The following is a 57,671-nucleotide window of genomic DNA, read 5'->3' as shown; positions in this document are numbered from 1 at the left end:
CCACCTCGACTTGAACGTCGTGGCGCCGGCGCTTCTCACCCAGCGCCTGCTGCCAGCCCTGCGCGCCGCCGGCGGCACGGTCTGCTTCATCAACTCCGGCGCGGGCGTGGGCGCGCACCCGAATAACACGCCGTATGCCGCCAGCAAGCACGCGCTCAACGCACTCGCAGACTCGCTGCGCAAGGAAGAACACGGCATCCGCGTCACCACGGTCGCGCCGGGCCCGACCGACACGGACATGCTCAAGGGCCTGCAGGACTACGACCCGGAAACGGTCATCGCGCCGGTAGAGGTCGCCCACGCCATCCGCGCGGCCGTGGACGCGGGGGAGACCACCCAGCTCACCCACATCAACGTGCGCCCGCGCATCGAGTTGGCAGACCGCTAACGCCCGCTCACCGGCCGGCAAGCGGGCGTTCGCAGTCTGAGTTATCGCGCTGCTACGGCAGAAGTGCCTGGGCCAGGGCGGTGCCCACCACGCACGAGGTGATGACGGAGATAAAGCCCGGGATGATGAACGAGTGGTTGATCACGAACTTGCCGATGCGCGTGGTGCCCGTCCGGTCGAAGCCGATGCAGGCGAGATCCGATGGATACGTCGGCAGGATGAAGTAGCCGTAGGCGGCGCCGTAGAACCCGACGATGATGGCGGGATCGATGCCCAGCTGCAGGCCGATGGGTGCGATGGCCACCAGCGCGGCGGCCTGGGAGTTGACCAGCTTGGACACGATGAGCAACGCCACGGCGTAGGCCCACGGGGCGGCGGCGACGACATCGCCAAGCCCGGCCTTCAACGCGTCGAGGTGGGACTGGAAGAACGTGTCGGCCATCCACGCCACTCCGAAGACGGAGAACACCGCCGTCATGCCGGCCTTAAACACCTGGGTGGACGCGATCTTTTTGTGGTCGACCTTGCAGGTCAACAGGATGATAGCGCCGGCAACGAGCATGACCATCTGAATGACCAGGTTCATTGAGACGGGGCTGAGCTTGCCGTCCTCGCCCGGTACGAGCGGGCGCAGGAACTCGAAGGCTCCGAGCAGGACCACGCTGGCGATAGCGACCAAGAAGATGACCACAGACCGCTTCGCCTCCGGGGAGAAGGTCTGGCCGATGAGCGAGTGCGAAGAATCCTGGATGGACTTGGCAAACTCCGGGTCCTTGAGCCGTTCCTGGAAGACCGGGTCCTTGTCCAGATCCTTGCCGCGGCGCAGCGACCACAGGGCCGCGAGAATGACGCCGCTGAGCGAGGCCGGAATGGCCACCATGAGGATCTGCGGGATGGAATACGCCTTGTCGATGACCCCGGCGTGCTCCGCCAGGATGGAGGCGAGCGACACGGTGGCCACCGACACCGGGGAGGCGGTAATGCCCATTTGTGCGGAGGTGGACGAGACCGCCATCGGGCGCTCCGGGCGGATGCCTTTCTTCAGCGCGATGTCTTCAATGATGGGAAACATCGTGTAGACCACGTGCCCGGTGCCGCACAAGACGGTGAGGAACCAGGTGGTAATCGGCGCGAGGATGGTGACCCGCTCGGGGTGGGCGCGAAGAATCTTTTCCGCGAATTGCATCATCACTTCCAGGCCGCGGGCCTGTTGGAGAGTGGCCGCACAGCCGATGACCGCGATGATGGTGAGCATCACCGAGACCGGCGGCTCACCCGGTGCCAGGCCGAAGAGGAAGACCATGAGCATCAGCCCGATGCCCGAGATCAGGCCAAGGCCTAGCCCGCCGTAGCGAGTGCCTAGTAGCAGGGCGCCCAGGATGATAAGGATTTGCAGAACGATCGCCACGGCCGAATCGGGGGCGATGAGAGACGCGAGCATGCGTGCGCCTTTCCGCTAGTTCAGAGGTTGGTACATAAGCAGAATATGTACCCGCGGAAAGGCAAAGCCAGCTGCGCGTGCGAGGAAATTATCACAGCGTGACAATTTCTTCGCAGACCCGCCTGCGGAGTATAATCCCAGCGTAACGGGCATACGGTTAGGGAGAAAGCGACGGGGCGCTTTCTCCTCGCCGATTACTTCGCGTACAACCTGCTCCGCCGCGGCCTACTTCTCGGCGTCGTGGCTATTGGTACCGTTCGCGTCGACGGCGCGGTTGCGCAGCGCGCGGGCGGTGCGGTCGCGCTGCTCGGTGACCACGCGGCGCAGCCCGCCCGGCAGATCGCGGCGCAGGAACTCATCGGCACGCGTGAGCGCTTCCTCAGATACGTCCCAGCGCGGGTACGCGCCCGTGACGGTGGTCAGCGCTACCTCGCCGGAAGCGTTGGACCACATCTTCTCGGCGCGCTCGAAGTAGTCCGGAGTAAGCGGCAACAGGTGCTCGGTCGAGCCGGGGTAGGTGAGCCCCTCGAGCTTGTGGCGCAGCTCCAGGTTGCTCAACTCGCCGGAGAAGATCTCCTCCCAGACCTGCTTCTTGTTCGCGTCGGTGTTCTCAGCCGCGCGGGCGCGCAGCGCGGCTTGGCGGCCGCTCGCGGTGTTGTCGCGCTGCTCCTCGGCGGCGATGGTGGCCTCTGGATCGTCCAGCGCGCCGTCAGCGACCAGCGCCGCGATCGCGCGCCAGCGCAGGTCGTTGTCCTCGGAACTAGCCAGCTTGTCCTGCAGGAAAGTACGCGCGGCGTCGTTGAGGTGCACCTTGGTCAGCGCCTGGGTGAAGATGAGCTGGGATTCGGCGTCACGGGAGTGCTCGGCGCCGTCCAAGAGGACATCGGCAAGCTGGCCCCAGCCGGTGGCTTCGGCCCACTGCGGGTCGGCGTAGTTGGTCAGCGCGGTGGTGGCCTGCATGAGGATGCGCTCGAGGACAGCGCGCTCGGTTTCGGCCTGGGCGCCGCGGGCGACCAGTGCGACGAAGTCGCGGGCGCGCATGGTGCCTGCCCGGGTCATCTCCCAGGCGGCGGACCAGATCAGCGTGCGCGCCATCGGATCGGCAATCTTGTCGATGTTCTCCGTAGCGAACCGCAGCGACGCCGTGTCCAAATCCTGCAGGCAGTAGGTGAGATCGTCGTCGTTGACCAGCACCATGTCGGCAGCCGCGACGCCGTTGAGCTGCGGCACCGAGGTGGCCTCGCCGGAGATGTCGAGCTCCACCTGCTGGTAGCGGCGGACGGTGTCGCCCTCCAGGCGGTAGAGTCCCACGGCGATGCGGTGGGTGCGCAGAGTGTCGCCGTACTGCTTGATGCCGAAGTCGGAGTAGGTGCCGTCGTCGGCCACGTTGAACTTTGCGGCAAGCGTGTTCACGCCGGTGGTCTTCAGCCACTGCTGGGCCCAGAAGCTCAAGTCGCGGCCCGAGGCGTCTTCCAAGTGGCCGAGCAGATCGGAAAAGCTGGCGTTATCCCACTGGTGAGCGGCGAAGTGGCGGCGCACTCCGGCGAAGAAGTTTTCCCGACCCACGTACGCCTGCAGCTGCTTGAGCACGCTCGCGCCCTTGGCGTAGGTAATGCCGTCGAAGTTCTGCTCGACGGTCTCGATGTCCGTGGCGTCGGTGGAAATCGGGTGCGTGGTGGGCAGCTGGTCCTGCTGGTAGGCCCAGGATTTTTCCACGTTGGCGAAGGTGACCCAGGCGGTGTCGTACTCGGTTTCTTCTGCCTGCGAGATGGCGGCCGACCAGGTGGCGAAGGACTCGTTGAGCCACAGATCGTCCCACCAGCGCATGGTGACCAGGTCGCCGAACCACATGTGCGCCAGCTCGTGGAGGATGGTGTCCGCGCGGCGCTCGTAGCGGTAGTGCGTGGCCTGGGAGGTGAACACGTACTCGTCGCGGATGGTCACGCACCCGGCGTTTTCCATCGCGCCGGCGTTGAACTCGGGCACGAAGATCTGGTCGTACTTGCCGTACGGGTACGCGTAGCCGAAGTTGCGGTGGTAGAAGTCGAAACCCTGCTTGGTCTCGGTGAACAGGCGCTCGTAGTCCAGGTGGTCCGCCAGCGACTGGCGGCAGTAGATCCCCAGCGGCACCTCGACCGCCTCCGGCTGGCCCTCCGGGGTCTCCGGGTGGTGGGTGAGCTCGCCGCGCCAGGTGGTGGTTTCCTCGTGGTAAGGGCCGGCGCACACCGCGATGAGGTACGTCGACAGCGGGTAGTCCACCTTCGCGCGGGCGGTAGCACCGTCCCAGGTGACGGGGGAGTTGGTGATGACCTTCCAGTCGTCCGGGACGGTAAAGGCTAGGTCGTAGGTGGCCTTCATGTCCGGCTGATCGAAGCAGGCGAACACGCGCTTGGCGTCGGCGGCCTCGAACTGGGTGTAGAAGTAGGTCTTCCCGTCGGCCGGGTCGACGAAGCGGTGCAGGCCCTCGCCGGTGCGGGAGAACGGGATCTTCGCGGTGACCTTCAGCTCGTAGTCCATCTCCTGCAGGCCGGACAGCGGGATGCCATAGGTGGGGTTGTACGCGTTGGTGGGCAGGGGGTTGCCGTTCAAGCGGACATCGACAAGCTCGCCGGCACGCAGGTCGATGAACGTGCTGTCTTTGGCATGCGCCCGGAACGTGGCCGTCGTCGTGGAGACGAAGTACTCCTCGGACGCGGTGAGGTCGAGGTGCACGTCGTAGTGGTGCGCGGTGACCAGCTGGGAACGCTTCGCGGCTTCGTCGCGGGTGAGGTTCACGGAAGTCATGATTAGCCACATCCCTTCGTGTTGGGTGCTTGAGTTTTGGTCAATGCATCCACCCTAAACCGCCGCCTACAGTGGGGTGGGTAACACTCCAGAAATAGTTCACTGACACGGATTGGATGGATGACAATGGCTGAGCCCGTGAAGTTTTGGTTCGACGTCATGTGCCCGTTCGCGTGGGCGACCTCGCGCTGGATCAAAGAGGCGGAGAAGGTCCGCGACATCGAGGTGCAGTTCGTGCCGATGTCCCTGGCCATCTTGAACGACGGCAACGACGACCAGGATGACGACCACAAGAAGGTCATGGAGGCCGCCTGGGGTCCGGCCCGCGTGTTTGCCAAGGTGGCGGATGAAGAGCCAAACAAGGTCGACGCGCTCTACACCGCGATGGGCACCAAGGTGCACGTGGAAGAAAACGACCACCGTCAGGGCTTTGGCGCTTACGACGACATCATCGCCGCCGCGCTCGAGGAGGTCGGCCTCGATGCCTCCTACGCTGAGGTGGCCAACACCGATGCGGTGGATGAGAAGCTCAAGGCGTTCCACGACGAGGCGATTGATAAGGTCGGCGACGACGTGGGTACCCCGGTGGTGGAGATGAAAGGTTCGGCGTTCTTCGGGCCCGTCATCACCCGCATCCCCACCGGGGAGAAGGCAGGTGCGCTTTTCGATGCCGCCGTGGGCCTCGCCGTCGACCCGTACTTCTTCGAGCTCAAGCGCACCCGCACCGAGATGCCGGAGGCGCAAGTGGGTGAGAAGTCCGGCGACTAGACTCTAGGCGTCTCATCCACCGGATATCCGCGCGCTGTCGGCGCGGGCAACGACTGCGAAAAAGGAGCTATTAGACCGCCATGCGTATTTACCTAGGCGCTGACCACGCTGGTTTCGATGCGAAGAAGCTCATCAAGGAACACCTGACCACCGCCGGCCACGACGTGGTCGATTGCGGCGCGCACGAGTACGACGCCAATGACGACTACCCGGCGTTTTGCATCGCCGCCGCGCAGCGCACCGTGGACGATCCGGGCGCGCTCGGCATCGTCCTGGGCGGTTCCGGCAACGGCGAGCAGATCGCGGCGAATAAGGTCAAGGGCGTGCGCTGCGCCCTCGCGTGGTCTGAGGAGACCGCGCGCCTGGCCCGCGAGCACAACAACGCCCAGGTCATCGGCATCGGCGGCCGCATGCACTCCGAGGACGAAATTCTGAAGATCGTCGACGCCTTCGTTGATCAGCAGTGGTCCGAGGCGGAGCGCCACCAGCGCCGCATCGACATCCTCGCCGACTACGAGCGCACCGGCGTCGCGCCGGAGGTGCCGGAGGCTTCTGAGGCGTAGTAGCGCCCGCTTCCCAGCGCGCGTGTTTCAGTGCGCGCTTCCCAGTTACTGATGGCGCGCGAGAAATGAGCCAATTTCGGTCCGATCTTCGCGGTTTTGCGGCGAAAATGGAGCATATCTCGCGCGCGGGAGCTCGGGGCCGCGCAAAGCGCGACTGCGCGGGCGGGGAAGGGACTACACCGCGTGAATTGCCGCAAGTTAGTTTTCTACTTGAGACGGAGCTTGCGTCGGCGACGATACTCGTTGTACTCCTCGAGAGCTTGGTCGACGGTCTTTTCGAAGCTGCCCAGTATCTCCGTCTGCTCCGGATGGGCCGGATACCCAATCCCCTGATAGTCCCTGACCAGAATTAACGCTCCCGCTATTAATTCCCATCGACCGCCTGGCTTGTTCGGATACAGCTGCCTGACCAGGCGGGTTCCCCAATGATCCGCCGGGAATACCGACCATTTGGTCTTCCACAGATCCTCCGAGGCCAACACGTCCTCCTCGATGATCTCTCGGGCGCGTTCCTTCTCCAACTCCCTCTCGGCGATGATCTGGTTCAGCGGCTCGAGATACCGTTCCTTTATCTGGTCGTCGGTCAGCATCCGTGCCTGGTTGAGTAGCTGGTGCCTGGTCAACCCGTCTGCTACCTTTATCCCGGTCTGCTGCGAGTACCGGCGCAGCACCATCGTCTCGTTCGCTGTGAGCAGATCCTCCCACTCCTGCTGCATGCGCTCGTACTGCTCGTCCAACTCCTCGTTGGTCACTGTCATCCCGGCCGCGTCGTAAGCCCGGCGCATCGTTGCTTTCTGCAGAATCATCGTGTAATTCCTCCCAGGTCGAACAGGTAAAACTGGTCTGAATCAATTTTCTTTCGGCGCGCCATACTTGTGAACCACAGGTCACAGCGCACACAGTTTCTGCGCATCACCATGTGCAGTTACCGAAGTCCCGGTCGCGCGGGTCTACCCACTCGCACGGAATAAAGGCGTGCCCAGTAGGCTCCTCCACCTCAGGGATCGGGGTCTCTTCCTCGACAACCGGAGCGGTGTCGCCGTTATACAAACGCACATCCCGGCCTTCCTTTTCGGCCTGCTTGTTCTCCCACCCATCTACGACATGGCCAAAGACCGCTCCGCCCGCAGCAAGCGCACCGCCGCCAAACAGCCACAGGAAACATAGAATGCCGGCCAACACACTGGCGGCACCGAGCTTCCGGCTGCGGATGCCCTTATAAGCACACCAAACGATAATTGCGATAAAGCCGATGCCGAATAGATCAAACGGGACGTGTCCCTCGCCGGTGCTCAAAATGTTGGTTCCGGTGACCACTGGATGCGTCTCCTTCTGCTGTCGAACGTGGGTGGAATCGGCTGAAAGCCTTCAGCCGTAGCGGGCACATCCGAAAGTAGAGAAGGGGCCGGACAGTGGATCGGGGCGGTCGTTCACGCGTTCGGGTGCGGGGATAGCGAAGAACAGGGTTAAGGGTCAAAAAGTGTGTCCGGAATCGCGGATTTTCACGGATTGACCTGTAGGTTTCCGGAAAGTATATGCTCCGGAAGCATATATCTAGCCCCCGACGGGAAATCCTCGGTGTGGCAGCCGTGATGTGCTATGCGCGGCGTGGTGTGGTGTCGCAATGTCGAAGAACCAACCACGCTGCCACTGCGGCGGTGAAATGAAACGCAACGGCACCACCAGCAAAGGCACCACCAGATGGCGCTGCAAACAATGCGGCGCCTCCAGCGTCAAACGTCGAAACGACATCACCAACGCGGCAGTGTTCACCCAGTTCATCGAGCATTGCACCACCGCAATATCACTCGACGACCTAGCCAAACGAAACGGTGTTAGCCGCGCCACCATGAAGCGGCGCTTCAAGTGGTGCTGGCTCGTTGATGTGCCTGACCCCACCGCCGGCCACCACAAGCGGATCTACGACCAGGTATTTCTCGATGGCACCTACACCGCCGGTGGCTGCCTGATCGTCGCGGCGACCATCGACCACGTGATCGCCTGGCACTGGTGCAAACACGAAACCACCCGCGACTACCAACTGCTGCTTGAACGCATCGAAGCCCCACTCATCGCCGTCATCGACGGCGGCCAAGGCGCATACAGCGCAATCAAAAAGTGCTGGCCGACTACGAAAATTCAACGCTGCCTCGTCCACGCCCAACGCGTGGTCCGCCGCTACACCACCACCAACCCACGCACCGATGCCGGGCGCACCATCTACCGACTTGCGCTGAAACTGACCCGGATCACCACACTGGATGAAGCCGCCGCGTGGGGTGTGCAACTGCACGAGTTTTCAACGATCTACCGGGAATGGATGAACGAGAAAACCATGATCAAAGACCCCAAAACAGGTGCATGGACCCGCGTGTGGACCCACCACAATGAAGTGCCCCGAGTTTTGTTCCTAGGCATTTGCCTTGATTTCTATTATTTCTTGCGGCGGGTTCTGCTTCCAAAAATCGGTTTCCACTTCGACTGGGGTTCGGTATCCCAAGCTTTGGTGAAGCCTCATCTCGTTCCACCATGACACCCACTCGAACGTCGCGATTTCTACCTCGACAACATCATCCCACCTGCGAGTATGGATCAGCTCGTTCTTGTAGGAGCCGTTAACGTTTTCAGCCAGAGCATTGTCATAAGAATCCCCGACAGTTCCGGTGGAAGCGGCAATCCCGTGCTGGGCAAGGCGCTCGTTGTAGACCACGCTGACGTACTGCGAGCCGTGATCCGAATGGTGAATGAGACCTGTTGTTTCCTCAGCACACACGATCGCCTGATTAAGAGCTTGCAGCGGCAACGCTTCGGTGCGCATGGAGTCTGATAACGCCCACCCAACGATCCGTCGGGAGTAAACGTCGGTGACAAACGCGGCATACACAAAGCCTTTCTTCGTGCGCACATACGTAATGTCAGCCACCCACAGTTTGTTCGGGCCGGGGGCTTTGAACTCACGCTCGACCAAGTCTGGGCGCAGATCAGGCACGTTAGGCTTACGGGTTGTGAGAGGTGATCTGCCTTTGCCTTTGCCAGAAACACCGGCCAAGCGCATTAAACGGGCAGTTTGTTCACGACCGATATCAATTCCGTCACGGCGGAGAGCATGCCACATTTTCCGTACACCGTAGACACCGTAATTATCCCGATGAACAGTTCTAATGCGTTCGACCAGCACAGCATCACGAAGGCGACGAGCACTTAACCCACGGGCCTTGGACTGGCGATAGCCACGCGAGGTGATAAACCCACCAGCCCGGTTATTCTTCAACGTCTTACAGATGAACTCGACAGAGAAACGACCCCGGAATTCATCGATGAACCGGATCATTTCCGACGTTTTGGGTCGAGTTCCGACGCGAAAAAAGCTGAAGCGGCCTTCAGCAGCTCATTAGTGTCGCGTAGCTCTTGATTTTCACGACGCAGCCTCGCGTTTTCCGCGGCCAAATCTTCAGGCACAGGTTCTGGGATGTTTCCCGCACGACGGGCCTGTTGAGTCCATTGACGGGCCGTATGCCATGAAACCCCCAGCTTTGGAGCTACTGCCTGGCACGCGGCTTGCATCGACATATTTTCTGCCAAGATGCGATCTTCCACGAGACGGACCACACGGTCCTTTGCATCCTGGTCAAATTTTCTTGGCATATTCCAGATTTTCCCATCTACTTAAACGGAACAAAACCTGGGACACTTCACAACGTGCGCAAGGCCTACAACAGCCTCAACCATCTTTGGCGGTCCGAGATGCTGTTTGTCTACCTCAACCCGCCAGCAGGAGTCCTTGCGCCCGAGCGGATCAAATCCACCACCAACAGCTTAGAAGGCGGCATCAACGCCCAGCTCAAACTGCTCGCCAGAACCCACCGCGGCAGATCAGGCGAACGACAACGCCGCATGCTGGATTGGTGGCTCTACTTAAAAACGGAACTGCCTGACGATCCAGTACGAATCGCCAGGCAGTCCGACTGGGGCCAGGGCCAACTCGCCAAAGTATCCACCCTGACCCAAACCGAGAACCAAGCCGACCACGAAACAGGACGCCCAGCCCTCTACGACAACGCTATCGACACCGACTACACCCACTCAATCGGCATTCAAAAAGGCCAAATCTAACCCCCGCGACACGCCGAGCCAGACACACATTTTGACCCTTAACCCGAAGAACAGGTGTGCAAAACGAAATAATGCCGGCCGCGTCGCTTAAAAAGCGCGCTGACCGGCGGAAATTTGGAGGGAATGACGGGAATCGAACCCGCGTCTTCAGCTTGGAAGGCTGAGGTATTAGCCACTATACGACATTCCCACTGCCAGCTTTCGCTGGCGTGGGAGTCAGTGTAGCGCACTCGTCGCGCTAGTAAAAACGCGAGGTGGCAGCGTCGCGCGGCCGGGCGGGCACGGAATCTTCGCGCCGTCGCTATCGTTGTGCCTAGTAGTTAGGGACGTGTTTTAGTACGCGACAGAAGTTAGAACGGTGAAGGCGCTTTATGGGAATTTTGATAACGATCCTCGTGTTGTTCGCTGTCTTCGGCGGTTTCTCGCAGGCGGGTGGGGGACGTCGACAGATCCAGCCGGGCGTTGGGCCTGGTGCAGGCGCAGGCTATGGAGGCGGCGGGTTCCGCTCCAAGCGGCAGATTCGGCAGGATGAAGAAACGCAGCTGGCGGACGCGCAGGCCGATGCACGGCGTTGGGTCGACCGGCTGGGCGGCCAGGTGCTGAACTTGGAGGGCACTGATACCGCCTCTAAGCAGGCGATGGCGGATGCCTCGGAGCGCTACACCGCGGCGCGGTCGGCAATGGCGGATGCGACGACGGTCAAGCAGGCGCGTCTGGCCCGCGAGTCGGCGCTCGAGGGCATGCACTACGTCAACGCGGCCCGCGAGATTATGGGCATGCCGGCAGGGCCGGAGCTGCCACCGCTGGAGGGCCAGCGCAAGGCCGGCAAGGTGACCGAGCGCCGCACTGTCGAGCAGGACGGCAAGCAGCTGACCGCATCGCCGTACGCCTCGCAGGAAACCCCGAACTACTACCCGGGCGGCGTTATTGCCGGTCGCCCGGTGCCGGCCGGCTGGTACTCCTACCCGTGGTGGGCAGGTGCCCTGCAGACCGGCGTGTGGATGATGGGTTACTCCATGTTGTTTAACTCCCTGTTTATGGGTATGTCCGGCGTGGGTTATACCGGCGAGGAAGCAGCGGCCGGTGACTTCGGCGGCGACGCCGGGGATGCCGGGGACGCGGATGCCGGTGACGCGGATGCAGGCGATGCAGGCGACGCTGACGGCGGCGATGCCGATGCCGGGGACGCGGGCGACGGTGACTTTGGTGATGCCGGCGGAGACGACGGCGGCTTCTTCGGCGGCGGAGGAGACGATGGCGGCTTCTTCGGCGGCGGGGGCGATGATGGCGGCGGCTTTTTCGGCGGCGGTGACGACGGCGGCGGGCTGTTCGACTTCGGCTTCGATTTCTAGCTGGCGCGACCAAGCCGTCACTGTCAGCGGGCGGGCACAAGAAAACCGTCTGCGTACTGCATAAAAGGCACGGATCCGGGCTTTACTGGCCCCAGTGATTCGTGCCTTTTGGCGGGATCGGTAAGATATCCCGCGTACCACACCTTTGCGTGTGGGGCATCCCGAACAACGTGGATACCTACGGGGCGTAGCGCAGCTTGGTAGCGCACCTGCTTTGGGAGCAGGGGGTCGCAGGTTCAAATCCTGTCGCCCCGACGTAGGGGGCCTGGGATATTCATTCCAGGCCCTTCGTCACAACACCGGGGCATCGATAAACGCAAGCCTCGCTTGAGCGTGAAGAACTTACAGTTAATAGGAAGCCAGGAGAGTTACTCGTGAAGACCACCGTCGACAAGTTGAGCGACACCCGCGTCAAGCTCACCGTCAACGTTCCGTTCTCGGAGCTCGACAATGAGATCAACCAGGCTTACGCAGCCATCGCACAGCAGGTGCAGATCCCGGGCTTTCGTAAGGGCAAGGCACCGCGCCAGCTTATCGATGCCCGCTTCGGCCGCGGCCCGATCCTCGAGCAGGTAGTCAACGACATGCTGCCGTCCCGCTACGAGCAGGCCGTGCAGGAAAACGATCTCAAGGTCATCGGCCAGCCGGACGTGGACATCTCCAAGATCGAAGACAAGGACTTCGTCGAGTTCACCGCCGAGGTCGACGTCCGCCCGGAGATCGAGGTGCCGGACTTCAGCAAGATGAACGTCACCGTCCCGGCCATCGAGGTCACCGAGGACGACGTCAACGAGCAGCTGTCCCGCCTGCAGGAGCGCTTCGGTGAGCTCAAGGACACCAAGCGCAAGATGAAGACCGGCGACTTCGCGGTCATCGACCTGGACGTCGAGGTGGACGGCGAGAAGATCGAGGACGCTTCCGCCGAGGGCCTCAACTACCGCATTGGCGACGACACCCTGATCAAGGGCCTCGACACCGCACTGCGCGGCATGAAGACCGACGAGGACAACGAGTTCACCACCAAGCTCGAGTCCGGCGAGCACAAGGGCGAGGAAGCCACCGTCAAGGTCCACGTCAAGCAGACTAAGGAGCGTAAGCTGCCGGAGCTTGACGATGATTTCGCCGAGCTCGCTTCCGAGTACGACACCATCGACGAGCTGCGCGAGTCTGTCAAGAGCGAGGTCGAGGAAAACAAGAAGGCCGAGCAGGCCGCCGCAATCCGCGACGAGGTGCTCAAGGCCGCGCTGGAGAAGGTCGACTTCGAGCTGCCGAAGTCCGTCGTTGACGAGCAGGTACACGCCCAGCTCCACCAGGTCATGGGGCAGCTCGCCCACGACGAGAAGGCATTCGCTCGCCTGCTCGAGGCGCAGGGCACCACCCGCGAGCAGTTCGACGAGGATTCCCGTAAGTCCGCGGAGGAGTCCGTGCGCACCCAGCTGTTCCTCGACACCGTTGCGGACGAGGAGAAGCCGGAGGTTTCCCAGCAGGAGCTGGCGGACCACATCATGTTCACCGCCCAGTCCTACGGCATGGACCCGAACCAGTTCATCCAGCAGATTCAGTCCAACGGCCAGATCGGCAACCTGTTCGCGGACGTCCGCCGTGGCAAGGCCCTGGCCGCCGCTATCTGCCGCGTGGACGTCAAGGACGAAGAGGGCAACAAGGTCGATGTCGACCAGTACTTCGGCGAGATCGACGACGAGGACGCAGCGAACGGTTCTGAGAAGACCGAGTCCGACAAGTCCGATGCCGCGGATGCGGAGAAGAAGGACGACTAGTCCCCGCGCCCTCTAGCGGAGTTTAAGCTCAAAGGCCCAGCCACCCATTGTGCTGGGCCTTTTGTGCTTTTCGGGACGGGAAAACCGGCACCCAACGCTGAGAGCGAACATACTTTTGTTGCTTGCGGCTCTTCAGTAATCTGGGTGCCATTACGCACAAAGTGGACCAAGGAGAAAGCTTTACTTATGTCTGATTCGATCCGGATGGATGACGCGTCGGGCCAGGGGATGAGCCTGGGCGATAGCGTCTACGAGCGCCTTCTGCGCGAGCGCATCATCTTCCTGGGCACCCAGGTGGATGACGAGATTGCGAACAAGCTGTGCGCCCAGATCCTGCTGCTGTCGGCAGAGGACCCGGACCGTGACATCTCGCTGTACATCAACTCGCCGGGCGGTTCCGTGACTGCCGGCATGGCTATCTACGACACCATGAAGTACTCGCCGTGCGACATCGCCACCTACGGCATGGGTCTGGCCGCGTCCATGGGCCAGTTCCTGCTCTCCGGCGGCACCAAGGGCAAGCGTTTCGCCCTGCCGCACGCGCGCATCATGATGCACCAGCCCTCCGCCGGCGTCGGTGGCACCGCAGCGGACATTGCCATCCAGGCGGAGCAGTTCGCCGCCACCAAGCGCGAGATGGCCGAACTCATCGCCGAGCACACCGGCCAGTCCTTCGAGCAGATCACGAAGGATTCGGACCGCGACCGCTGGTTCAACGCCCAGCAGGCGAAGGACTACGGCATTGTTGACCACGTCATCGAGACCGTCCGCGGTCCGCTGGCTAACTAGGGTGTAAGGGAGCGATACGAACTATGACTAATATGCAGATGCCTTCTTCCCGCTACGTGGTTCCCTCCTTCGTCGAGCACACCTCGCAGGGCACCAAGGAGATGAACCCCTACGCCAAGCTGTTCGAGGAGCGCATCATCTTCCTGGGCACCCAGGTCGATGACACCTCCGCCAACGACGTCATGGCGCAGCTCCTCGTCCTCGAGGCCATGGACCCGGACCGCGACATCACGCTGTACATCAATTCGCCGGGCGGTTCGTTCACGGCACTGATGGCCATCTACGACACGATGCGCTACGTCCGCCCGGACGTGCAGACTGTGTGCCTGGGCCAGGCGGCTTCCGCAGCCGCGGTCATCCTCGCGGCCGGAGCGCCGGGCAAGCGCGCCGCGCTGCCGAACTCCCGCGTGCTCATCCACCAGCCGGCCACGCAGGGCACCCAGGGCCAGGTTTCCGACCTGGAAATTCAGGCCGCCGAGATCGAGCGCATGCGCAAGCTGATGGAAAACACCCTGGCTGAGCACACCGGCCGCAGCGCCGATCAGGTGCGCATCGACACCGACCGCGACAAGATCCTCACCGCGGAGGAAGCTGTCGAGTACGGCATCATCGACCAGGTCTTTGAGTACCGCAAGCTCAACGCGTAAAACCCCCGCGAAGCGTAAGCGTCGGGATGCCTAAGCGTCCGGCGCCGTAGGTAAAGGCCCGCCTTTTTCGGCGGGCCTTTTGCCGTTTTGCGGTTAGTCCGCGTAGGGCGGAAGGATAGCCTCCGGGGTCTCGGGGAGGAGCTGGCCGCCGTCGACGATGATGGTCTGACCGGTGATGTAGCCGGCCTCGCGGGAGGCGAAGAACGCGGCGGCGCTCCCGATGTCTTCCGGGGTGCCCAGCGCGTGCATCGGGATGGAGCGGCGCATCTGGTCGAGGTAGGTCTCACCCTGATCGGCTAGGCCCTCGGTGAGAATGTTGCCCGGCAGCACGCCGTTGATGGTGATGCCGTCGCGGGCGAACTCCAGCGCGGCGGAGCGCATAAATCCTTGCTGTGCCGCCTTCGACGCGCCATAGTGCGCCCAGCCGGGGAACCCGGTGTGCGAGCCGGTGATAGACGTGGTGATGACGATGCGGCCGTACTTATTCTTCTTCAGGTGCGGCAGGGCTTCCTGGACGACCTTGAAAGTCCCGTGGGTGTTGATGGCGAACATCTTCTCCCACTGCGCGTCGGTCATCTCCTCCAGCGGGCAGTTGGGAAAGACACCGGCGTTAGAGCACACGATTTCCAGCGAGCCGAAGTCATCGACCACGCCGGCAAACAGGTCGCGGACGCTGGCGCGGTCGGTGACGTCCACCGTGCGGGCGTGGACGCCGAGCTCTGCGGCAGTGCGGTTCGCGGCGGCATCGTCAATGTCGGCGATGATGACGGTGGCCCCGGCGTTGTTGAGCTGGGTGGCGATGCCCCGGCCGATGCCTGCGGCACCACCCGTGACCACGGCGACTTGGTTGTCCAGAGAAAACACGGAGTCCTCCTTTTAAGTAGGGGAGCGGAAGACACGGTTTTGCGTGCCTTTAAAGCCCAGCCTAGAAGGCGGAGCGCAGTGGCCGGGGCGTTTTGGAATGCGCAGGTGATCTGTGGTTTAATCCGGGTGCATGACACAGTTCACAGAACCCAAATCGGGTGAGTCGGCTCGCTCCGACGATCGTGCCTTCTTCGGGCACCCGTGGGGCCTGGCAAACCTTTTCGGCGTGGAGATGTGGGAGCGCTTCAGCTTCTACGGCATGCAGTCCATCGTCCTGCTATACATGTACTACGCCGTCACCGACGGCGGTCTCGAGATGCCGAAGGCGATGGCCACCTCCATCGTTGGCGCCTACGGCGGCTTGGTCTACATGGCCTGCCTGCTGGCCTCTCTGGTCAGCGACCGCGTGCTCGGCGCGGAACGCACCCTGTTCTACTCGGCCGTCATGGTCATGGCCGGCCACATCGCCCTGGCCGTTATCCCTGGCATCACCGGCTTGGGCATCGGCCTAGTGCTCATCGCCATCGGCTCCGGCGGCGTGAAGACCACCGCGTCCGTCGTGCTGGGTGCGCTGTACTCGCGCGACGACCCGCGCCGCGACGGTGGTTTTTCCATCTTCTACATGGGTGTGAACATCGGCGCGCTCATCGGCCCGTGGGTGACCACCGCGCTGTGGCGCTGGAAGGGATTCCACTGGGGCTTCGGTATCGCCGCGGTCTTCATGTTCTTCGGCCTGGTGCAGTACACCCTCATGCGCAAGTCCACCGTGAAGGCGGCCGGCCGCGAGGTCCCGAACAAGGTCAGCCGCTCCCAGCTGCTGCTCGGCATCGGCGTGCTAGCGCTCATCGTCGTAGTCAGCACGGTTTTGTTGGCCACGGGGCTGGTCAAGGTGGCGTGGCTGTCCGGCATCGTCACCACCGTCGCGTTCCTGGCGGCCGTGGTTCTGTGGCTGCAGATGTACAACTCCCCGCTGACCACGCGGGAGGAAAAGGGCCGCCTGGTCGGCTTCATCCCGATGTTCATCTCCGGCGTGCTGTTCTTCGGTATCTTCCAGCAGCAGTTCACCGTGATGACCATCTACGCCGACGAGCGGTTGAACCGGAACTTCTTCGGCTGGGAGATCCCGCCGTCACTGGTGCAGTCCATCAACCCGATCTTCATCATCTTGTTCTCCGCCGTCTTCGCTACCATCTGGACGAAGCTGGGGGAGCGCCAGTGGTCCACCCCGGTGAAGTTCGGCGTGGCCAACATCATCATCGGCGCATCGCTCTTCTTCTTCCTGCCGTTTAGCGGCGGCGAGGCGAACTCCACGCCGCTTATCGCGATTGTGTGGATCCTCTTCCTGTTCACCATGGGCGAGCTGTTGCTGTCTCCGGTGGGCAACTCCCTGGCCACCAAGGTCGCGCCGCAGGCATTCCCGTCGCGCATGATGGCCGTCTGGATGATGGCGGTGGCTATGGGCACCTCTCTCGCGGGCACCCTGGCGAACTACTACCACCCGGAGGACGCGGCGGCGGAAAACACCTTCTTTACCGTCTTGGGATTCGCCTCGATTGCCCTGGGCATCGTGCTGCTCATCCTGTCCAAGTGGGTCGTGCGACGCTTCGCCACGTTCCGCTAGACGCACTCTTCCGCGTGGTACGGTGACTCCAGTTAGACCCCACAGACGCGGAAGAGTTTAATGGCACGCATGCAAGAAAGCGCTGATCTGCTCAAGTGTTCTTTTTGTGGCAAGAGCCAAAAGCAGGTGAAGAAGCTCATCGCTGGCGGCGGTGTCTACATCTGCGACGAGTGCATTGAGCTGTGCAACGAAATCATCGAGGAAGAGCTGGGCGCGACCCAGGACGCGGAGAAGAAGGAGGCAGCCGATAAACTGCCCCGCCCGCGCGAGATTTCGGCCTTCCTGGACAAGTACGTCATTGGCCAGGATCAGGCCAAGCGCGTCCTGTCGGTGGCGGTGTACAACCACTACAAGCGCATCCGCGCCGAAGAGAAGGCCGCGGCGCGCTCGTCCCGCCCAACTCGCCGCAGCGCGGAGGACGAGGACCAGGTGGAGATCACCAAGTCCAACATCCTGATGCTTGGGCCTACCGGTTCCGGTAAGACCTACCTGGCCCAGACTCTGGCGCGGATGCTGGACGTGCCGTTCGCTATTGCCGATGCCACCTCGCTCACCGAAGCCGGCTACGTCGGCGAAGACGTGGAAAACATCCTGCTGAAGCTCCTGCAGGCCGCGGACTTCGATGTGGAGCGCGCGCAGCGCGGCATCATCTATGTCGATGAGATCGACAAGATTTCCCGCAAGGGCGACAACCCGTCGATCACCCGTGATGTCTCCGGCGAGGGCGTGCAGCAAGCACTGTTGAAGATCCTGGAAGGCACCGTGGCTGCCATCCCGCCACAGGGCGGGCGCAAGCACCCGAACCAGGAATTCATCCAGCTGGATACGTCCAACGTGCTCTTCATCGTCGCCGGCGCGTTCGCGGGCCTGGAGAAGGTCATCGGCGAGCGCGTGGGCAAAAAGGGCGTGGGCTTCGGCGCCAACCTGGACACCCAGGCCGAGCGCGAGCGGGTCGATCTCTTCTCCCAGGTGCGCCCGGAGGATTTGGTGAAGTTCGGCCTGATCCCGGAGTTCATCGGCCGCCTGCCGGTCGTGGCCACCGTGGACAACCTGGACCGCGAGTCCCTCGTGCGGGTGCTCACCGAGCCGCGCAACAGCCTGGTCAAGCAGTACCAGCAGCTCTTTTCGATGGACGGCGCCGACCTCGTCTTCGAGCCCGCAGCCCTCGACGCGGTGGCGGATCTTGCCCTGGAGCGCAAGACCGGCGCGCGCGGTCTGCGCGCCATCCTGGAAGAGTTGCTCGTGCCGGTCATGTACGACCTGCCGGACCGCGAGGACATCAACACCGTCCGCATCACCGGCGAGGTGGTCACCGACGACGCAGAGCCGGTCTATGAGTACCGCGAGGCCGCCGAGAAGTCGGCCTAAACGTTTCGGGATCTGTTGTCGGGCCACTGGCCATGCTTCGGCCCTAGATCGGCGTCTGCGGTATCTTCTGACTCTTCCGCGAGCTGATTGTCGGGGCCACATCGGCCGTTCGCAGCTCAGCTGCGCTTGCCCCGTGATCGTCAGCGCCGTAAATCCCGTCGCCATGGGAATCGGACAGCTCCCGCGGCAAGAGGTAGCTCGCCTCCCCGTTGTCGGGGATGTTTCCGGTGAGCAGCGATAAGACCGTGTCGACGGCTAGGCGCGTCAGGCCGCGAGTGTTTTCCGGGGTGGCGAGGTCCACGCCCCACACCGCCGTGGCGGTCAGGTGGGTGCTCACGCGGTAGGCCAGGAGTGACCGGGTGATCATGAGGACGTCGTCGGCGGAGATGCCGGGACGGAACGCGCCGGAGTCTTGGCCGCGAATGAGCAAGCGGTTGAGGTGGAGCGCCAGGTCGGTGTCCTCGCGCAGCGTCGGGTACTCGGCGGGGGAGAGAACCGGGTCGATGTTTTCGCGCAGGAGAAGCTGCGTGGCGTCCGGGTTGTTCAGGTAGCGCTCGCAGATGACCATGATCACCGAGTGCATGCCCTCGGCCGGAACGACGAAGGAGTCCTCCAGTTCCGATTTCTCCGGCGACAGGAGGTGCGTCGCGCGCGACAGGGCAGCGCGGTAGAGCCCGCGCTTATCCCCGAACTGGTACGTGATGGCGCGCTTGGTGGTGCGCGCTTTAGCCGCGACCGCGTCCAGGGTGGTGGGGGCGAAACCGTGGCGGCCAAACAGGATGACGGCCACGTCCACCGTCCGGAAGGCCGGATCGTCGGCGCGGTGGCAGGTCTCGGGCGATGTGTGCACGGTCAAGCTGAACCTCCTTCCCCCACAATCGTGCCCGATCGGGGTGGAAAGATGTGGGAATAGGCCCTGCATTGGGGGGACGTGTTGTCTCCTTTGGGGGTGATTTTCTTCCGCGGCCCGTGGTTCTTTCGGCAGGTGGGTGACCGCTAAGATAGTCGGCGTGACTGAGCACAATGGGCTAAACGAGGACATGGTAGGAACCAACCGCGCGGACGCGCTGCCAAAAAGCTGGGAGCCGCAGGCGGTAGAGGCAGACCTCTACGCGCAGTGGGTGGACAAGGGCTACTTCACCCCGAAGGCGGAGTCGGACAAGCCGCCGTACTCCATTGTTTTGCCGCCGCCGAACGTGACGGGACAGCTCCACATGGGGCACGCCTTGGACCACACGCTCATTGATTCGATCATTCGCCGCAAGCGCATGCAGGGCTATAACACTCTCTGGCTGCCGGGGGCGGATCACGCGGGCATCGCCACGCAAACGAAGGTGGAAGCCCACCTGAAGGACACCGAGGGCAAGACTCGGTGGGACTACGACCGCGACGATTTCATTTCCAAGGTCTGGGAGTGGAAGGAAAAGTACGGCGGCACCATTCAGTCGCAGATGCGGGCCATCGGTGATTCAGTTGATTGGTCGCGCGAACGCTTCACGCTTGACGATGGCCTCTCGCGCGCCGTCCAGACCATCTTCAAGCAGCTGTACGATGCCGGCCTTATCTACCGCGCGAACCGGCTGGTCAACTGGTCGCCGGTGCTGGAGACGGCGGTCTCCGACATCGAGGTCGTCTACAAGGACGTCGAGGGCGAGCTGGTGTCCATTCGCTACGGCTCGCTTGACGATGACGAGCCGCACCTCGTCGTCGCCACCACCCGTGTGGAGACGATCCTCGGTGACGTGGCCATCGCCGTGCACCCGGACGACGAGCGCTACGCGGACCTGGTGGGCAAAGAATTCGAGCACCCGCTGCGCCCCGGCCACACCCTGAAGGTGGTCGCGGACGACTACGTCGACCCCGAGTTCGGCACCGGCGCGGTGAAGATCACCCCGGCGCACGACCCGAACGACTACGCGATGGGCCAGCGCCACGACCTAGACATGCCCACCGTCATGGACACGACCGGGCACATCGCCTACACCGACACCGAATTCGACGGCATGACCCGCGAGGAGGCCCGCGTGGCTATCCGCGAGGCGCTCGCCGCGCAGGGCCGCGTGGTCAAAGAAATCCGCCCCTACGTCCACTCCGTGGGCCACTCGGAGCGCTCCGGCGAGGCCATCGAGCCGCGCCTGTCCAAGCAGTGGTTTGTCAAGGTCGAAGAGCTCGCCCGCATGTCTGGCGATGCCGTCCGCGAAGGCGATACCACCATCCACCCGGAGTCGCTGGAGCCGCGCTACTTCGACTGGGGCGACGACATGCACGATTGGTGCATCTCGCGCCAGCTGTGGTGGGGCCACCGCATCCCGATCTGGTACGGCCCGGAGGACCCGAAGACCGGCGAGCGCGACATCGTGTGCGTGGGCCCGGATGAAAAGGCTCCGGAAGGCTACGAGCAGGACCCGGACGTTCTGGACACCTGGTTCTCCTCGGCGCTGTGGCCGTTTTCCACGCTCGGCTGGCCGGAGGACACCCCGGATCTCCGCGCGTTCTACCCGACGAACGTCCTGGTCACCGCCTACGACATCCTGTTCTTCTGGGTTGCGCGCATGATGATGTTTGGCACCTTCGCCAGCACCCAGACTCCGGAGCTTTTGGGCAAGGCCGACGGCGATAGGCCGCAGGTACCGTTCACGGATCTCTACCTCCACGGCCTCGTGCGCGACGAGCAGGGGCGCAAGATGTCCAAGTCGCTGGGCAACGGCATCGATCCGATGGACTGGGTCCGTGACTACGGCGCGGACGCCCTGCGCTTTACGCTCGCACGCGGTGCCAACCCGGGTGTGGATCTGCCGGTGGGCGACGACGCGGCGGCCGCGTCGCGCAACTTCGCCACCAAGATCTACAACGCCACCAAGTTCGCGCTGATGAATGGCGCCGGTGTCGCGCCGCTGCCCAACCGCGATGAGCTGACCGACGCGGACCGCTGGATCCTCGACCGCGTGGAAGAGGTGCGCCAGAAAGTCGACGCCTACCTGGATGACTTCCAGTTCGCCAAGGCCAACGAGCTGCTGTACCACTTCGCGTGGGACGAGCTGTGTGACTGGTACGTCGAGATTGCGAAGGCGCAGATTCCGCGCGACGGTGTTTCCGCCGAGGGCCGCAACACCCAGATCGTTTTGGGCCGCGTTCTCGACGTCGTGTTGCGCCTGCTGCACCCGACCATGCCGTTTGTCACCGAGGTCCTGTGGAAGGCGCTGACCGGTGGCGAGTCGTTGGTCATCGCCAACTGGCCCACTTCCGCGGACACCAACGGCGGCGCCACGCCGGATGAGGTCGCCGCCCGCCGCATCCAGGATGCGGACAAGCTCATTACGGAGCTGCGCCGCTTCCGCGCGGATCAGGGCGTGAAGCCTTCGCAGAAGGTGCCGGGGCGCCTCGACTTCGCCGCCGCGGACTTGGATAACCAGGAGAACCTGATCCGCAACCTGGCCAACATCGAGCCGCCGACGGATGACTTCACCGAGTCCGCCACCATCGAGGTGCGCCTGTCCCAGGCCACCATCGAGGTCGCCGTGGATACCTCCGGGGCCGTCGACGTGGAGGCCGAACGCAAGCGCCTGGAAAAGGACCTGGCCAAGGCGAATAAGGAGCTGGAGCAGACCGGCAAGAAGCTCGCGAACGACAACTTCTTGAACAAGGCGCCGGCCGAGGTCGTAGAGAAGATCCGCGACCGCCAGAAGGTGGCCCAGGAAGAAGTCGAGCGCATTACCGGACGACTGGAGGGACTGCGCAAGTGACAGATACGCCGAACCGCGACGCGGACGACGACATCGAGATCGTCGACGCCCTGAAGGAGGGGACCGCCGGCGGCCCCGTGGAGATCACCGAGTCGGGGCTGACCCTCAACATCGGTGGAGGGGACGACGAGTACTCCGCGCCCGCGCCGGAGGAGGCCTCCCCGGAGGAGCTGCAGGCCCTCGCGCAGGTCGAGGCGGAGCTCAACTCCCGCTGGCCGGAGACCAAGATCGAGCCGTCGCTCGATCGCATCCGGTTGCTTCTGGATTTGCTGGGCAACCCGGAGCAATCCTTCAAGGTCATCCACATCGCCGGCACCAACGGCAAGTCCTCGACCGCCCGAATGGCGGAGTCGCTCCTGCGCGCTTTCCACCGCCGCACCGGGCTGTTTACCAGCCCGCATCTGCAGCGGGTGACCGAGCGCATCGGCATCGACGGCGTGCCCATACACCCGCGCGACTTCGTGCGCATCTGGGGTGAGATCAAGCCGTTCGTGGAGATGGTGGACGAGCGCTCCCAGGCCGACGGCGGCCCCGCGATGTCCATGTTCGAGGTGCTCGTGGCCATGGCGTGCGCCGCGTTTGCCGATGCCCCGGTGGACGTCGCCGTCATCGAAGTCGGCCTCGGCGGCGGGTGGGACGCCACCAACGTGGTGAACGCGGATGTCTCCGTCATCACCCCGGTGGGCCTGGACCACACCGATTACCTGGGCGAGACGCTCGCGGAGATCGCGAGCGAAAAGGCCGGGATTATCAAAAAGCCGCAGGATGTCGACGATCCCATTACCCCCGAGGAGAACATCGCGGTCATCGCCGAGCAGGATCCGGAGGCCATGGAGGTCATCCTGCGCCGGGCGGTGGAGGTCGATGCGGGCGTGGCCCGCGCCGGCAGTGAGTTCGCCGCGGTGGAATCGCGCATCGCGGTCGGCGGCCAGGAGGTCAACATCCAGGGCCTGGGCGGGCGCTACGAGGACGTGTTCATCCCGCTGGCCGGCGAGCACCAGGCGCGCAACGCGGCGGTGGCGCTCGCGGCGGTGGAGGCGTTCTTCGGCGCCTCGGCGGGTCACCCGCTCGACGTGGCCAGCGTGCGCCACGGCTTCCGGCAGGCGATTTCGCCCGGCCGCTTGGAGCGCGTGCGTACCTCGCCGACGACGTTCATTGATGCCGCGCACAACCCGCACGGCGCCCGCGCCCTCGGGGCGGCGCTGGACCGCGATTTCGACTTTGCCCGGCTCATCGGCGTTGTCGCCGTGTTGGGGGACAAGGACGCGGCGGGCATCCTCACCGCTTTGGAGCCTTACCTCGACGAGGTGGTCATTACCCAGAATTCCTCGCCGCGCGCACTCGACGCGTACGAGCTTGCCGATGCCGCCCGCGACATCTTCGGCGACGAACGCGTCGTCGTGGCGGATGACTTGCCGTCGGCGTACGCCCAGGCGGTCGAGCTGGCGGAGGATTCGGAGATCCAGTCGGGGTCGGGCATCGTGATTACCGGCTCAGTGGTCACGGCCGGCGAAGCCCGGACCATGTTTGGAAAGGAACCCGCGTGATGGTCAAGAAACAGCCCCGTTCCACCCGTCGCCCGGCAAGTCGCCGCCCGGCAAGTCGCCGCGTTTCCCCAGAGGAGATGGGCCCGCTTGGCCCCGGTGAGGCTCCCGTCAAAGACCCGATGAAGGGCCTCAACGGGATGATTTCCGGCTCGCTAGTGATGGAGGGAATCTCCATCCTGCTCGCGCTGTTGGTCGTGCTCAAGGTGGATAATGGCGCGTTGTGGACCACGTTCAACTGGATGTTCATCGCGCTGCTTAGCCTCGTGCACTTCGTCCTGCCGGCGTTCGTAAAAAAGAGTTGGGCCGTGCCGGTCATTCTGGCGGTGCAGGTCATCGGGCTCTTCGGCTTTTTCATCCACTGGTCCGTCGGCGGGGTGGTGCTCATCTTCGCCCTGGTTTGGGGACTGATGCTGCACCTGCGCTCCTCGCTGGTCGCCCGCATGGAGCGCGGCCTTCTGACCACCCAGCACCTCAACCAGAAGTAACCACCCCGCCGACCGATTACTGGGGTTCACTGCAGGAAACGAGATCCTAAGGGCTCAAAACGCGCGCGTTTTGAGCCCTTAGGATCTCAAAACGTGTGCGGGCCGCCGTTGCCACTCTGAAGGCGCGGCGGCCCGCGGTTTCTTTTAGCGGGAGCTGCCGGACAACAGGTTGCTGCTCAGCGAGGAACTGGTGGAGGAAAGCCCGCCGGACAGGCTGCCACCAGGCTGGTTGCCACCAGGCTGATCGCCGCCGTCGCCATCCCCGTTGTTGGCGCCGGAGTTGCCCGCGTCCGTGCCCTCCTTGGCCAGGGTGACCTTGTCCACGATGGAGCCGTCGTCCACGTTGTAGGTGGTCAGCGTCAGAGTGTTCGCGGTGACCTCAACGTTGGTGTAGTCGGGCGTGCGGTCCTGGTTCCAGCGCGCGGTAAACGGAGCGGTCAATCCCTTTTCGGCGGCCTCTTCCTCAGACAGATCCTTGTAGGTCTTCCCAGCGGCCCAGAAGTCGTAGAACTTAGACCCAGATGCGGAGCTGGCGATCATGTACAGCACCTGGCCGTCCTGCGGGTGCAGTACGTCGCCGGCCGCCGGCTTTTCCTCCGGGACGACCGGCTTAGTGCCTTCCATGAGGTAGCTACGGGTGTAGATGTGATCGTGGCCGCCGAGCACTGCATCCACGCCCAGCTCCGACATCACCGGGGTGAGGCCCTCGCGCAGTCGCTTCACATCACCATCGTTTTGATGGTAGGCCTGCGAGAACGGCGAGTGGTGGTAGGTCACCACGACCCAGTCCTTGTCCGCGCCCTTGGAGCCGATGACCTGGCGCAGGTATTCCGCGTGCGAGTCGATGTCCGCGCTGCTGGACAGGTTCGAATCCAGCGAGACGATAAGCGCGTTGCCACGCTCGAAGAAGTAGTCGCGCTCCTTGACCTCGTCGGAGACGTTCGGCCACGAGTAGTTCTGGCGGTACATGTGGAAGTCACGGTTGTCGTGGTTACCGTCGTTGACCGCGAGCGGGAACTGGCGCAGCTGCGCCGGCGACTTGAACGCATCGTGCTGCGCCTGGCTCACGTCGTTGACCTGGTCGCCGGCGGACAGGAGGAAGTCGGTGTCCGGGTGCGCGGCAGTGGCTGTCTCTAGCGCCTTCTTCCAGCCCTTGGTGTCGGCGTCCAGGTCGTGGCTCGCGCCGACCTGCGGATCGCCGAAGAAGAGAAAATTCCAGTCGCCGCTGGACTCGTTGGTGGTGAAGGTCTCCGGGGCTGACCAGCCATGCGCGTCGGAGCCGACCGCGTAGGTGTACTCGGTGCCCGGCTCCAGCCCGGTGACGGTGGCGTCGTAGACGCGGGAAGCGCTGCCGGTCAGCTCACCGGCGGCATCGACACGCTGTGCGTTGTCGGGGAACTGCTTGCCTTGAACATCGCTGGCCTTGGCGATGATCGCCTGCTCGTACTGGTGGCCCAGATCCGACATCCACGTCAGGTGAACCTCAGAGTCAGTGGCGCCGACCTCCAGCACAACGTTCTTGACGGCAGAGTTGACGGCAGAGTTGACCGCAGGGGTGTCTGCGGTGTCATCGGCAAGCGCCGGCGCGGAGGCGGTGACGGCAGCGGCAGAGATGCTCAGTGCGGTAGCGGCAGTGCCCGCCAGGATGCGGGCACGGATGAGGCGGTGAAGTCGCATGGGAATAGGAACCATCTTTCCGGGGCAAAGGTGCACAGGCGGGAAAACGCCCCCTTCAACCTAGCCCACCCGGGCCCGGCCCGCAGGGCGAAAAGAGGCTACCGCTTACCGATAGGATGGGCCACCATGCGCTTTGTTTTGTACGGCCTGTCGGCCCTTTTGTGCATCGCCACGCTCGTGCTGCGAATGACCGGCCAACCGGCGTGGATGGCCGTCGTCTGTGTGGTAGGTGCGGGCGTGTTTCTGGCGTGGGGGATTGCGCGCGATGTGCGCAGCGGGAAGATTGAGACCCGCCGGCCGAATTGAGTGGCGCCCTCACCACGTGAGCACGCCGCGCGTTCGGTAGCATGCCAACCATGACTGAACGTACTCTCATCCTCATCAAGCCGGACGGCGTGCAGAACGGCCACGTCGGTGAAATCATCTCCCGCATCGAGCGCAAGGGCCTGAAGCTTGCGGCTCTGGATCTGCGCACCGCAGACCGCGAGACCGCCGAGAAGCACTACGCCGAGCACGCGGACAAGCCGTTCTACGGCGAGCTGGTCGACTTCATCACTTCCGCGCCGCTTATCGCTGGCATCGTCGAGGGCGAGCGTGCCATCGACGCGTGGCGTCAGCTGGCCGGCGGCACCGACCCGGTCTCCAAGGCCACCCCGGGCACCATCCGCGGCGACTTCGCCCTTTCCGTGGCGGAGAACATCGTGCACGGCTCCGACTCGCCGGAGTCCGCTGAGCGCGAGATCGGCATCTGGTTCCCGAACCTGTAAAAGACGCGTAAGCGTCCGCACCTTCGCCCCGGGTTTATCTACCCGGGGCTTTGTCGTTTTGCGGAGTTTTACCGCCTGCGTGCGGTGTCGATACAGCGGATACCGTCTTCGGTGATGGCGACCTGCCACTTGGTGGGGTCATCGAAAAGCCCTGCGCCCTGCAGCGTGACGATGCCCTCCTTCCGCAACGAAAGCAGCGGCTCTTTGAGGTCTTTGACGTCGAGCTCCATTAAGCGCGCAAGCTGTTTTGGATTGAGTTCCACCCCGGGTCCGCAGCCGGTGGCTACGAGGGCATTAATAAGCCGCTGGTGCTGTTCTACGGCCTCGATACGCTCGGTGGTGACGCCTTCCAAAGAACCGGCAGCCAGGACGCGCGCTACGCGCCGGCGCGGGATTGTGTAGGCCTTGCGGTAGGTCACCCACGCCGCGAACGTGAAGGCGGCGGCGTTGGTGACGCCTCCTACAACGGGGCCAGCCGCGGCGGGGAGCGTCATGCTGTCAGTGAGGTGAGCCGTTGCGTGATCGAGAAAGTTGGATAGCGGGCTGATGATGAGCGGGGCAAATACCGCTGCGTACGCGACGTTGGGGTAATCGCCCTTGCGCATATCCGTCGCACTAGCGACGTGGCCTTTATGAGCAGTCTTCCGGTGGTACACCGTGAAACCCAGCACTGTGAGTACCGTGCATATTCCTGCCAGCACCCACGCACCGCTAAAAAGAGCCGGAAACGCAAATCCCGCCGGTACCGTAAACCACAGAAATTCTTGCCAGCTCAGCTGGTTCCGTTGGCGCCAGTCGCTGACTGAGTACGCAGCGCGGGCCGACACCCCGCCGTGTTTGTCCGAACGTACGTCAGGTCGCGTCTCGTGCTGGGGCTCGGGCTTTTCCATCAGTGGGGACTCTAACACCTGCCGCAGGGCGGAGATATGTCAAAATGGGGCAGGTCCACCCCGGGAAATGGTGGGCGACAACTTCATACACGCAGTACCGAGATTTTTACACGCTACGGCCCTGTGCGGCGGCGATACGGCAGAGACACAAACGAACTGCCTGTCAGCGCCCGGGGTGAAAAGAAGATAGAACTTTAAGGAGTGGCCCATGGCTGCTAAGAAGACAGAAACTAAGAAAGCGGCACGGAAGTCGGGGGCAAAGAAGGCCTCGGCGTCGCAGGCGATGGGGGCTAAGGCGTGGGAGTCCGCCGCGTCTTTTGCTGCGAAGATCAATCGTGATGAGCTGCCGGCTAAGACGCGCGTGCACGCCCTAGCCAAGCAATTGGGCATCGCGTCCAAGCAGCTGGTGAGCATCCTGGCCGACCAGGGTGTGAAGAAGATGGCGCAGTCCACGCTGACGCCAGACCAAGTGGGCGACGTGCTCGACCACATCGCAGCGCAGGCGCAGCAGGATGATGCCGGAGCCAAGCCGGCCAAGAAGGCGGACGCCAAGAAAAAGTCCTCCGCGAAGAAGGTCGCGAAAAAATCTGCAGCGAAGAAGGCGGAAAAGCCGGCGAAGAAGTCCACAGCAAAGAACGCGGCGGCAGAAGAATCGAACGCGGCGGACGAGGAAGCCGCTAACGAGAACGCGCAGCAGGAAGAGGCGGCGCAGACCGAAAAGCCGGCGCGCCGCCGCAAGCGCCGGGCGACGAAGAAGTCTGCACCGCGTGCGCAGGCTCGCAAGGTTGAGGCCGCAGACGCCGAACAGGCGACCGCCGACGACGAGGCAGCCACCACCGGCGGTAGCACCACTGACGATGCCGCCGCGGACGCCGATACCGCCGCCATTGCCGAAGAAAAGCTGCGCACGCGCGTGCGCAAGAACGTGGCCAACGAGTTGTCGCAGATCCGCGAGAAGGTGGATGCGGAGCTGTCCGAGGGCGGGGCGGAGACCGCAGACGCGAACGCCAGCGTCAATGCAGATTCCGCGGATGACGAGTCCGAGGACACGAAGCTGCGCTTGCACGTGCGCAATAACGTGGCCAACGAGATCGCGCAGATTGAAAAGCGGGTCGAGGAGGAGCTCGCGGCAGAAGAAGACGACTCCTTCAACGATGAGTCCTACCCGGTCATCCTCCCGGGTGCCCCGGGGTCGGATGAGGGAGAAGACGCAGGCTCTGGCGATGCGAACGCGGACGCAGACGCGGACGCGGATTGGGATGCGGCCGATTCCGACTCCGACTCCGAGCGGGAGGACACCGACGGCTACGACTACGCCCCAATTTTCCTGGCCCCGACGGTGGATGACGGTCCGACGGGGGAGGGCGACGCCGACGAGGACTACGACGACGAGGTCGACGAGGCGCTCGACGCTGTCGTGGCCGCTGCGGAAAACTCCGACAACCAAGGCGGGCGCCGGCGCCGCGGGCGCCGCGGCACCTCGCGGGGCAGGGGAGCCGCCAAGGGATCCGCGAAGGGCGCATTCCAGAGCACCGGCAAGGACGAGCCCGCGCGCGACGACAACGGCGTGGAGATCATCGACGAGCCCAAAGCCATCCGCGGCTCCACCCGCATTGAGGCGCGCCGCCGCCGGCGGGCGGAGATGCGCGACCGCGGGCGCGAGCGCACCCACATCGTCTCCCAGGCGGAGTTCCTCGCGCGCCGGGAGTCGGTGGAGCGGCTCATGGTGGTCCGCGATCGCAAGCGTGACGATGGCCCGGGCCTTATCACCCAGGTCGGCGTCTTGGAGGACGGGCTGCTCGTCGAGCACTTCGTGACCTCGGAGGCGCAGGCGTCCATCATCGGCAATATCTACTTGGGTCGGGTGCAAAACGTACTGCCGTCGATGGAGGCGGCGTTCGTGGACATCGGCACTGGCCGCAACGGCGTGCTCTACGCAGGTGACTTTGACTGGCGCGGCACCGGCCTGGGAGGTCGTGCGCGCAAGATCGAAAACGCGCTGAAGTCGGGTGACCAGGTTCTGGTCCAGGTGTCCAAGGATCCGCTGGGGCACAAGGGCGCGCGCCTGACCACGCAGATTTCCCTCGCTGGCCGTTTCTTGGTGTACGTGCCGAAGGGGAAAAACGCCGGCATTTCGCGCAAGCTGCCGGCCCCGGAGCGCAAGCGTTTGAAGGACATCTTGGGCCGCGTGGTGCCGGACGACGGCGGCGCCATCATCCGTACAGCCGCGGAAAACGTCTCGGAGGAGGCCATCGCCACTGACGTGCGCCGCCTGCACGATCGGTGGGAAGACATTCGCGCGACCGCAAAGAAGGAAAAGGAGTCCAAGGGCGCGAAACCGGTTGCTCTCTACGAGGAGCCGGACATGCTCATCAAGGTCGTGCGCGACCTGTTCAACGAGGACTTCAACAAGCTCATCGTGGATGGCAAGCGCGCCTACAACACGGTGGACGCGTACGTGAATTCGATGGCGCCGGACCTGTCCGACCGCGTGGTGCGCTTCGACCGCCGGGCCCACGATGGCGACGATGCGTTCGCGGCCTACCGCGTGGAGGAGCAGCTGCACAAGGCGCTGTCCCGGAAGGTGTGGCTGCCGTCGGGCGGCACGCTGGTCATTGACCGCACCGAGGCGATGACCGTTATCGACGTCAACACCGGCAAGTTCACCGGCTCGGGCGGCAACCTGGAAGAGACGGTGACCAAGAACAACCTGGAGGCGGCAGAGGAGATCGTCCGCCAGATGCGCCTGCGCGATCTGGGCGGAATGATCGTGGTCGATTTTATCGATATGGTGCTGCCGGAAAACCAGGAGCTGGTGCTGCGCCGCCTGAAGGAGGCGTGGGGCCGGGACCGCACCCGCCACCAAGTCTCCGAGGTCACCTCACTGGGCCTGGTGCAGATGACCCGCAAGCGTCTGGGCACCGGTTTGTTGGAGACCTTCTCCACCGAGTGCGAGCACTGCCACGGCCGCGGCATCATCGTCCACGACGACCCGGTCGACGAGGCCGAGGATTCCGGCCTGGGTGCCGGGGCACAGCACGGCGCATCGCGTGACGATGATTCCCGCAACCGCCGCGGCAGCCGCAGCGACCGCAACGACCGTGGCGACCGCAACGGCCGCAAGGATCGAAAAGAACGGCGGGATCAGCGGGATCACCGGGATCACCGGGACCGGCGGGATAAGGATCAAAAGAAGGGCCGGAAGCACGCGCCGCACGGCCTCGATGACACCCACGAGTCCGCGCCTTCTGGGGCAAATACTTCCGGGGCGGATACCTCTATTGAGGACCTGGCGGATAGCGTCATCGGCAAGCGTGGCGATGACACCCAGAAGTGCAAGCGCCGCGGGAAGAAGGGCTCGCGCAACGCTGACGCGGTCTCGGAGATTGAGTCGATCGCCCACGCCGCGGTGGAAACGGCGATGGATGCAGAAAAGGCCGAAGGTGGCGACGACGCGGCCCGCGCTGAGGACGCGGGCAACGCCCAGACCTATGAGGAGGCCGTCGCCGAGTTCGAGCGCTCGCCGCGCCGCAAGCGCCGCACCCGCGGCAACTCGCGGTCCGATCGCCGCCCGCGGCCGGAGGACTTCGAGCACGCCGACGGCTCCGCGGCCGATGAGGCGGACTCCCGTGGCGACGACGAACCGGCTGCGGAAAGCTCCAGGCGCGAAGATCGCCCGGCGGGTGCGCGGCGGCGCCGTCGTCGTGCGGTGCGCCAGGCGGCGCGCCGGGCACGCCGCGGCTCGCAGCAGGACGCTGCCGACTGGGACGAGACTGGTCAGGAGGGCGCCGGCGACGGTGCCCTCCGTGGCCAGCGCGGTGGCGAGGACAAGGACCGCGACGCCAACGACGGCAAGGACGCGTCGTCTCGTCGGCGTCGCGGGCGGCGCCGGGCCACCCGCTCGTCGCGGAAGGGCAGCGGCGAGCAGCCCGCGTCGCAGGACCGGCAGGGACAGCGTTCCGCTGCCGGTTCCCGGGGCCGAAACGGCAGCGGTAAGAAGGCTGATCGCGATGCCGCGAACGATTCCCGCCGGCCGAAGCGCCGCGGCCGCCGGCGCGCCACGCGGCGCGACTAAGTAGTCGTTTTCTTGCGCCCTCGGTGCCGCGTGGCGGTGCCGAGGGGTAAGAACGCGGCATGATAAGCGCAGTTTGTCTTTTCTTCCGGTGTCAAGGTAGTCTTTGACAGTCGCTGTTTAGGCATCGAGTGCGCTGCGCCCTGTCCGGGGTTGGATGCATGCTTGCGCTTGGCCTGAACGCATGTAGTTCGTTTGTCCATTCAGGAGAAGCACCTGGATTAAGGCGCGGCTCCTGAGCCGAGTTAGATAAGGGGTAACCCTCTATGTACGCGATCGTCAAGACCGGCGGCAAGCAGTACAAGGTTGCCGAAGGTGACCTCGTCAAGGTCGAGAAGATCGAGGGTGAGCCGGGTTCCACCGTGGCTCTCACCCCGGTTCTGCTCGTCGATGGCGCCGATGTCAAGTCCAAGGCAGATGATCTCGCCAACGTCAAGGTCGACGCTGAAATCGTCGAGCACGGCAAGGGTAAGAAGATCAGCATGATGAAGTACAAGAACAAGACCGGTTACAAGCGCCGCCTGGGCCACCGTCAGCCGGTTACCACCGTCAAGATCACTGGGATCAAGTAAGACCCGCCCACGGTCTTACAGCCATTCCTTGAGGAGGGAAACCAATGGCAACTAAGAAGGGTGCATCCAGCTCCAACAACGGTCGTGACTCCGAGGCAAAGCGCCTGGGCGTCAAGCGCTTCGGCGGCCAGCAGGTCAACGCCGGTGAGATCCTGGTCCGCCAGCGCGGCACCAAGTTCCACCCGGGTGAGAACGTCGGCCGCGGTGGCGACGACACCCTGTTCGCTCTCGCAGCGGGCGCGGTGAAGTTCACCACCAAGCGCAACCGTCGCACCGTGAACATCGTTCCGGCCACGGAAGCTGCTGAGCCGGCTCCGTCCGCAGCCGAGGCAACTGCCTAACTAAGCGGACCGATTGGGACCCCTCCGGGCGTCGTCACTGGCGGCGCGTGGAGGGGTTTCGTGTATCCGCACCACCAACTCGAGCACCATCACCCCAAGCGGGTACATTGACCACTGTTGAAGGCCATGGGGACACGGCGCAGGGATTGCCGCGTGCTCGCGAGGAGAGGATTGAATTATGGCTCGGTTCATTGACCGCGTTGTTCTACACCTGCAAGCGGGCGACGGCGGACACGGCTGTGCCTCCGTGGCCCGGGAAAAGTACAAGCCGCTCGGCGGCCCCGATGGTGGCAACGGCGGTCACGGCGGCGACATCGTGCTCGAGGTGTCCAACCAGGTCCACACCCTGATGGACTTCCACTACCACCCGCACATCAAGTCGCAGCGCGGCGGCAACGGAGGCGGCGACAACTGCAACGGCGCCCGCGGTGAGGACCTCGTCCTCGAGGTCCCGGTGGGTACCGTCGTGCACGACGATAAGGGGGAGGTGCTCGCTGATCTCACCGTGCCGGGCACCCGGTTCATCGCCGCGGAGGGCGGCTTCGGCGGTTTGGGCAACCGCGTGCTGGCCAACCATCGCCGCAAGGTCCCCGGCTTTGCCCTCAAGGGTGAGCCGGGGCAGGCCCGCGACTTGGTGCTCGAGCTGAAGTCGGTGGCGGACGTCGGGCTCGTGGGCTTTCCCTCGGCGGGTAAGTCCTCGCTTATTTCGGTGTTGTCCGCAGCCCGCCCGAAGATCGCGGACTACCCGTTTACCACCCTGACGCCGAACCTGGGCGTGGTCGACTTGGGCGATGACTCGTACACGATTGCCGATGTCCCGGGGCTCATCCCAGGTGCCGCCGAGGGCCGTGGCCTGGGCCTGGACTTTTTGCGCCACATCGAGCGCACCGCGGTTCTGGTGCACGTGGTGGACACCGCCAGCATTGAGCCGGGCCGCGATCCGGTCTCGGACATTGAGGCGCTGGAAGAAGAGCTGGCGAAGTACCAGTCGGCCCTAGATGCAGACACGGGTCTGGGCGACTTGCGGGAGCGCCCGCGCGTGGTGGTGCTCAACAAGGCGGACGTGCCGGAGGCCGAGGAGCTCGCCGAGTTCGTCAAAGGCGACCTGGAAGAAAAATTCGGCTGGCCGGTGTTCATCATCTCCGCCGTCGCGCGCCAGGGGTTGGATCCGCTGAAGTACGCACTGCTGGACATCGTCAAGCAGGATCGCGCACGCCGCCCGAAGCAGAAGGCGGATAAGAAGCACACCATCATCCACCCCAAGGTAGCGGGCAGGAAGTCCCAAGGCGCGCACCTCGACTTCACTGTGCGCAAGGATCCGCAGGTCGAAGGCGGCTTCATCGTCACCGGCGAGAAGTTGGACCGCTGGATCGAGCAGACTGACTTCGAGAACGAGGAGGCTGTGGGCTACCTGGCCGACCGGCTGAACAAGGCCGGTATTGAGGATGAGCTGCGCCGCCAGGGCGCGGTCGAAGGTGCCCCGGTAACCATCAGCGACATCACCTTCGAGTGGGAGCCAATGGCCGGCGGCGGCGATCCCACAGCCACCCGCCGTGGCCAGGACGCCCGCCTGCAAGGCACCACCCGTGCGTCCGCCGCGGAGCGCAAACGCGCATCCCAGGCACGCCGTGGTCTGGTCGACGAGTACGACTACGGTCAGGACGAACACGTCACGCGCGAGGGCGCTAACCGCGACCGGTGGCAGGGGTAGGGGTCACGTCACTTTAATCTTGAAATCCCGGGGAGGGGACTCTATATTTATGTCCCAGAAGGAATTAAGAATACCCTGAGTGGGCGCGTGGAAAAGGCTGATTGCGCCCCGGGGTCGTATTCCTCTTTCACGTTCGAGCTCTCACAGATAGAGGGCTTATGTCGCGTCTCCGTTCCAAGATCGCTGCTCTGTGCGCCACCTCCACCGTTGCATTCGCCGGTGTGACCGCTCTGGGGGTTCCCGCCCTCGCACAGGAAACCACTTCCGAAACCTCGCCCGCCGAGACCACCTCCGAGACCGCCCCGGCCGAATCCGAGGCCGCCGGTGACGGCACCATGACCGTCGAGAAAGAAGACGGCGACCAGGTCAAGGTCAACCCCCGCCTGATCGACCCCAACAAGCAGGTCGACCTGCACATTCGTAAGATCATCGGCGACCCGACCGGCGGTGACACCCCGGCTGACGATGCCAAGCCGGGCGTCGGCATCACCTTCAACGTCCAGCGCATCAAGGGTATCGACCTCACCACCCAGGCAGGCTGGGCGAAGGTCAGTGCGCTGGCAAAGGCGACCGACGACAACCGCAGCCTGCTCTCGGATTGGAAGGCCGGCAAAAAGCCGACCGACAGCGCGTTCGCTGACTTGGAGTTGGGCGAGGCGAAGGACGTCACCACCGATAGCAACGGTGAGGCGACCGCTTCCTTCGACGGTCAGGGCGCTTTCGTGGTCACGGAGAAGCAGTCCAACGGCTACACCGTCGCTCAGCCGTTCATCGTCACCCTGCCGTACCCGGCGGACGACGGTCAGTGGGCGTACGAGCGGACCGTCTACCCGAAGAACCAGAACGTGGTTCCGACCAAGGACGTTGACGCCAACGACAAGGGACTGGGACAGAACCTGCGCTACACCATCAACGCCCCGGTCCCGGCTGGTGTCATCGACCGCTTCAACGTCGTCGACCCGGTGGACTCCGAGCACCTGAAGCTGCAGAATGACAATATCGAGGTGACCACCACCTCTGAGGACGTCCAGCTCACTCGTGACACGGACTACACCGTGTCCACGGGGGACAACACGCTGCGGGTCAACTTCACCGATGCTGGCCGCAAGAAGCTCCAGGATGCGCGTAAGGATCACCCGGACTTCGCGGTGAAGGTGTCCTTCGACGCGCAGGTCATCAAAATTCCGGAAGCGGACGGCAAGATCAACAACACCGGTGAGATCGAGCTGCCGAACGGCGCAACCGTAGATACCGACACTCAGGATGAGGACGGCAAGGATCAGCCGACGCAGGCTACCTTCGGCGATCTGACGGTGACCAAGACCTCGGCAGATGCTGAGGACAAGCCGGACGCCCTTGCTGGCGCCGAGTTCGAGGTCTACCGCTGTGAGCAGCAGGGTGAGAACAAGTGGGAGACCGTCGGTGAGGCCATCGAGGTCTCCCCGGACGGTACCGTGAACCTGGAAAACCACCTGACCACGGCGGTGGGGAAGAACGACGCCGATGAGGACGCTGCGATGGCGACCGCCCACGGTCTGCCCGTCACCACCCACGGCGGTGTGAACGGCACCGAGTCGATTGACTACTGCGTCATCGAGACCAAGGCGCCGGAAGGCTTCGTCCGAAACCCGGAGGTCCACCACGCGACCGTGCAGGGCGACAACATCCGCAAGCTCGCGGTCTCCGTGGAAAACCAGCGCAGCAACTTCCTGAACCAGCTGCCGGCCACCGGTGCGTGGGGCATCGTCTTGGTGTTCCTGCTGGGCCTGGGTCTCCTGGCACGCGGCCTGTACACCAGCCGTCGTGACCGCCAGACCGCCTAAGGAGGCGCGTGGCTAACCGCACGCACGACACCGCGCAACGCCGCCGGTCAGAGCACTCCAGCTCCCGGCGGCGTCGCCGTAGGTCCCGGTCGACTATCTACCTCATCCTGGCGATAGTGGTCTTCCTCGTTCCCGTGGTGCTCACGCACCTGCAAAACAACGAGCAACACCGCGTGGCCGAGGAATTTAGTCGCTCGGTAGAACAGCTGGCGCCAGATGAGCGCAATGGCATGCTTGAGCGGGCCCGGGAGTACAACGACCGCCTGCCCGAGTTCGGTGCGCCCGACCCGTGGATGTACGGGCCGGATACCAACTCGGAGGCGTATCAGGACTACCTCAACCAGCTAAACGTCAACTCCGTCATGGCGCGCGTGCAGGTGCCGTCGGTGGGCATCGATCTGCCGATTTACCATGGCACCTCCACGTCGGCGCTCGCGCACGGCGTGGGCCACCTCTACGGCACGGCCCTGCCCGTGGGCGGGGAGGGGACCCACTCGGTGCTCACCGCGCACACGGGCATGAGCACCCTGACCATGTTCGACAACCTCACCCACGTCAAAAAGGGCGACGACATCATCATCGACGTCGCTGGGGAGAAGCTCGCCTACCGCGTCGACCATATCCAGAAGGTGTTGCCCACCCAGGTGGAAAACATCCGCCCAGAGGTGGGCAAGGACTACGTCACTCTGGTGACGTGCACGCCCTACGGGTTCAACACCCACCGCCTGCTGGTGCGCGGTGAGCGCATCGATGAGCCGGAGCACATCCAACGCGAATATCGCAGTCCCTGGCAGCTATGGATGACGCTCGCCGTTGGAATCGCGGTACTCATCCTGCTGTACCTGTTGTGGCGCTGGTTCGCCGACCGTCGGCGTGACAAACGGGAACGCGAGCGTGAGGCTCGCGAACGCCAACACGAACGCGAAGCGCGCGGTGAGAATCGCGGGGAGAACCATGGGTAAGCACGCGCAGTCTCATGCTCAGCAAACAGCGGCGTCGGAAGCGGCCGGGGCCGCCCGGCCGGCAAAGAAGAAAAAGCGCTCGCTGCCGGGCATTGTGTGGATTCTGCTCGGCATCGTCACGCTGCTCTACCCAATCGTGGCCACGTTGTACAACGACTACCAGCTGGACAAGCGGGCGGAGTCGTACGCCGACAAGGTCGAGCAGATCGAGCCGGACGAGCGCACCCGCGAGTACCTGGACGGCGCCCACGAGTATAACGACTGGCTGGACGCCCAGGGCCATCACGCCATGCCGCCGGAGCCCGGCTCGCCCGGGTTCGACCGGTACATGAAGACCCTCGATGCGCCGGAGACTGACGGGGTCATTGCGCGCCTGCGCATTCCGTCCATCGACGTGGACCTGCCCGTGTACCACACGACGCATTCGTCGGTGCTCTACAACGGCGCGGGCCACATGTTCGGCAGCGACCTGCCGGTCGGCGGCAAGGGGACGAACTCGGTCATTTCTGCGCACACCGGCATGGTCGATGCCTCCATGTTCGACAACCTGCCGCGTATCAAAGACGGCGCGGACGTCTACGTCGAAGTGATGGGGCAGCGGCTGCGCTACACCATCACCGGGCGCGTGGTGGTCCGGCCGGGCGACTACGACGCGGTGACCTACGAGGAAGACCGCGACAAGCTCACCCTCATCACGTGCACGCCGTACGGCCTGAACACCAATCGCCTGCTCGTGGTGGCCGATCGTGCCGACCCGGTCGGCGACGCGGACAAGGGCGGGTGGCGGCCGACGCTGAGCTGGTGGATGATCCTTGACCTCCTGGTCATCCTCATCGTGCTGCTGATTATCGCCTACCGCGAGTGGAAGAAGCGGCGGAAGAATAAAGACGCTGAAAGTTGATCCATCGCCTCGTATGATCGTCTGGCATGACTAGCGATCAAGGTAATCCCTACGAGCCACCGGCTGAGTCCGACCGTCCGCTACCGCTTTCGCCCTATGACGATCAGGCGCCTGAAACCCCCTTCCCGGCGCCCACCGCCATGGCCGAGGACTCCCTGGCCATGGGCCACGAGTCACCGCTGCGTGAGGAGATCCAAAACGCCAAGCGCATCGTGGTGAAGATTGGCTCGTCTTCGCTGACCGGCGATAACTTCGCCGCCGCGCCGGAAAAGATCGACCGCATCGTCGATGCCATCCAGGCGCGCATGGAAGTCTCTGACGTCGTGCTGGTCTCCTCCGGTGCCGTCGCCGCCGGTATGCGCCCGCTGGGACTAAGCCAGCGCCCGACTGACCTGGCCACCAAGCAGGCGGCCGCCGCGGCCGGCCAGGTCCACCTGGCCTACGAGTGGTCCCGCTCTTTCGCGCGCTATGGCCGTTCGGTGGGGCAGGTTCTGCTTACCGCCTCCGATGCGGGGCGCCGCGATCGGGCGCGTAATGCGAAGCGAACCATCGACAAGCTGCTGCACCTGCGCGCGGTCCCGATCGTGAACGAGAACGACACCGTGGCCACCTCCGAGATGCAGTTCGGCGACAACGACCGCCTCTCGGCGCTCGTGGCCCACCTCATCGGTGCCGACGCACTCTTCCTGTTCTCCGACGTCGACGGCCTCTACGACAAGAACCCGGCGGAGCCGGACGCGAAGTTCGTTCCTGAGGTGCGTACCGGCAAGGACTTGAAGGGCGTCGCGGCTGGCGACGGCGGCAAGGTTGGCACCGGCGGCATGGCCTCCAAGGTCTCGGCGGCGCGGCTGGCCGCCCGCGGCGGCGTGCCGGTCCTTTTGACCTCTGCGGAAAACATCGGCCCGGCGCTGGAAGATAGCCGCATGGGCACCGTCTTCCACACTCGCGAGGAACGCCGCCTGTCCGCCTGGAAGTTCTGGGCGCTCTACACCGCCGACTCGGGCGGCACGCTGCGCCTCGACCAGGGTGCGGAAGAGGCCGTGACCAAGGGCGGCAACTCGCTGCTCGCGGTCGGTATTACCGAGGTCGACGGCGAGTTCCGCGCCGGCGAAATCGTGGACATCGTCGGCCCGGAGTCGAAGATCATCGGCCGCGGCGAGGTCAATTTCGACTCCAGTACCTTGCGCAAGATCATGGGTCGGCGCACCGAGGATCTCGATCCGGAGTTCCAGCGCGCGGTGGTCCACGCGGACTACCTGTCCAACTACGCCTCCCGCCTGTAGGAAGAGGTTATTTCGGTGAAGTTTTTCATGGGGCCCCACATCTGGGACGAGACCGTCGAGGACATCGTCGCCGCCGGCCACGAGCGTGTCGATGACCTGTCTCAGGCCGACGTTTTCGTCTTCACCTCCTCCAACCCGGAGGACTTCCCGGACAAGCTGCCGGACAACATCCAGTTCGTCCAGCACTGCTTTACGGGCGTGGAGGGATTGATTGATGCCGGGCTTATCACCGAAGACGGCATTCCGTGGGCGAATACGGCCGGTGCCTTCGCCACCCCGGTTGCAGAGATGGGGCTGATGCTGCTTTTGGCCCAGGCGCACCGCCAGAAGGAGGTCACCCGCGCTGCCTCCTTTGACGTTGCCGGGCATGCCGACCGCACGCAGCAGTGGCTGTACAGCAACCTGCACCGCGGAAAGAAGAAGCTGGTCATCTTCGGCGCTGGTGGCATTGGCAAAGAGTTCATTCGGCTCATTGAGCCCTTCGACATGGAGGTCATCGCCGTCAACCGCTCCGGTCGTGAGGTCGAGGGCGCAGACCAGACGGTGAAGATGGCCGATGCCGACGCGTTGTGGGAGACCGCGGACATCGTCGTGCTCGTGTTGCCGCTGACCGCGGAGACCGAGGGCATCGTCGATGCGGAAAAGCTCACGGCGATGAAGGACAGTGCGATTTTGGTCAACATCGGCCGCGGCAAGCTCATCAACACAGATGACTTGGTCGAGGCGTTAAAGAACGACGAGATCGCCGGCGCCGCTCTCGAGGTCACCGATCCGGAACCGCTGCCGGACGATCACCCGTTGTGGGCGATGGACAACTGCACCATCAGCCCGCACATCGGCGCCTCCTTCCGCGTGGCGCGCCTGCACGTGGGCAAGACCGCTGCGGCAAACATGGACGCGTTTGAGCGCGGCGAGGAGATGCCGACGCAGGTCGATCCGTCAGCCGGTTATTAGAAAAATTTATTCCCCGGGGCCACCGGATTGGTTATGTACACTCGGCCGCATGACTGATTATGCGAATGAGTTGACCCCTGAACGTGAAGCTGAGCGCACCGAGGTCTTGGATAAGGCCCGTGCGGCGAAGCAAGTGGCGGCCACTTTCGCACAGCTGACCACGCCGCGCAAGAACGAGATTCTGGAGCAGGCGGCCCAGGATCTCATCGACAACACCGCGGCAATTCTGGAAGCCAACAAGCAGGACTTGGAGGCCGGCAAGGAGCGTGGCCTGTCCGAGTCGCTGCTGGACCGGCTGGCGCTCGATGAGGATCGCGTCGCCGGCATTGCCGATGGCCTGCGCCAGGTCGCCGGCCTGCAGGATCCAGTCGGCCAGATCCTCGAGGGCAAGAACATGGACAACGGCATCCAGATGCGCAAGGTGCGCGTCCCGCTGGGTGTCATGGGCATGGTCTACGAGGCGCGCCCCAACGTCACCGTCGACGCCTTCGGCCTGGCGCTTAAGTCCGGCAACGTGCCGCTTCTGCGCGGGTCCAAGTCCGCGCGCAAGTCCAACGAGAAGCTGGTGGAGATCCTCCAAAACACCCTGGAGAAGTTCGACCTGCCGCGCGAGGGCGTGCAGCTGCTGCCGTGCGAGACCCGCGATTCGGTCCAGGACCTCATCACCGCCCGTGGTCTGGTGGACTTGGTCATCCCGCGCGGTGGTGCAGGTCTTATTAACGCCGTGGTCAAGGGCGCGACCGTTCCGGCCATCGAGACCGGCACCGGCAACTGCCACTTCTACATCGACGGCTCCGCGGACATCGATAAGGCCATCGACATGGTCGTCAACGGCAAGACCCGCCGGACGTCCGTGTGCAACTCCACCGAGTGCGTTCTTCTCGATGCCGCGCTTGCCGATGACGTGAAGCTCCGCATCGTCAAGCAGCTGCAGGACGCCGGGGTCACCATCCACGGTGACGTGTCTGAGCTGGAGGGCTTCGGCGTTGAGGGTGCGGTCGAGGCCACCGAGGAGGAGTGGGAGCAGGAGTTCCTCTCCATGGATATTTGCGCTAAGGTGGTCGACGGTGTCGACGGCGCGATTGCGCACATCGGCAAGTACAGCACAGGCCACACCGAGGCCATCGCCGCCCAGGACGCGGACGTGCTGGTGAAGTTCGGCAACGAGGTCGACGCCGCGGCGGTCATGCTCAACGCGTCTACCGCGTTCACCGACGGCGAGGTCTACGGCATGGGTGCGGAAATCGGCATCTCCACCCAGAAGCTGCACGCCCGCGGCCCGATGGCGCTGCCGGAGCTCACCTCCTACAAGTGGATCCTGCAGGGCACCGGCCAGACCCGCCCGTAGAGCCCGGGGCGGAGTAGTCCCTTCCGTATACTTGGGAAACCATGGCTACCACGCGCGACCGCATCGGCATCATGGGCGGCACCTTCGACCCGATCCACCACGGCCACCTCGTGGCGGCGAGCGAAGTTGCCCACCGCTTTTCCCTCGACCAGGTGGTCTTCGTACCCACGGGGCAGCCGTGGCAGAAAGCCGACCGTGATGTCACCGAGGCCGAGCACCGCTATCTCATGACGATGGTGGCCACGGCCTCCAACCCGCGCTTTACGGTCAGCCGCGTCGACATTGACCGCGGTGGGCCGACCTACACCATCGACACGCTCGCGGACATCCGGGAGTTCTACCCCGACGCCGAGCTGTTCTTCATCACCGGCGCGGACGCGCTGGGGTCCATCATGCAGTGGCGCGACTGGGAAGAGATGCTCGACATGGCCCGGTTCGTGGGCGTGACCCGGCCGGGTTATGAGCTGACCAAGGACGCGCTGCCGGCCGACAGCCAGGATTCCATCGACCTCATCGACATCCCGGCGATGGCGATTTCTTCCACCGATTGCCGCAAGCGCGCGGCCGCGGGATACCCGGTGTGGTACCTGGTGCCGGACGGGGTCGTGCAGTACATCGCCAAAAACAAGCTGTACCGGCCCGACTCCGACGAACCGCTGTGAGTTGCGCGGTCCGTCCCGGCATGTGGCTTCACGCGTGCCGTGGACAGTAATATGTGCAGCATGAATGCGTGCGGCGCTTGGGGCGCCCGCGCGGTGACTCGTTGTCGCACAACCACCTGACGTCTACGTCTAGCAAGGGAAGAATTTGTCTGTTACTGACACCGCCCGCCGCATGGCGGAAATTGCAGCGCGCGCAGCCGACGAAAAGCTCGCGGACAACATCCGCGTCGTCGATGTCTCCGACGTACTAGCCATCACCGAAATCTTCGTTATTGCCTCGGCCGATAACGAGCGCCAGGTGCGCTCCGTGGTTGATGAGATCGACGAGGAGCTGTCCGCGGAAGGCTTCGAGCCGAAGCGCCGCGAGGGCAATCGCGAAAACCGCTGGGTGCTGCTGGATTACGGCAACATCGTCGTCCATGTCCAGCGCGATAGCGAGCGCGACTACTACGGGCTGGACCGTCTGTACCACGACTGCCCGGTTATTGAGGTGGAGGGCATCGACACGCCGGAGTCCGTCGGCGCTTGGGGCGAGGATGGCGTGTTGCCGCGCGACGCCGAGAGCCAGGACGATCTCTCGCTGGCGCAGCGCGCGCCGGGCGAGGACGAGGAGTTTTAGCCTCGTCATGAGCCGTCGTCTTTTCCTCATCCGCCATGGCCAGACCACGTATAACGCGGCTGGCCGCATGCAAGGACACCTCGATACCGATCTCACCGAGACCGGCTACGCCCAGGCGCGCGACGCCGCGGAGCTGATGGTGGGCAAGGGGATTTCCAAGATCGTGGCGTCCACCCTGACGCGCGCAGCCGAGACCGCGCGGGTCATCGGGGAGAAGCTCGGCGTGGACGTGGAACTGGACGACCGCCTGCGCGAGACGCACTTGGGCGAGTGGCAGGGCATGAGCTCCGCGGAGGTGGACGAGGCCTCCCCGGGGGCGCGGGCCATCTGGCGCCACGATCCGACGTGGGCGCCGCCGCAGGGCGAGTCCCGCGTGGCGGTGGCGCGTAGGGCCCGGCCGGTTATCGATGAGCTCATGGCCTCCTTCGACGAGTGGGAGGACTCCGCGGTGCTCGTCGTCGCCCACGGCGGGGCGATTTCCGCGCTGGTCTGCCATCTGCTGGGGCTTGAAGAACAGCAGTACGGCACGCTGTCGGGGCTGAAGAACACCCACTGGGCGCAGCTGACCGCCCGCCCGCGGTTCAACGCGGAGGAGCTGCTGGCGCCGCTGCGCTTTGCCCCGGAGAACGTGGCCGAAGCCAGCTGGTACCTGGACGGCTGGAACATGGGCGCGCACGTCGTCGGTGGGGCAGGGGCGGATCAGTAGTGCCCGTCAAAGTCGTCGTGGACTCGTCTGCGGGTCTGCCCAAAAAGATTGCGCGCGGGCTCGACATCGAGGTCGTGGACCTGCACATGGTGCCCAGCGAAAAGGAGGAGGAAAGTCCTTCTACCTCGGGCCTTACTGCCATTGAACTGGCCGCGCTCTACGGCCGGTTGATGGAACGCTCCCGTCGGCCAGACGCCGGTGGAGACGGGAAGGAAGACGGGGTGGTGGCCCTCCACCTGTCCAAGGAGCTGTCCTCCACGTGGTCCGCCGCCACCACCGCGGCTGGGGTGTTTGATGATTCGGTCCGGCTGGTCGATACCGGAAGTGCGGGCATGGCGGTCGGTGCCGCCGCGATGTCGGCCGCGCGGCTCGCACAGGACGGCGCGAGCGTGGACGAGTGCTACGACATCGCGGTGGACACCCTGGAGCGCGCCCGCACCTGGGTGTACCTCGATTCCACCGAGGAGCTGCGCCGCTCCGGCAGGCTGTCCACTGCCACCGCAGTGTTTACCACCGCGCTGCTTGCCACCAAGCCGATTATGAGCATGCAGTCCGGCCGCCCAGAGCTGGTGGGCAAGACGCGCACGCAGTCGAAGGCGTTTGCCAAGCTCGTCGACCTCGTGGCGGCCGGCGCCGGCGAGGATCCGGCGTTCATCGCCATCCAGCACAACGATGCGCGCGCCGACGCCGGTAACCTGCGCGCGCTGTTAGAAGACGCGCTGCCCAGCGGCACGCTGTTCATCGTGGTGCCGCTGTCGAAGGTCCTGGGCGTGCACGTGGGCCCGGGCGCCATTGCGGTGTCCGCGGTCTATTCCGCGCCGCCGGAGGACAAGCCGAAGGGGAAGCAGCCGGGCGGGTTTGCTAGCCCGTTTGGGACGAAGCGGGCGGAGCGGTAGACGGCCGGATCCGCGCGGCGAACGGGATCGCCTGTGGATAAGTGGCCATTTTCGGGCACAACGCGCGAATTTCGGGCCCGGGGAGGGGAGTTATCCACAGGCGGGCCTTTTACCCCTAGGATTTTCCGCGCCCGGGCCTTAGCGTCACCTGCATGGCGCCCCCACACGTAAGCGACCGCATCCGCGAACTGACCCGACCCACCGGGGAGGAAGATCTCCTCGCCGTCCGATACCCGTCCCTGCGCATCCACGTGCCCGTCCTCCACGCCGTTGTCGTGGTGGTCATTCTTGCCGTCGGTCTTGCGGTGTGGGCGGGGTGTTCCGCCCGTTCCGGCGCGGGCGGCGACCCAGCGGCCGCGGGCGATGGGGGAGGCGGGCAGTTGCCGTCCCTGGAGCTGTCGGCGCACCCGGGTGATGCGACAACGGCGTCCCCTGCGGCCACGAGCGAGCCGACGTCAGTGGTCGTCTCCGTCGTGGGGGACGTCGAGCAGGCTGGGCTTGTCACCCTCGCTCCCGGCGCGCGGGTGGCGGACGCCCTGGCCATTGCGCGTCCGGGAAGCGGCGCCGACATCAACTCGCTCAACCAGGCGCAGTTGCTTGCCGATGGCCAGCAAATCGTCGTCGGCCCTCCCGCCCCGGAGGGGGAGCCGGCGCCGCCGACCGGGGGAAGCTTCGTGGTCGGGGACCAGCCGGGTGGCTCACCGGATGTGGCGCCCAGCGCGGGCGCGGGCGTAAGCGGCGGCCTGATCAATATCAACACCGCCGGTGCCGAGGAGCTGAAGACGCTGAGCGGGGTGGGCGATGTGACCGCCGCGGCGATTGTGTCCTTCCGCGAAGAGCACGGCCCGTTTACTGCGGTGGAGCAACTGTTGGAGGTCTCCGGCATTGGACCGGCCAAGATGGCCCAGCTGGAAGGCAAGGTCACCGTGTGAGGGAGCTGCGCTTAGCGCCCTGCGCCCTCGTGGCGTGGGCGATGGTTATCGCGGTGACGCTGGGGTGCGAGGTCTGGTTCACCGCGCTGGTGGCGGCGGGGGTCGTCGCGCTGTGGATACGTGGCGTGCGCGGGCAGGCCGTGCTGATTGGGGGCGCGGGCGCGCTGGCGCTCGTTACCGCCGCCACGCGCCGGGCGCGGTGGCAGGCCTTTGAGGCCGTCGGGGAGATCACCGGGCGCATAGTGGCGCGGCCTGCCCCGACTGATGCCGGCGGCTGGTACCTCAAGGTCCAGATCCCCGGGTATCCCACGCAGGTGCCCATGTTCGCCGGGGAGCTTTCCGGCGACGCGGCAGTGGGCTCCGTGGTGACCGCGCGCGCTCGCGCGGTAGACGCCGACCGGACGAGTCTTTCCGGGATCGTGCTGAACGCGCGCTCCGCGGACGTGAAGGCACCGCGGGGACTGTACGCGTGGGCCGACGGGGTGGCGGCGAATTTCCGCGGTCTCGTCGAGCAGTGGGTCGGCGAGGCGAGCCAGGGGCTACTTCCGGGCATGGTGTTAGGCGATACCAGCCTCCAGACGGCGGCGGAAAAGCAGCTTTACATCGACACTGGCTTGAGCCACCTCAGCGCGGTCAGCGGGGCGAATATCACGATCGTTACGGCGAGTGCGGCCGTCATTGCCAGCTGGTGCGCGTTCGGCCCGCGTGGGCAGTTCGCCGCGGCGCTAGCGGCCCTCGGCGCCTACGTCTTATTGGTCGGCCCGGAGCCGTCCGTGTTGCGCGCGGCGGTCACGGGAGTAGCCGGGTTGTGCGCCGTGGTGGGGTCGGCGCGGATGGAGCCCATGCACGCGCTGAGCCTGTCGGTCTTCGGCCTCGTGCTGTGGCGCAGCGACCTGGCGGTGGATTTCGGTTTTGCCCTGTCGGTTGCCGCCACCGCCGGGATTGTCGCCTTATCCCCGCTGCTCATCCGCGCGTTAGGACGCACCCGGCTGCCGGCCAGCGTGGTGCGCGCCTTGGCGGTGGCCATCGCTGCGGACGCGGTGACCATCCCGATCGTCGCACTGATGGCCGGCGAGGTGTCGGTGATCTCAGTCTTAGCGAACGTGCTGGTAGCACCCGCGGCCGCGCCGGTGACGCTCGTCGGCCTTATCGCCGCTCTATGCGCGCAGCTGCCGGCACCGCTGGCGGCCGTGGCGGTGCTGCCGGTCAAGGTGATTGAGCCGTGCACGTGGTGGATTCACTTCGTCGCACGGGCCTGCATGCGGCTGCCGGTAGATAAGATTGCGGCCGGCCCGCTGGCCGTGGCGGTAGCCTACGGCTGGGTGGCCGCTGGCCTCATGTATGCCCGCCCCCGCTCGACTGCCGCCGTCACCGTCGCCGCGGTCGCCCTCCTCGCCGGCCGCGGCATCGATCTGCCCCGCGGCGCGCGAGAGATAGAGCTTACCGATAGCAACACCGTCGTGGTGCAGCGGGAGGAGGACATCGACACCCGCGGGCCTTATCCCGGCATCGTCGCCATCATCGTGACCGGGGACGGCGGGGATACAAGACCCCGGGACCGCCCGTCTGTCACCCGCGCCGGGGTGGCCGTGCTGTACCCCGAGCGCGACGGTGAAGTACGCGTGTTCGAAGACGGCACCCAGCGCGCGGCCGACGGGCACTTCTAGCCCTTTATCCGGCAGAGCAAGGTCAAAAAAGACGAAAGCACGAGGCCGCTTCCCACGATCCAAAGAAGGGCCAGGGAGAAGATATCCGTGTCCGATTCGTGCTGAATGCCGTACCAGATACCAGCGGCTGTTAAGACGATTCCGATGAACAGCAAGATAACCTGCCACCGGGAGGAAAAACGCGCCGCAACAAGGGTGACAAGCGTCGAGACTACCGCGACGATTACGGCGACTATGCCCACCCAACTGATACTCACAGGGGCGATCGCGAGCACAGCAAGACCGATGATCCCCACTACGAGTTCCGCCCACGGGCGGCGGACCTTTTCCATTTCCATCGTTGCTACTCCTTCCCAGAGCGAACCAGTTGGTTATCCCGTGAGGGTGGGTATCCATTGGCTGGGATGTGCGGCGGTGACCGCTTCGAAGTAAACGCCGGCGGTCTCGATGCACCCGCCTCTTCGGGGGTCCACGTGGTTCGGGTAGACATTGTGGCAAATAGTTACCATGTCGATGTTTAGTTGGCGGTGGCCGCGAGGGTAGTAGCCTGTACGTCATGCCTTCCTCCGCGGTGCATCTCATTTTGGGCGACGACGAATTCCTCACCGAGCGTGCCCGGCTATCCATCCAGCGCGCCGTGGCTGACAACGCGGGCGCGCAGCCCGAGGTTACCCGGCTGAAAGCCAGCGACGTCACCGAGGGGGAAATCGCGGAGGCGACCAGCCCCTCGCTGTTCGGTGACAACCGCGTTGTCATCATCACCGACGCGGAGCGCGCCGGGAAGGACGCGGTAGCGCACATCCTTTCTGCTGCGAAAGCGCCTGCTCCCGGCATGACCATCGTGGTGGTCTACCACGTCACCGCGAAGACGCTGAAGGGCAAAAAGAAGCCGCCGGAACTGGTGGCCAAGCTCCGCAAGGCGGGCGAGGTCCACGAGGTGTTTTCCCTCCACCCGCGGGATCTGCAGCAGTGGGTGATGCGGGAGTTTCAGTCCCACGGCGTGCGGCCGACCCCGGACGTGGTGCATGCGCTTCTCGATGGCGTCGGGTCCGACCTCCGCGAACTCGCCTCCGCCGTCTCCCAACTCGTGGCGGACACGGGCGGGAATGTCACTCGCGAGGCGGTGCAGCAGTACTACGTCGGCGTGGCCGAGGTGGCCAACTGGGACATTGCCGATGCCGCCGTCGAGGGCAAGGTCGAAGCGGCCGTCGCCTCCTGCCGGCGTGCGCTGCAGCTGGGTGCCTCGCCGGTGGCCATCGCGATGGCGCTGGCGAACAAGGTCGGGGTCATCGCGCGGCTGTATACCGCCCGTGGGGACAACTTCTCCGTGGCCAAGCAGGCTGGTTTGAATCCCTTCGTGGTGAAGATGGCGCAGCCGGTTGCCCGGCGCTGGTCCGGCGCCAACATCACCCAGGCGGTCATCCTCATGGCGGAGCTCGATGCCGAGGTCAAAGGGCAGGGCGGCGAGCCGGAATATGCGGTCGAAGAGGCCGTCCGCCGCATCGCCCGGCTCGCCCGTTAACGTGTAGGGTCATGAGGTCTGAAACAGCGTGCGGCGGGACGGCAGGTTGGCGATGACCCTTTCGGCATATCTCACCGTCCTGATGTTGAACCTAGTCGGCAGTATTTCCCCGGGCCCGGACACCGTCTTGGTCACCCGGCTGGCCACCAAGTCGCGCAGGCATGCCGTAGCGGCGGCGCTCGGCGTACAAACCGGCGCGTTGTGCTGGTTTAGCCTCACCGTCTTCGGCGCTGCTACGGTTCTTTCCACGTTCCCGGAGATTCTCGGGGCGGTGCAGATTGTCGGCGGATCGTTTCTGATTTACATGGGTTCCCGGCTGGTGCGCGGCGGGCTCATCCAGCGCAAGTATCCGCCGGCGAGCCTGGAGGAGGTCGAGGGCGTGTTGGGCCGGCCGATCCGCTCGTATCGCGCGGGCGTGGCCTGCAACCTGTCGAACCCGAAGATTGTGCTCTTTTTGGCCTCGCTCATCGCTCCGCTTCTGCCCGCGCACGCCGGCATCGGCGCGTCCGTGACGCTCATCGCCGGGTTGTCGTTGACCAGCGTCGCGCTCTTCCTCACGCTCGCGGTGGTGGTCTCCACCGCCGCGGTGCGTCGCCGCCTTCTCAAGGCGGGCCCGGGGATCGACATCGGCTCCGGCGCCTTCTTCGTCGTCGCCGGCGCGGCCCTCGTCATCGCCGGTGTTACATCCTTTATCTAGCTGCCGGTACTGGTCTGCGCCGGTTGCGCCTGCGCCGGCTACGCGCCTGCGCAGTGTGCGCGCTAGCGCGGACTACGCGCCCTCGTCGACGACCGGCAGCAGCAGCTGGCCGCTGGGCGTGCTGCCGGCCGCGTCTTCCGCGCACAGGTCCAGCGCCCACTGCACCCAGCGTTGCACGGTGCGCGCCCGCCGCTTCAGCGTCTGCTCGCCAAGGTCTACGCCGGCGGACTGCATGGTGCCGACGACATCGTCAACCGGCGGCACGTCTCCCGCGCCGGCGGCTAAGGCGAGCGCCTCGCGCAGAACGGGGCGGGAGGCGAGCTGGTGCACCAGCGCCAGGTTGCGCGGGGTGCGCTCACGCGTGCCGATGATGCGCCGCCCCGTTTCCGTCAGCTGCGCCGCGCTATCAGTACGCTCCGCCAACCCGAGGAAGGCCGCGGCTTGCACATAGTAGGCCGCCTGCCGGGACGTGAATACGTACTCGTCGACGATCTCGTCGGTGGATAGCTCCGAGGCGTAGAGCAGTTCACACAGGTTGACGACGCGGTCGAAGCTATCGGCCTGCGGGAACGGCGCGGCGATGTCTTCGAGTGCCACCGGCGTGGTGGAATCCACCGCCTGCGCAAGCGTTGCCCGATCGATGGTGCTGGGGCTAACGGCGTAGCGCGCGGCCTTGACCAACCGGATACCGCGGTAGGACTCCGCGTGCGGGAATTCGTAGAGGTAAAGGCGGAACACGCCGTTGGAATACACCACGTACACCGGCCGGACCGGCTTGGATAACTGGGCAGAAAAGCGACGGTAGGGGTAGTACAGCTGCCGGACGTTGAAGTCGGCGGTGAGGTGATTTTTGGCCTCCACCACCGCGAGGTGGTCGGCGCTTTCAAAACCGGCGTCAATCTCCATCTGGGCGCGGTCGACGGTCACTGGCGCAGCGATGCCCTCCACGCGGAGATCGAACGAGCCGGTAGACATCCGGCCAGAGACGGTGGGGTAGAGCTCAGTCGATCCCAGAAAGTCGCGCAACATGCCCGAGGCGTACGCGGCCGCGAGCGCCAGCCCCTCTGAGGACACCGCGTCGTGGTGCAGGGGGTCCAACCCCTTCGGCAGCCCCATGACGTGGACTGGGCCTAGCTCCTCGTCGGGTGGGAAGTCGGCGTAGACGTCGAAGCGCCCCACCAGGTAGCGGCTGCGGCTAAGCGGCAAAATGGACAGCCCGTAGCGCTCGAAAATCCACGGCCGCGCGCCCCGGAAGTCGTGCTTGGCCATCAGCCGCGGCTCCCGGCCAGACAGTTCGTGCAGCTCGCGGGCGGTAATGGTGAAACAGCTGCCCGGGTCAGCGAAATCAGGGTGGTGCAGCACCCGCAGCCAGCCCACGTCGTTGACGCCGAGCCACACCGTGTCGGGCACCCCGAAGTGCTCCCGCAGCTCGCTGACGGGCGGGCGCGCATTAGTCATAGTTGCGCACCAAAACCTCGTCGATCTTGCCGCGCCGGGAGGCCACCGAGTTGATGGCACGGGTCGCGCCGACCACCTCCACGCGGTAGTCGGCGTACAGCTCGCGGATAAACTCCGTCGCGGAATTCGACAGCAGGAACCTCACGCCGCGGGAATCGAGATCATCGCACAAAGCCTTGAGCTCGTGCTGCTGCTGGCGCGCAAAACCGCCGGCGGCGTAGCCGGTGAAAGAACTGGTCACGCTCACCGGGTCGTAGGGCGGGTCTAAGTAGACAAAGTCACCGTCGCCGGCGTGGGCCACCGCGGCGGCGTAGTCGCCGTGGAGCAGCGTGACGTCCGCCTCGTTGAGGTACTCCGACATGGCGTCGATAGCCGGGCCATCGCAAATCGTCGGGTTGCGGTAGCGGCCATACGGCGCGTTGAACTGGCCGGCCGAGTTCACGCGGTAGAGACCGTTGTAGCAGGTCCGGTTGAGGTAGATGGTGCGGGCGGCCCTGGAAACATCGCCAAGCGCGGCGAAAGCCTCGACGTCGCGGTCCACGGCGCGCAGCGAGTAGAAAAACTCCGGCTCGTTGGGGTAGGAGGAAAGCCGCTCCTTCAGCTCTGCCGGGTGATCGCGCACCACCCGGTAGAGCGTGATGAGCTCACCGTTGAGATCATTGACGGTCGCCCGCGGCGGTGTAAGCGACCACAGCACCGCGCCGCCGCCTAAGAAAGGCTCGAAGTAGTGGTCCCAACCTTCCTCGGGCAGGGCGGTGCGGATCTGCGGCAGCAGCTGGCGCTTCCCGCCCGCCCATTTCAACAGCGGCTTAATCTGGCTCATGGTTTACTCATCCTATCGGCGACCCCGGACACCCAACTTTTCGCCTCGTGCGCTGGTGAAATGACACACTGGGCACGCAAAAAGCCGGCCACCCCGTCAAACGGGGCAGCCGGCAGCATCAGCCAGCGGTGAAACCGCGCGGCGAGTTAGGCCATCTTGTTGAGGGCCTGCGCCATGCGGGACTTCTTGTTGGCAGCGTTGTTGCGGTGGAAGACACCCTTGGACACGGACTTGTCCAGCTTGCGGGAAGCCACGCGCAGCTGCTTCTCGGCGGCCGCCTTGTCGCCGGCAGCGACGGTCTCGCGGAACTTGCGGATCTCGGTGCGCACAGCCGAACGGATCGACTTGTTGCGACGACGAGCCTTTTCGTTGGTGATGATGCGCTTCTGCTTGGACTTGATATTAGCCATGAGTCGTACCTCTTAAAGCTCTCGGTGAACAGGTTTCACACCAGCGCTTAGCGGCGTGTCCTGGACGTGAGACCGTCCGCGGCACTGGCGCGCGCTGCGAGCCCAAGGTCCTGCTCGCCGGGCAAGTGCGCCGCAAAAGCGTTGGCAACTGGAAAGACATTACCAGCGCACCGGGGCATTCCCCAAAACCTCGCGACGCTGCCTGTGGATAACTCAGAGGATTCTGTCGTGGGCAGTCCCTGCGGGTCAAAACCGGCCGAGTTATCCACAGGTGCGCTGGCGAACCCTAGACGGCGGTTGCGGGACGCTTTAGCTTCAACACCGTGAACCAACGTGAGAACCGTCCAGCACCGTCCCCGATTGATATGTACGCCAGCATTCTTGCCGATGCCCTCGGGCTCATCCTCGCCTGCAAAGGCTTCAGCCGTGCCGAACTCGTGGCCCGGGGCCTTCCGGACACGACGGCTCGAGACCTCTCCAGCCTCGTGGAGGTCTACTGCGGCGAGACTGCGTATACCCGCATGCGGGCCGACACCATTGAGTCCATCCGGATTAATGGGCATAGTTTGCCTGCTTTGTTAGAAATCGAAAAGCAGGCCAGCCGGGTACCTCACCTTCTGGATAAGTGGAAGATCTGTCGGCACGCGGCCAGTCTGGCTGGCTCGGCTCGGGAAATTGGAAAAGCCGCCCGCATCTTCACCAAGGAGCTGAAGGGGCCGCCGGCGCCGCCGGAGGAAGGGTGCCGGCTTACTCGCCGGGAGAATGGTGACGTGTGGTCGTTTAACATCAACGCCTCGAGTAAAGAGGTCGCGGAAATCGAGCAGCACATCAAGAAGCCGAGCGACATTCTTGACCTCATTCGGGACCGTGACAATGCCGTCGCTGCGGCCTCGGCCGCTGCGGCTTCCGCCTCCGTCGCGTCTGCGGCTGATGCCAGTGCATCGACGGTAGCGACGCAGCACGTGAGCTGTTCGAACTGCGGCAGTACCACCGAAGCGCGACAGGTGGTTTCCGGGCTGCGCACTAACGTGATCATTACTCTCGATGAACTGACCACAGTGCTTCGCGATGACGGCGACGACATCATCCTAAAAATGACTAACGGGGCGACGATGACGGGCCGCGACTTTGTCACCCGGATCCTCGCCGACGCGGGCCTGGTCACTCTCGTGCATCCGTACCACGGGCCGGCGAACCTCTACCGCCTGAGCCGCGTGGCTAACGACAAGCAGCGGCTGATGGCGATGGCCGAGTCGCCGACCTGCGCCTGGCCGGGATGCCACCACCCGGCCGATAAGGCTCAGGTACATCACCTCAAGGCGTGGAAGTTCGGTGGGAACACGAACCCGGAGAACTTGACGATGGCGTGCCCGTACCACAACGGGGTCAACGACGATGACCCATCGAAACCCCGCCGCGGGCGCCTCGAGAGAGTCAACGGCAAGGTCCGGCGGAGCCCGCCCTGGGCGACCACCTACCGCCCGGCCGGGGCCACTGCGTAAGGAGGCAAACCCTAGACACGGTGGATGCCGCCCGTTGATTGTGGGCCGCCAACGGCCGCTGCCAGCGCGCGGGATTGGGGCTGATCCTACGCCCAGTGGTACTTCGCCCGTAGGTGGTGCGCGATGCGCTCAAAGCGGCGCTGCGGGAAGAGGATGCCCTCGCGGCGGGTGTCCTGCTCGGAGACTTCAAGGATGCGGTCGAGGCGCACCCAGCACGGGCAGCCGGCTTCGTTCCAGTCGCCGGAGCCAATGTTGAGCCACCAGTCCTCGTCGGCGTGCTCCGGGTTGGGGGAGATGATGAGCCCCAAGACGGTGGTGCGAGTGCGCCCGACCACGAGCACGGCGCGTTCGTGGACGGTGCCGCCGTCTTCCTCCGAGGGGACAGGCACCCAAACCACCTCGCCGGAATCGGCCTGGCCGTCCATGTTCGGCGCGTAGAAAATAGAGCGCGGGCGATCGACGGTGCGCACCACATGGATTTGCGCCGCCTTGCGCGGGGTGGGCCCGTGCGTGGTGCTGCCCAGGCCGAGGCGGTCGTTGATGCGGCTCAAGCCGTCATCGACAGGCTCGCGGTCGCCGATGCCCAGAACCTTCTTGAGCCAGCGGACGAACGCGGGCCGCGGACGGTTCCCACTCTGCGCCCCGGGCCGGGGAGCTGCTTTCTGGCCGCTAGACATGTCACCTATCCTAACGAGCAAAGCACGCCCTAGGGTTGAGTAAGATCGGTCAAAGTTCTACGCGGCCACGACCGCGAGTTTCACAAGCCCACGAGGAAAGATAGGGACCTGGTTGTCTAAGAATTTCGCGGCGGAGACGTTCACGGACATCTCGCGTATCCGCAATTTCAGCATCATCGCCCATATCGACCACGGCAAGTCGACGCTGGCGGATCGCATCCTCCAGCTGTCCAAGGTCGTGGAAGACCGCGACATGCGGGACCAGTACCTAGACAACATGGACATCGAGCGCGAGCGCGGCATCACCATCAAGGCGCAGAACGTGCGTTTGCCGTGGGTGCCGCAGTCGGGCAAGCATGCCGGCGAAGAGATGGTCCTGCAGATGATCGATACGCCCGGCCACGTGGACTTTTCCTATGAGGTCTCCCGCGCGCTCGAGGCCTGCGAGGGAGCAATCCTGCTTGTCGATGCCGCCCAGGGCATCGAGGCTCAGACCCTGGCCAACCTGTACCTGGCCATGGAAAACGAGCTGGAAATTATCCCGGTGCTCAACAAGATTGACCTGCCGGCCGCCGATCCGGAGAAGTACTCGCTGGAGCTGGCCAACATCATCGGCTGCGAGCCGGAGGAGGTCCTGCGCGTGTCCGGCAAGACGGGCGAGGGCGTGCCGGAGCTTTTGGACAAGCTGGTGGAGCTCATCCCGGCGCCGGAAACGGAATACGCCGATGACGCGCCGGCGCGCGCGATGATCTTCGACTCGGTCTATGACACCTACCGCGGCGTGGTCACCTACGTGCGTATGTTCGACGGCACGCTCAAGCCGCGGCAGAAGGTGCTCATGATGAACACCGGCATGGAGCATGAGGTGCTGGATATCGGTGTGATGTCCCCGACGCCGACCTCGTGCAAGGGCCTGGGCCCCGGCGAGGTGGGCTACCTGATTACCGGCGTGAAAGACGTGCGTGAGACCAAGGTTGGCGATACCGTCACTTGGGCCAGCAAGGGCGCGGACAAGGCCTTGCGCGGCTACCAGGAGCCGAAGCCGATGGTGTACTCGGGCCTGTTCCCGATCTCCCAGGCGGACTTTCCGGACCTGCGCGACGCACTGGATAAGCTGCAGCTTAACGATGCCTCCCTGACCTTCGAGCCGGAGACCTCCGTGGCCTTGGGCTTCGGTTTCCGCTGCGGCTTTTTGGGTCTTTTGCACATGGAGATCACCCGTGACCGCCTGCAGCGCGAGTTCGACCTCGATCTGATTTCGACCGCGCCGTCGGTGACGTACCGCGTCGTGGCCGAGGACGGAACCGAGCAGTTTGTGCACAACCCGTCGGATTGGCCGGAGGGCAAGATCCAGGAGGTCTACGAGCCGATCGTCAAGATGACGATCATTGTCCCGTCCGACTTCGTCGGCCCGACGATGGAGCTGTGCCAGCAAAAGCGCGGGCAGATGGGCGGAATGGATTACCTGTCCGAGGACCGCGTGGAGCTGCGCTACACCATGCCGCTGGGCGAGATCATCTTCGACTTCTTCGACATGCTGAAGTCGCGCACCAAGGGCTACGCCTCGCTCAACTACGAAGAGGCGGGCGAGCAAGAATCCGACCTGGTCAAGGTGGACATCCTGCTGCAGCACAAGCCGGTCGACGCGTTCTCCGCCATCGTCCACCGCGAGCACGCGCAGCACTACGGCAACAAGATGACCAAGAAGCTCAAGGAGCTCATCCCGCGCCAGCAGTTCGAGGTGCCGGTCCAGGCTGCCATCGGATCGAAGGTCATCAGCCGTGAAAACATCCGCGCGCTGCGCAAAGACGTGCTGTCCAAGTGCTACGGCGGCGACATTTCGCGCAAGCGCAAGCTGCTGGAAAAGCAGAAGGAAGGCAAAAAGCGCATGAAGACCCTGGGCTCGGTCAATGTGCCGCAGGAGGCCTTCGTCGCCGCGCTGTCCACGGACGCGGAAGAGTAGCCGCGGCCGCGAGCTTTTCCTCCCCGCGGAGGATGGCCTGCCTGCCGGCCGGCGGCATAATTTGGCGGTATGAGTCTTTCGAGCGGTCTGCGGTCGTGGTACCGGGAGGCCCGGGCGAGCGAGCCGCGGGCGTTGGGTGAGTCCTACCCCGGGAACAACCGCCTGAGGGTGCCCGTCCTGGTGGCCACGTGCATCCTCCTCGGCCTGCTGATGGGGATCTTTTACATGGGGATGGACCTGCAGGATCACCCCGATCGCTCAGACCGGCTCAATGCCCAGATCTTTAGTGTGCACATCGGCGCTGCCATCGTGGCGTGGTGCCTTGCCCCGGCCGCGCTGCGGCACGTGCGTCGCGAGGTCGAGGGGGACGGGAACTACCCCGGCACGCGGGGAACTTTCGTCGCGGCCCTCGCCATCATGGTGACGTCGTGGTCATTTTTGACCCCGCCGCTAGTCATCGTGGTGATGGTCTCCGTCTTCGCTCGACGCTCGGTGGTGTGGAGCCTGTCGGTCATTGGCGGCGCTGCGGTGGGCGTGGCCAGCGAATTCCTCGCGCGGCGCGAGTTTTTGGACGCGCACATTGACGGCGAGGAGGTCTCCTACACCGTTCTCGGGTTGACGATGCTCGTCATCGTCGCCCTCATCGCGGGCATCGTGCGCGGCTACCAGCGCGAAGGGGCGTGGAAAGCGGTGTTTCGCGCACAGCAGGAGGCGGAAAACGCGCGCACCGAGTTGTTATCCGTCCGCCAGGAGGAGCGCGACCGCTTGGCCCGCGATATCCACGATTCGCTGTCGCACCGGCTGAGCCTCATTTCGATGCACTCGGGCGCGCTCGCCGCGGATGAGGGGGCGTTGAGCCCCGAGCTGCGCCAGCGCGCGGCCGACACGGTGCGCATGGAGGCAGCCGCCGCGGTGGAGGATTTGCGCTCCGTGCTCGACGTGTTGCGCTCGGGGGAATCGATGGAGCCGCAGATGGGTGTTGGGGAGCTGGTCGAGCGCGCCCGCGATGCCGGCGAAGACGTGTCCCTCCAGTTCGAGCAGGGCACCCAGGATGCGGATCTGGGGCACTTGCCCACAGTGGCCGCGCACGCGTTGAGCCGCGCGGTGCAGGAAGGGTTGACCAATGCCCGCAAACACGCGCCGGGTCAGCCGGTGACCATCCAGGTGGGGCGCGATCGGGGGATGCTGCGCCTGACGATGTCCAACCCGCAGCCCGACATCCCCACCGACGCACAGGGCGCACGCCACGGCTTGATGGGGCTGGCGGAGCGGGCGCGCATCGTCGGTGGCGACTTCACCCTGCACGCGACCGACATGAACTTCTCGTGGACGATAAAAGTACCGTTGACGGCGAAGGACAAGGCTTAAAAAAGGGGAGGACGATCCGGTCATGGCCGAGGGGAAGAACCTGCGGGTGGTGATTGTCGATGACGAAGAGCAGATGCGCAGCGGCGTGATGCTTATGCTGGCCACGGTCTCGGACATCGACGTGGTCGGGGAGGCCAGCAATGGGCGCGACGCGGTCGACGTCGTGGTCCGCGAAAGTCCCGACGTGGTTCTCATGGACATTCGCATGCCGGTGGCG

50 protein-coding genes, 2 tRNA genes and 2 pseudogenes (2 of these 54 cut by a window edge) are annotated in these 57,671 nt (G+C 64.5%); 39 read left to right on the top strand and 15 right to left on the bottom strand.

The features are described from left to right. A protein-coding gene (locus tag CMASS_RS08055; protein ID WP_022863729.1) for an SDR family oxidoreductase crosses the window boundary here: on the top strand, positions 1–388 show its 3' portion. It extends 296 nt beyond the left edge of the window; 388 of the gene's 684 nt are visible here — the last part of the coding sequence; its start codon lies off the left edge, out of view; its stop codon occupies positions 386–388. A gap of 52 nt (positions 389–440) precedes the next feature. Here the strand turns inward: CMASS_RS08055 and CMASS_RS08050 are convergent, their stop codons facing one another. Beyond that, positions 441–1,829 carry an anaerobic C4-dicarboxylate transporter gene (locus tag CMASS_RS08050; protein ID WP_022863730.1) on the bottom strand — a complete coding sequence of 463 codons (1,389 nt, stop codon included), beginning with the start codon at positions 1,827–1,829 and terminating at the stop codon, positions 441–443. A gap of 225 nt (positions 1,830–2,054) precedes the next feature. After that, positions 2,055–4,613: an aminopeptidase N gene (pepN, locus tag CMASS_RS08045; RefSeq protein ID WP_022863731.1), complete on the bottom strand. Its 2,559-nt coding sequence runs from the start codon at positions 4,611–4,613 to the stop codon at positions 2,055–2,057. A gap of 126 nt (positions 4,614–4,739) precedes the next feature. Between pepN and CMASS_RS08040 the strand changes: the two genes are divergently transcribed. Both CMASS_RS08040 and CMASS_RS08035 read left to right on the top strand, forming a co-directional pair. Next, on the top strand, positions 4,740–5,381 hold the full coding sequence (locus CMASS_RS08040; protein ID WP_022863732.1) for a mycothiol-dependent nitroreductase Rv2466c family protein: 642 nt from the start codon (positions 4,740–4,742) through the stop codon (positions 5,379–5,381). A gap of 80 nt (positions 5,382–5,461) precedes the next feature. Beyond that, complete coding sequence (locus CMASS_RS08035) at positions 5,462–5,944, top strand: ribose-5-phosphate isomerase (RefSeq protein WP_022863733.1); 483 nt, start codon at positions 5,462–5,464, stop codon at positions 5,942–5,944. A gap of 206 nt (positions 5,945–6,150) precedes the next feature. Here CMASS_RS08035 and CMASS_RS08030 read toward each other — a convergent pair whose 3' ends face one another. Then, positions 6,151–6,750, bottom strand: coding sequence for a hypothetical protein (locus tag CMASS_RS08030; RefSeq protein WP_022863734.1), 600 nt, complete (start codon positions 6,748–6,750; stop codon positions 6,151–6,153). A gap of 106 nt (positions 6,751–6,856) precedes the next feature. Further along, positions 6,857–7,261 (bottom strand): hypothetical protein, encoded by a 405-nt coding sequence (locus tag CMASS_RS08025; protein WP_022863735.1) that lies wholly within the window; start codon positions 7,259–7,261, stop codon positions 6,857–6,859. A gap of 307 nt (positions 7,262–7,568) precedes the next feature. On the opposite strand from CMASS_RS08025, the pseudogene CMASS_RS08020 reads away from it, so the two are divergent. After that, positions 7,569–8,333 (top strand): annotated as a pseudogene (locus CMASS_RS08020) (IS256-like element IS1249 family transposase); the annotation flags it as partial. A gap of 21 nt (positions 8,334–8,354) precedes the next feature. Here the strand turns inward: CMASS_RS08020 and CMASS_RS08015 are convergent. Beyond that, a protein-coding gene (locus tag CMASS_RS08015) for an IS3 family transposase (RefSeq protein WP_273665894.1) occupies positions 8,355–9,589 on the bottom strand; the annotation gives its coding sequence in 2 pieces (ribosomal slippage) (positions 8,355–9,301 and positions 9,301–9,589; 1,236 coding nt in all). Between the two features lie 42 nt (positions 9,590–9,631). Between CMASS_RS08015 and CMASS_RS08010 the strand changes: the two are divergent. Next, positions 9,632–10,057 (top strand): annotated as a pseudogene (locus CMASS_RS08010) (IS1249 family transposase); the annotation flags it as partial. 115 nt (positions 10,058–10,172) lie between these two features. Here the strand turns inward: CMASS_RS08010 and CMASS_RS08005 are convergent. After that, positions 10,173–10,247, bottom strand: a tRNA-Gly gene (locus CMASS_RS08005). Between the two features lie 190 nt (positions 10,248–10,437). Between CMASS_RS08005 and CMASS_RS08000 the strand changes: the two genes are divergently transcribed. The 5 genes from CMASS_RS08000 (at position 10,438) to CMASS_RS07980 (ending at position 14,623) form a co-directional block, all read left to right on the top strand. Beyond that, positions 10,438–11,409: a hypothetical protein gene (locus tag CMASS_RS08000; protein ID WP_027018711.1), complete on the top strand. Its 972-nt coding sequence runs from the start codon at positions 10,438–10,440 to the stop codon at positions 11,407–11,409. Positions 11,410–11,590: 181 nt separating this feature from the next. Further along, a tRNA-Pro gene (locus CMASS_RS07995) sits at positions 11,591–11,664 on the top strand. 119 nt (positions 11,665–11,783) lie between these two features. Continuing rightward, positions 11,784–13,187, top strand: a complete 1,404-nt coding sequence (tig, locus tag CMASS_RS07990; protein ID WP_022863208.1) for a trigger factor — start codon at positions 11,784–11,786, stop codon at positions 13,185–13,187. 186 nt (positions 13,188–13,373) lie between these two features. Next, on the top strand, positions 13,374–13,976 hold the full coding sequence (locus CMASS_RS07985) for an ATP-dependent Clp protease proteolytic subunit (protein ID WP_022863209.1): 603 nt from the start codon (positions 13,374–13,376) through the stop codon (positions 13,974–13,976). 23 nt (positions 13,977–13,999) lie between these two features. Beyond that, positions 14,000–14,623: an ATP-dependent Clp protease proteolytic subunit gene (locus CMASS_RS07980; protein ID WP_022863210.1), complete on the top strand. Its 624-nt coding sequence runs from the start codon at positions 14,000–14,002 to the stop codon at positions 14,621–14,623. 93 nt (positions 14,624–14,716) lie between these two features. Here the strand turns inward: CMASS_RS07980 and fabG are convergent, their stop codons facing one another. After that, positions 14,717–15,487 carry a 3-oxoacyl-ACP reductase FabG gene (gene fabG, locus CMASS_RS07975; RefSeq protein ID WP_022863211.1) on the bottom strand — a complete coding sequence of 257 codons (771 nt, stop codon included), beginning with the start codon at positions 15,485–15,487 and terminating at the stop codon, positions 14,717–14,719. 130 nt (positions 15,488–15,617) lie between these two features. Here fabG and CMASS_RS07970 point away from each other — a divergent pair, with 130 nt between their 5' ends. Beyond that, the gene (locus CMASS_RS07970) at positions 15,618–17,108 is read left to right on the top strand and encodes a peptide MFS transporter (RefSeq protein ID WP_022863212.1); all 1,491 of its coding nucleotides are present in this window, start codon (positions 15,618–15,620) and stop codon (positions 17,106–17,108) included. Between the two features lie 60 nt (positions 17,109–17,168). After that, complete coding sequence (clpX, locus tag CMASS_RS07965) at positions 17,169–18,476, top strand: ATP-dependent Clp protease ATP-binding subunit ClpX (protein ID WP_022863213.1); 1,308 nt, start codon at positions 17,169–17,171, stop codon at positions 18,474–18,476. A 43-nt stretch (positions 18,477–18,519) separates the two neighbouring features. Here the strand turns inward: clpX and CMASS_RS07960 are convergent, their stop codons facing one another. Beyond that, complete coding sequence (locus CMASS_RS07960; protein ID WP_169460806.1) at positions 18,520–19,326, bottom strand: TetR/AcrR family transcriptional regulator; 807 nt, start codon at positions 19,324–19,326, stop codon at positions 18,520–18,522. Between the two features lie 190 nt (positions 19,327–19,516). Between CMASS_RS07960 and CMASS_RS07955 the strand changes: the two genes are divergently transcribed. The 3 genes from CMASS_RS07955 to CMASS_RS07945 are packed head-to-tail and all read left to right on the top strand — an operon-like array spanning position 19,517 to position 24,251. Further along, positions 19,517–22,219, top strand: a complete 2,703-nt coding sequence (locus CMASS_RS07955) for a valine--tRNA ligase (protein ID WP_084684424.1) — start codon at positions 19,517–19,519, stop codon at positions 22,217–22,219. Further along, positions 22,216–23,766, top strand: coding sequence for a bifunctional tetrahydrofolate synthase/dihydrofolate synthase (gene folC / locus CMASS_RS07950; protein ID WP_022863216.1), 1,551 nt, complete (start codon positions 22,216–22,218; stop codon positions 23,764–23,766). Before CMASS_RS07955 ends, folC begins: the two co-directional genes overlap by 4 nt. Next, positions 23,766–24,251, top strand: coding sequence for a DUF4233 domain-containing protein (locus tag CMASS_RS07945; RefSeq protein ID WP_022863217.1), 486 nt, complete (start codon positions 23,766–23,768; stop codon positions 24,249–24,251). The genes folC and CMASS_RS07945 overlap by 1 nt, the downstream gene beginning before the upstream one ends. Before the next feature lie 144 nt (positions 24,252–24,395). Here the strand turns inward: CMASS_RS07945 and CMASS_RS07940 are convergent, their stop codons facing one another. After that, positions 24,396–25,928 (bottom strand): purple acid phosphatase family protein, encoded by a 1,533-nt coding sequence (locus CMASS_RS07940; protein WP_022863218.1) that lies wholly within the window; start codon positions 25,926–25,928, stop codon positions 24,396–24,398. Positions 25,929–26,054: 126 nt separating this feature from the next. On the opposite strand from CMASS_RS07940, the gene CMASS_RS07935 reads away from it, so the two are divergent. Then, positions 26,055–26,234: a hypothetical protein gene (locus CMASS_RS07935; RefSeq protein ID WP_022863219.1), complete on the top strand. Its 180-nt coding sequence runs from the start codon at positions 26,055–26,057 to the stop codon at positions 26,232–26,234. Positions 26,235–26,284: 50 nt separating this feature from the next. Further along, positions 26,285–26,695, top strand: a complete 411-nt coding sequence (gene ndk / locus CMASS_RS07930; protein WP_022863220.1) for a nucleoside-diphosphate kinase — start codon at positions 26,285–26,287, stop codon at positions 26,693–26,695. Between the two features lie 68 nt (positions 26,696–26,763). On the opposite strand, the gene CMASS_RS07925 is transcribed toward ndk, so the two are convergent. Next, complete coding sequence (locus CMASS_RS07925; RefSeq protein WP_022863221.1) at positions 26,764–27,300, bottom strand: hypothetical protein; 537 nt, start codon at positions 27,298–27,300, stop codon at positions 26,764–26,766. Positions 27,301–27,793: 493 nt separating this feature from the next. On the opposite strand from CMASS_RS07925, the gene CMASS_RS07920 reads away from it, so the two are divergent. The 16 genes from CMASS_RS07920 to CMASS_RS07845 all read left to right on the top strand — a co-directional run bounded on the left by CMASS_RS07920 (position 27,794) and on the right by CMASS_RS07845 (position 47,034). Beyond that, entirely contained in the window at positions 27,794–31,660 is a 3,867-nt protein-coding gene (locus CMASS_RS07920; RefSeq protein ID WP_022863222.1) for a translation initiation factor IF-2 N-terminal domain-containing protein, read from the top strand. Between the two features lie 263 nt (positions 31,661–31,923). Continuing rightward, positions 31,924–32,229 carry a 50S ribosomal protein L21 gene (rplU, locus tag CMASS_RS07915; RefSeq protein WP_022863223.1) on the top strand — a complete coding sequence of 102 codons (306 nt, stop codon included), beginning with the start codon at positions 31,924–31,926 and terminating at the stop codon, positions 32,227–32,229. A 44-nt stretch (positions 32,230–32,273) separates the two neighbouring features. Continuing rightward, a complete protein-coding gene (gene rpmA, locus CMASS_RS07910; RefSeq protein WP_022863224.1) occupies positions 32,274–32,570 on the top strand; it encodes a 50S ribosomal protein L27 in 297 nt (98 codons plus the stop codon). 178 nt (positions 32,571–32,748) lie between these two features. Next, positions 32,749–34,281: a GTPase ObgE gene (gene obgE, locus CMASS_RS07905; protein ID WP_022863225.1), complete on the top strand. Its 1,533-nt coding sequence runs from the start codon at positions 32,749–32,751 to the stop codon at positions 34,279–34,281. A gap of 158 nt (positions 34,282–34,439) precedes the next feature. Continuing rightward, positions 34,440–36,104 (top strand): SpaH/EbpB family LPXTG-anchored major pilin, encoded by a 1,665-nt coding sequence (locus CMASS_RS07900; protein ID WP_022863226.1) that lies wholly within the window; start codon positions 34,440–34,442, stop codon positions 36,102–36,104. A gap of 8 nt (positions 36,105–36,112) precedes the next feature. Next, positions 36,113–37,066 (top strand): class C sortase, encoded by a 954-nt coding sequence (locus CMASS_RS07895; protein ID WP_022863227.1) that lies wholly within the window; start codon positions 36,113–36,115, stop codon positions 37,064–37,066. Beyond that, a complete protein-coding gene (locus CMASS_RS07890) occupies positions 37,059–37,967 on the top strand; it encodes a class C sortase (RefSeq protein WP_022863228.1) in 909 nt (302 codons plus the stop codon). Before CMASS_RS07895 ends, CMASS_RS07890 begins: the two co-directional genes overlap by 8 nt. A 26-nt stretch (positions 37,968–37,993) precedes the next feature. Then, positions 37,994–39,250 carry a glutamate 5-kinase gene (gene proB / locus CMASS_RS07885; RefSeq protein ID WP_027018715.1) on the top strand — a complete coding sequence of 419 codons (1,257 nt, stop codon included), beginning with the start codon at positions 37,994–37,996 and terminating at the stop codon, positions 39,248–39,250. A gap of 15 nt (positions 39,251–39,265) precedes the next feature. Further along, positions 39,266–40,204, top strand: a complete 939-nt coding sequence (locus CMASS_RS07880; RefSeq protein WP_022863230.1) for a D-isomer specific 2-hydroxyacid dehydrogenase family protein — start codon at positions 39,266–39,268, stop codon at positions 40,202–40,204. A gap of 49 nt (positions 40,205–40,253) precedes the next feature. After that, positions 40,254–41,552 carry a glutamate-5-semialdehyde dehydrogenase gene (locus CMASS_RS07875; protein WP_022863231.1) on the top strand — a complete coding sequence of 433 codons (1,299 nt, stop codon included), beginning with the start codon at positions 40,254–40,256 and terminating at the stop codon, positions 41,550–41,552. 41 nt (positions 41,553–41,593) lie between these two features. Then, complete coding sequence (gene nadD / locus CMASS_RS07870; protein ID WP_022863232.1) at positions 41,594–42,214, top strand: nicotinate-nucleotide adenylyltransferase; 621 nt, start codon at positions 41,594–41,596, stop codon at positions 42,212–42,214. A 145-nt stretch (positions 42,215–42,359) separates the two neighbouring features. Next, positions 42,360–42,833, top strand: a complete 474-nt coding sequence (gene rsfS, locus CMASS_RS07865) for a ribosome silencing factor (RefSeq protein WP_027018717.1) — start codon at positions 42,360–42,362, stop codon at positions 42,831–42,833. A 7-nt stretch (positions 42,834–42,840) separates the two neighbouring features. After that, positions 42,841–43,539 carry a histidine phosphatase family protein gene (locus CMASS_RS07860; protein ID WP_022863234.1) on the top strand — a complete coding sequence of 233 codons (699 nt, stop codon included), beginning with the start codon at positions 42,841–42,843 and terminating at the stop codon, positions 43,537–43,539. Continuing rightward, the gene (locus CMASS_RS07855; RefSeq protein WP_022863235.1) at positions 43,539–44,435 is read left to right on the top strand and encodes a DegV family protein; all 897 of its coding nucleotides are present in this window, start codon (positions 43,539–43,541) and stop codon (positions 44,433–44,435) included. The genes CMASS_RS07860 and CMASS_RS07855 overlap by 1 nt, the downstream gene beginning before the upstream one ends. A gap of 152 nt (positions 44,436–44,587) precedes the next feature. Next, on the top strand, positions 44,588–45,367 hold the full coding sequence (locus tag CMASS_RS07850) for a ComEA family DNA-binding protein (RefSeq protein ID WP_022863236.1): 780 nt from the start codon (positions 44,588–44,590) through the stop codon (positions 45,365–45,367). Then, the gene (locus tag CMASS_RS07845; RefSeq protein WP_022863237.1) at positions 45,364–47,034 is read left to right on the top strand and encodes a ComEC/Rec2 family competence protein; all 1,671 of its coding nucleotides are present in this window, start codon (positions 45,364–45,366) and stop codon (positions 47,032–47,034) included. The genes CMASS_RS07850 and CMASS_RS07845 overlap by 4 nt, the downstream gene beginning before the upstream one ends. On the opposite strand, the gene CMASS_RS07840 is transcribed toward CMASS_RS07845, so the two are convergent. Next, on the bottom strand, positions 47,031–47,372 hold the full coding sequence (locus CMASS_RS07840; protein WP_022863238.1) for a hypothetical protein: 342 nt from the start codon (positions 47,370–47,372) through the stop codon (positions 47,031–47,033). The genes CMASS_RS07845 and CMASS_RS07840 overlap by 4 nt on opposite strands. Before the next feature lie 218 nt (positions 47,373–47,590). On the opposite strand from CMASS_RS07840, the gene holA reads away from it, so the two are divergent. Both holA and CMASS_RS07830 read left to right on the top strand, forming a co-directional pair. Further along, complete coding sequence (gene holA / locus CMASS_RS07835) at positions 47,591–48,556, top strand: DNA polymerase III subunit delta (protein WP_022863239.1); 966 nt, start codon at positions 47,591–47,593, stop codon at positions 48,554–48,556. Positions 48,557–48,608: 52 nt separating this feature from the next. Beyond that, positions 48,609–49,253: a LysE family translocator gene (locus CMASS_RS07830; RefSeq protein WP_022863240.1), complete on the top strand. Its 645-nt coding sequence runs from the start codon at positions 48,609–48,611 to the stop codon at positions 49,251–49,253. 72 nt (positions 49,254–49,325) lie between these two features. Here CMASS_RS07830 and CMASS_RS07825 read toward each other — a convergent pair whose 3' ends face one another. The 3 genes from CMASS_RS07825 to rpsT form a co-directional block, all read right to left on the bottom strand. Further along, positions 49,326–50,711 carry a type II restriction enzyme gene (locus tag CMASS_RS07825; protein WP_022863241.1) on the bottom strand — a complete coding sequence of 462 codons (1,386 nt, stop codon included), beginning with the start codon at positions 50,709–50,711 and terminating at the stop codon, positions 49,326–49,328. After that, a complete protein-coding gene (locus CMASS_RS07820) occupies positions 50,704–51,534 on the bottom strand; it encodes a DNA adenine methylase (protein ID WP_022863242.1) in 831 nt (276 codons plus the stop codon). The genes CMASS_RS07825 and CMASS_RS07820 overlap by 8 nt, the downstream gene beginning before the upstream one ends. Positions 51,535–51,680: 146 nt before the next feature. Further along, entirely contained in the window at positions 51,681–51,944 is a 264-nt protein-coding gene (gene rpsT, locus CMASS_RS07815; RefSeq protein ID WP_022863243.1) for a 30S ribosomal protein S20, read from the bottom strand. A 323-nt stretch (positions 51,945–52,267) separates the two neighbouring features. Here rpsT and CMASS_RS07810 point away from each other — a divergent pair, with 323 nt between their 5' ends. Further along, positions 52,268–53,446 carry an HNH endonuclease signature motif containing protein gene (locus tag CMASS_RS07810; RefSeq protein WP_240482801.1) on the top strand — a complete coding sequence of 393 codons (1,179 nt, stop codon included), beginning with the start codon at positions 52,268–52,270 and terminating at the stop codon, positions 53,444–53,446. Between the two features lie 86 nt (positions 53,447–53,532). Here the strand turns inward: CMASS_RS07810 and CMASS_RS07805 are convergent, their stop codons facing one another. After that, positions 53,533–54,123 (bottom strand): type II toxin-antitoxin system PemK/MazF family toxin, encoded by a 591-nt coding sequence (locus CMASS_RS07805; protein WP_022863245.1) that lies wholly within the window; start codon positions 54,121–54,123, stop codon positions 53,533–53,535. Positions 54,124–54,235: 112 nt separating this feature from the next. Here CMASS_RS07805 and lepA point away from each other — a divergent pair, with 112 nt between their 5' ends. The 3 genes from lepA to CMASS_RS07790 all read left to right on the top strand — a co-directional run. Then, a complete protein-coding gene (gene lepA, locus CMASS_RS07800; RefSeq protein WP_022863246.1) occupies positions 54,236–56,086 on the top strand; it encodes a translation elongation factor 4 in 1,851 nt (616 codons plus the stop codon). A 69-nt stretch (positions 56,087–56,155) separates the two neighbouring features. Continuing rightward, positions 56,156–57,454, top strand: a complete 1,299-nt coding sequence (locus CMASS_RS07795; protein ID WP_084684426.1) for a sensor histidine kinase — start codon at positions 56,156–56,158, stop codon at positions 57,452–57,454. 22 nt (positions 57,455–57,476) lie between these two features. Further along, positions 57,477–57,671, top strand: partial view of a response regulator transcription factor gene (locus CMASS_RS07790; protein WP_022863248.1) — the start only. 621 nt of this gene lie beyond the right edge of the window; 195 of the gene's 816 nt are visible here — the first part of the coding sequence; its start codon is at positions 57,477–57,479; its stop codon lies off the right edge, out of view.

Source organism: Corynebacterium massiliense DSM 45435 (genome assembly GCF_028609805.1).
GTDB classification, from domain to species: Bacteria; Actinomycetota; Actinomycetes; order Mycobacteriales; family Mycobacteriaceae; genus Corynebacterium; species Corynebacterium massiliense.
This window is presented reverse-complemented; position numbering and strand designations above follow the sequence as displayed.

What these genes read in the sequence shown, in the direction of transcription:
- CMASS_RS07795 (WP_084684426.1), top strand. Translation starts at nt 56,156, where the DNA reads ATGAGTCTTTCGAGCGGTCTGCGGTCGTGGTACCGGGAGGCCCGGGCG.
- CMASS_RS07935 (WP_022863219.1), top strand. Translation starts at nt 26,055, where the DNA reads ATGCGCTTTGTTTTGTACGGCCTGTCGGCCCTTTTGTGCATCGCCACG.
- nadD (WP_022863232.1), top strand. Translation starts at nt 41,594, where the DNA reads ATGGCTACCACGCGCGACCGCATCGGCATCATGGGCGGCACCTTCGAC.
- CMASS_RS07945 (WP_022863217.1), top strand. Translation starts at nt 23,766, where the DNA reads ATGGTCAAGAAACAGCCCCGTTCCACCCGTCGCCCGGCAAGTCGCCGC.
- CMASS_RS07955 (WP_084684424.1), top strand. Translation starts at nt 19,517, where the DNA reads ATGGTAGGAACCAACCGCGCGGACGCGCTGCCAAAAAGCTGGGAGCCG.
- CMASS_RS08035 (WP_022863733.1), top strand. Translation starts at nt 5,462, where the DNA reads ATGCGTATTTACCTAGGCGCTGACCACGCTGGTTTCGATGCGAAGAAG.
- CMASS_RS08050 (WP_022863730.1), bottom strand. Translation starts at nt 1,829, where the DNA reads ATGCTCGCGTCTCTCATCGCCCCCGATTCGGCCGTGGCGATCGTTCTG.
- CMASS_RS07830 (WP_022863240.1), top strand. Translation starts at nt 48,609, where the DNA reads ATGACCCTTTCGGCATATCTCACCGTCCTGATGTTGAACCTAGTCGGC.
- CMASS_RS07860 (WP_022863234.1), top strand. Translation starts at nt 42,841, where the DNA reads ATGAGCCGTCGTCTTTTCCTCATCCGCCATGGCCAGACCACGTATAAC.
- rpmA (WP_022863224.1), top strand. Translation starts at nt 32,274, where the DNA reads ATGGCAACTAAGAAGGGTGCATCCAGCTCCAACAACGGTCGTGACTCC.
- CMASS_RS07900 (WP_022863226.1), top strand. Translation starts at nt 34,440, where the DNA reads ATGTCGCGTCTCCGTTCCAAGATCGCTGCTCTGTGCGCCACCTCCACC.
- CMASS_RS08040 (WP_022863732.1), top strand. Translation starts at nt 4,740, where the DNA reads ATGGCTGAGCCCGTGAAGTTTTGGTTCGACGTCATGTGCCCGTTCGCG.
- CMASS_RS07825 (WP_022863241.1), bottom strand. Translation starts at nt 50,711, where the DNA reads ATGACTAATGCGCGCCCGCCCGTCAGCGAGCTGCGGGAGCACTTCGGG.
- CMASS_RS07890 (WP_022863228.1), top strand. Translation starts at nt 37,059, where the DNA reads ATGGGTAAGCACGCGCAGTCTCATGCTCAGCAAACAGCGGCGTCGGAA.
- CMASS_RS08030 (WP_022863734.1), bottom strand. Translation starts at nt 6,750, where the DNA reads ATGATTCTGCAGAAAGCAACGATGCGCCGGGCTTACGACGCGGCCGGG.
- CMASS_RS07980 (WP_022863210.1), top strand. Translation starts at nt 14,000, where the DNA reads ATGACTAATATGCAGATGCCTTCTTCCCGCTACGTGGTTCCCTCCTTC.
- CMASS_RS07820 (WP_022863242.1), bottom strand. Translation starts at nt 51,534, where the DNA reads ATGAGCCAGATTAAGCCGCTGTTGAAATGGGCGGGCGGGAAGCGCCAG.
- proB (WP_027018715.1), top strand. Translation starts at nt 37,994, where the DNA reads ATGACTAGCGATCAAGGTAATCCCTACGAGCCACCGGCTGAGTCCGAC.
- CMASS_RS07925 (WP_022863221.1), bottom strand. Translation starts at nt 27,300, where the DNA reads ATGCGCAAGGGCGATTACCCCAACGTCGCGTACGCAGCGGTATTTGCC.
- CMASS_RS07805 (WP_022863245.1), bottom strand. Translation starts at nt 54,123, where the DNA reads ATGTCTAGCGGCCAGAAAGCAGCTCCCCGGCCCGGGGCGCAGAGTGGG.
- ndk (WP_022863220.1), top strand. Translation starts at nt 26,285, where the DNA reads ATGACTGAACGTACTCTCATCCTCATCAAGCCGGACGGCGTGCAGAAC.
- CMASS_RS07850 (WP_022863236.1), top strand. Translation starts at nt 44,588, where the DNA reads ATGGCGCCCCCACACGTAAGCGACCGCATCCGCGAACTGACCCGACCC.
- clpX (WP_022863213.1), top strand. Translation starts at nt 17,169, where the DNA reads ATGGCACGCATGCAAGAAAGCGCTGATCTGCTCAAGTGTTCTTTTTGT.
- CMASS_RS07940 (WP_022863218.1), bottom strand. Translation starts at nt 25,928, where the DNA reads ATGCGACTTCACCGCCTCATCCGTGCCCGCATCCTGGCGGGCACTGCC.
- pepN (WP_022863731.1), bottom strand. Translation starts at nt 4,613, where the DNA reads ATGACTTCCGTGAACCTCACCCGCGACGAAGCCGCGAAGCGTTCCCAG.
- CMASS_RS07970 (WP_022863212.1), top strand. Translation starts at nt 15,618, where the DNA reads ATGACACAGTTCACAGAACCCAAATCGGGTGAGTCGGCTCGCTCCGAC.
- obgE (WP_022863225.1), top strand. Translation starts at nt 32,749, where the DNA reads ATGGCTCGGTTCATTGACCGCGTTGTTCTACACCTGCAAGCGGGCGAC.
- CMASS_RS07985 (WP_022863209.1), top strand. Translation starts at nt 13,374, where the DNA reads ATGTCTGATTCGATCCGGATGGATGACGCGTCGGGCCAGGGGATGAGC.
- rpsT (WP_022863243.1), bottom strand. Translation starts at nt 51,944, where the DNA reads ATGGCTAATATCAAGTCCAAGCAGAAGCGCATCATCACCAACGAAAAG.
- CMASS_RS07840 (WP_022863238.1), bottom strand. Translation starts at nt 47,372, where the DNA reads ATGGAAATGGAAAAGGTCCGCCGCCCGTGGGCGGAACTCGTAGTGGGG.
- CMASS_RS07875 (WP_022863231.1), top strand. Translation starts at nt 40,254, where the DNA reads ATGACTGATTATGCGAATGAGTTGACCCCTGAACGTGAAGCTGAGCGC.
- rplU (WP_022863223.1), top strand. Translation starts at nt 31,924, where the DNA reads ATGTACGCGATCGTCAAGACCGGCGGCAAGCAGTACAAGGTTGCCGAA.
- CMASS_RS07920 (WP_022863222.1), top strand. Translation starts at nt 27,794, where the DNA reads ATGGCTGCTAAGAAGACAGAAACTAAGAAAGCGGCACGGAAGTCGGGG.
- holA (WP_022863239.1), top strand. Translation starts at nt 47,591, where the DNA reads ATGCCTTCCTCCGCGGTGCATCTCATTTTGGGCGACGACGAATTCCTC.